The following is a 57,103-nucleotide window of genomic DNA, read 5'->3' as shown; positions in this document are numbered from 1 at the left end:
AACCGCTCCGCCTGCACCCGCATCCCCGTCACCGGCGCCAACCCGAAGGCCAAGCGCGTCGAGTTCCGCGTGCCGGACCCGTCCAGCAACCCCTACCTCGCGTTCTCCGCCATGCTCATGGCCGGTCTGGACGGCATCAAGAACAAGACCGAACCGCCCGCCCCGATCGACAAGGACCTCTACGACCTGCCGCCGGAGGAGTGGGGCGACGTCAAGCAGGTCCCCGGCAGCCTGCCCGCCGTCCTCGACGCGCTTGAGGCCGACCACGACTACCTGCTCGACGGCGGCGTGTTCACGCCGGACCTGATCTCCACCTGGGTGGGCTGGAAGCGCGCCAACGAGGTCGACCCGGTGCGCCTGCGCCCGACCCCGCACGAGTTCGCCCTGTACTTCGACTGCTGACGGCGGTTCGCGATCAGTTGATGCCGTGGGACTGGAGCCACAGCTCCAGCAGGCCGAGCTGCCAGAGCTTGTTGCTGCCCGCCGCGGCCTGCGCCCGGTCCGGTTCGGCGAGCAGTTCGGCGACGTACCCGGGCCGGAAGAGGCCGCGTTCGCGGGCGGCCGGCGCGGCGAGGGCCTCCGCCACGAGGTGCCGCACCGGCCCGTCGACGTTGCGCAGGGCGGGCACCGGGAAGTAGCCCTTGGGCCGGTCGATCACCTCGGCGGGCAGCGTCTCCCGGGCCACCTCCTTGAGGATCCCCTTGCCGCCCTGCGCGACCTTGTGCTCCGGGGGGCAGGCCGCGGCGAGCGTGACAAGGTCCTGGTCCAGGAACGGGGTACGCACCTCCAGCCCCCACGCCATGCTCATGCTGTCCACCCGCTTCACCGGGTCGTCGGGCAGCATCAGGTGGGTGTCCAGGCGCAGCACCGCGTCGAGCGCCGTGTCGGCCCCGGGCGCGGCCAGGTGCCCGGCGAGCAGCTCGCGGCTGGCGTCGTGGTCGCAGGCGTACGCGGGGTCGACGACCCGATCCAGTTCCGCGTGCGTCCGGTCGAAGAACGCGGCGGCGAACGCCTCGGCGGCACCGTCCCGGGGCACCTGTGTGAGGGGCTGGTGGTAGGCGTAGCCGGCGAACACCTCGTCGGCGCCCTGACCGGACTGCGCCACCTTGACGTGCCGGGCGACCTGTTCGGAGAGCAGGTGGAAGGCGACGACGTCGTGGCTGCCCATCGGCTCGGTCATCGCCTCGATCGTCCGGCGGACCGCCGGCTCCAGGTCGTCGTCGCCGAGCTGGATGCGGTGGTGGTCGGTGCCGAAGGTGCGTGCGACGAGGTCGGAGTAGTGGAACTCGTCGCCGCTCTCGCCGCCCCGGCTGTCGAAGCCGATGCTGAAGGTCTGGAGGTGGTGCTGGCCGGCCTCGGCGAGCAGCGCCACGATCATGCTGGAGTCCAGCCCGCCGGAGAGCAGCACCCCGACCGGCACGTCGGCCACCAGCCGCCGCCGTACGGCCGTGCGCAGCGCGTCGCCGACCGCCGCCTGCCAGTCCCGCGCGCCCATGGCCGCGTGTGCCGGGTCGCGCTGGTAGTCGGGCCGCCAGTAGACCCGCTCGCGGCTGCGCCCGTCGGCCTCCACCACCCGCACGGTGGCCGGCGGCAGCTTGCGGATGCCGCGCAGGATGGTGCGGGGCGCCGGCACGATCGAGTGCCAGGACAGGTAGTGGTGCAGCGCCACCGGGTCGATGCCGGTGTCGACGTCACCGGCGGCCAGCAGCGCCGGCAGGGTCGAGGCGAACCGTAGCCGCCCCGGGGACTCGGCGAGGTAGAGCGGCTTGATGCCGAGACGGTCCCGGGCGAGCACGAGCCGGCGCCGCTCCCGGTCGACCAGCACGACCGCGAACATCCCCACGAGGTGGTCGACGAAGTCCTCGCCCCATTCCGCGTACGCCACGAGGATCACCTCGGTGTCGCTGGTGGAACGGAAGGTGTGCCCGGCCGCCCGTAGCTCCTCGCGCAGCCGCGGGTAGTTGTAGATGCACCCGTTGAACACCAGGGTGAGGCCCAGATCGTCCCGGACCATCGGCTGGGCGCCGGCGTCGGAGAGGTCGATGATGGTCAGCCGCCGGTGGCCGAGCGTGATCCACCCGTCGTTCCACAGGCCCTCCCCGTCGGGCCCCCGGGATCGCAGGGCCGCGCTCATCCGGGTCACCGCGTCGCCGTCCGGGACGGACCCGTCGAATCGCGCCTCACCGCTGATCCCGCACATCCTCAGGGCACCTCCTCTGGCCTGCCGGAAGACGCGAACACCGCTTGCCCGTCACCGCCGGACCGGCGGCACGGCCCAGGAGAGGCCGCGGACTACCCGATACACCGGTGAGGAAACGGGCCCCGCAGGGTGATCTCGGCGTCGGGGCTGATCGACTCCGACACCGATCCGGAGGTGACCCACGCACCGCGCGCCCGCCTCCCCCAGCGGGCGGCGGGCGCGCGGTCGCCGGCGGTCAGCAGCAGCTCGCGGCCGTCCCGCTGGTCACCGGCTCCGGGTCGGCGGCCGGCGTGCAGCAGGCGCTCTCCGCCGCCTTCTGGAGCTGGCCGGAGTCGGCCTTGACCGTGTAGACCTCCCAGGGCTCGTCGCCGGGCCCACGCACCCAGACCTTGTCCTGGAGGGCGTAACAGCACTCGGTGTCGTTCTCCTCCAGCGTGACGAGGCCGGCGTCGGTGAGGCGGCGGGTGGCGGCGGTGACCTCGGCGGTGTCGAACACCTCGACGCCGAGGTGGTCCATGACGGTGGGCTGGCCGGCCTCGCCCTCCAGGAGGACGAGCTTCAGCGGCGGGTTCTCGACGGCGAAGTTGGCGTAGCCGGGACGGCGCTTGGCCGGCTCGACACCGAACAGCTTGGCGTAGAAGGCCACGGAGCCGTCGAGGTCGGACACGCGCAGGGCGAGCTGGACACGGGACATGATCTTCCTCCTGCTTGTCTAGATGTTCTTCGAAGCAAGCCCCACGTTGCACCCTGTTTTGAAGTCTGTCAAGCTAGACGTATGTCGAAACAAGAGCTGCCGGTGGTGGACCTCAACCCGGTCGCCTGCTGCTCCCCCATCGCGGTCCGCCCCATGGACGCCGATCAGGCGGCCGTCGTCGCACCGTTGTTCAAGGCCCTCGGTGACCCGGTCCGGCTGCGGCTCATGTCGATGATCGCCTCGGTGCCCGAGATCTGCGTCTGCGACCTGACCCCGGCGTTCGACCTGTCCGGCCCGACCATCTCCCATCACCTGAAGCTGCTGCGCGAGGCGGGTCTCGTCGACTCGGAGCGGCGCGGCACCTGGGTCTGGTACCGGGCGCGACCCGAGGCGTTCCGCCAGCTCGGCGCGCTGCTGGACATCTCCGGCACCCCGGCCGGCGCGTGAGCCTCGCCCTCGCCCGGCGCGCCTCGGCGGAGTTCGCCGGCAGCGCCCTCCTGGTCGCCGCCGTGGTCGGCTCCGGGATCGCCGCCACCCGGCTCTCCCCCAGCGACGCCGGTCTCCAGCTCCTGGAGAACGCGATCGCCACGGCCCTGGCGCTGGGGGCGCTGATCCTCACCTTCGGCCCGGTCTCCGGCGCGCACTTCAACCCCGTCGTGTCCGCCGTCGACTGGTGGCTCGGCCGCCGCGCCGGCACCGGCCTGTCCGCCCGGGACCTGGCCGCCTACACCGTCGCGCAGACCGCCGGCGCGATCAGCGGGGCCGTCCTGGCCGACCTGATGTTCGGAGTGCCCGCCGTGGCCTGGTCCCGCACCGAGCGGGCCGGGGGGAACCTGTGGCTGGCCGAGGTGGTCGCCACCGCCGGCCTGGTCGTCCTGATCTTCGCCCTGGCCCGTTCCGGCCGCACCGCCGCCGCCCCGGCCGCCGTGGGCGCCTACATCGGCGCCGCCTACTGGTTCACGTCCTCCACCTCGTTCGCCAACCCCGCCGTCACGATCGGCCGGGCCGTCACCGACACCTTCGCCGGCATCGCCCCCACCTCAGTGCCCGGCTTCGTGGCCGCCCAGCTCGCCGGCGGCCTGGTCGCCGTCGCCGCGCTCGCCGCCTGGTACCCCGGCAGCGGGCAGTCCGGCGACGCGGTGGTCGTACCCCACCGGATCGAGGAGGTCGAAGCCCGATGAGCGACAAGCCCAGCGTGCTGTTCGTGTGCGTCCACAACGCCGGCCGCTCCCAGATGGCCGCCGGCTGGCTTCGCCACCTCGCCGGCGACACCGTCGAGGTCCGTTCCGCCGGCAGCGAACCCGCCGACCGGATCAACCCCGTGGCCGTCGAGGCCATGCGCGAGGTCGGCATCGACATCACCGACCGGACCCCGGCCCGGCTCACCTGGGACGCCGCCGAAGCCAGCGCCGTCATCGTCACCATGGGCTGCGGCGACGCCTGCCCCGTCTTCCCCGGCAAGCGGTACGAGGACTGGTCGCTCACCGACCCCGCCGGGCAACCCCTCGAGGTCGTCCGGCGGATCCGCGACGACATCCGCGGCCGCGTCGAGGAACTCGTCGAGGGCCTCCAGCGGCCCTGAGCGGTCGGTGGCCGCCGGGCGGCGGAACGACGGGCGGCGGCGACCCGAGCCGTCGAGGCAACGTGCGGAAACGGCAGTTCGCGCAGCTGGTGTGGCCTTAGGCTGCAACCGGGCGGGGGCAGGCATGGGCGATGAGATCGAGGCTTTCTTCGGTGCGCTACCGGCGCGGGGGCGGGCCATGCTGCCACCGCGGGTGCGGGGAACGCTGCGCGTGGACCTGGTGACCCACGGGTCGACCGACCACTGGTACGTCGATCTCCGCGCGACCGACCAGGTGGTGGTGAACCGGGACGTCCGGGCCGCCGACGCCGTGCTGACGACGACGCCCGCGGTGTTCGCCCGGCTGGTGCGGGGCGAGTCCCCCGCCACGGCCGTGCTGCTGCGCAACGAGGCCACCCTCGTGGGCGACGCCCGACTGATCCTGGCGTTCCGACGCTACTTCCCACCGCACGGGAGCACCCGTGATCCGCGGGAGGCAGCACAACGGCGGGCGCTGCACGGATCGGCGTGGCGCGAGCGCCTGCGCGCCGGGCCGGTGTGACGGCATGGCGCTCCGGAAGTCGATCAGCATCCTGGACGGCAACACCTTCCTGGTCTGCGACGACCGCGGTGACGTGGATCCGTCGCCCAGCGTGCCCACCGGGCTGTTCTCCTACGACACCCGCTTCCTGTCCACGTGGCGGTTGAGCGTGAACGGCGAACGGCTGCACGCGTTGTCGGTGGACGACATCCGGTACTTCGAGAGCCGGTTCTTCCTCGTCCCCGGCGAACCGACCCACTACGTCGACGCGACGGTGTCGGTGATCCGGGATCGCAGCATCGGCGGCAGCTTCACCGAGAACCTCGCGGTGCTCAACCACACCGACACCGAGACGAGCCTGACGGTACGCGTCGACATGGGCTCCGACTTCGCCGACATCTTCGAGATCAAGAACCCGCGGGGCAAGAAGGCCCCGGTGCAGGCGATCGTGGAGGAGGGGCGGCTGCGGCTGCGCTACCGCCGGGGCAGCTTCCACCGGGAGACCGTGATCTCCAGCTCCGCGCCCGCCCGGGTCGACGCCGACGGCATGACGTTCGAGGTGCGCGTACCCCCGCAGTCGGAGTGGCAGACCCGGCTGCACGTACGCACGCTGGTGCTGGGCGCCCACGAGCGCGACTTCCGCGACAGCCTCAAGCTGCGCCGGGCCCGGTCCCCGGCGGAGCTCGACGAGCAGCTGCGCCGGTGGACGGCGGCCGCCCCTCGACTGCGGTGCGACAGCGCGTCCATCACCACCGCCTACCGCCGGAGCCTGGTGGACCTGGCCGCGCTCCGCTACACCTCCATCACGATGGCGGAGGAACTCGTGGCCGCCGGCCTGCCGTGGTTCATGACGGTGTTCGGCCGCGACAGCATCCTCACCTGCCTCCAGGCCCTGCCGTTCACCCCGCAGCTCGTGCCCGCCACCCTCGGCACGCTCGCCTACGGCCAGGGCAGCCGCCTCGACGACTTCCGGGACGAGGAGCCCGGCAAGATCCTCCACGAGCTGCGCTACGGCGAGTCCGCCGGATTCGAGGAACAACCCCACTCGCCGTACTACGGCGCCGCCGACACCACTCCCCTGTTCGTCATCCTGCTCGACGAGTACGAACGCTGGACCGGCGACGCCGCCGTGGTGCGCGCCTACGAGTTCGAGGCCCGCGCCGCCCTCGACTGGATCGACACCTACGGCGACCTGCTCGGCACCGGCTACATCTGGTACGAGACCCGCAACCGCGACAGCGGTCTGGTCAACCAGTGCTGGAAGGACTCCCCCGACTCGATCTCCTACCGTGACGGGCGCCTGCCACCGTTCCCCCGGGCGACCTGCGAACAGCAGGGCTACGCCTACGACGCCAAGATCCGGGGCGCGCGCCTGGCCCGCCGGTTCTGGAACGACCCCGCCTACGCCGACCGGCTCGAACGCGAGGCCGCCGACCTGAAGGCCCGGTTCAACGAGGAGTTCTGGATCAGCGACGGCGAGTACTACGCCCTCGCACTGGACGCCGAGGGACGCCAGGTCGACGCGCTGTCCTCGAACATCGGGCACCTGCTGTGGAGCGGCATCGTCGAGGAGTCCCGGGCGGGCCGGATCGCCGAACTGCTGCTCAGCGACCGGCTCTTCTCCGGCTGGGGCGTACGCACCCTGGCCACCGACTGCGCCCGCTACAACCCGCTCGGCTACCACGTCGGCACGGTGTGGCCGTTCGACAACTCGATCATCGCGTGGGGCCTCTGGCGCTACGGCTACCGCCGCGAGGCCGCCACCATCTGCCAGGCCGTGTTCGACGCCGCCGACTACTTCCAGGGCCGGTTGCCCGAAGCCTTCGCCGGCTACCCCCGGGCCCGCACCACGTACCCCGTGGAGTACCCGACCGCGTGCAGCCCGCAGGCCTGGTCCGCCGGAACCCCGCTGCTCCTGCTACGGGTGATCCTCGGTCTGCAACCGCACGACGAGCACCTCATCATCGACCCGGCACTCCCACCGGGGCTGGGCCGGCTGGAACTGCTCGACATACCCGGCCGGTGGGGCCGCATCGACGCCCTGGGGCGCAGCCGCACGGCGGCGGACGCCGCGGAGTAGCCGCCTCGTGGACGACGGCCGCGCTACCGGGGCGTCAGCACACAGAACTCGTTGCCGTCGGGGTCGGCCAGCACCCCCCAGCTGACGCCGCCCTGGCCGATGTCGATCCGCTTCGCCCCGAGGGAGAGCAGGCGGTCCACCTCGGCCTGCTGGTCCCCGCCGGCCGGCGGGGCGAGGTCGAAGTGCAGTCGCTGCTTGCCGGTGGCCGGCAGGTACGGCGGGCCGCCCCAGCTGATCTTCGAGCCACCGCGCGGTGACTGGATCGCCGTCTCCTCGTCCTGGTCCCAGACCAGCGGCCACCCCAGCGCCTCGCTCCAGAAGTAGCCGACCGCCTGCGAACCGTCGCAGGACACCGCTCCGATGACCCCGCAGCCGGCGAGGAACCTGTTGTCCGGACCGACGACGCAGAACTCGTTGCCCTCCGGGTCGGCGAGCACCACATGATCATCGTTCGGGTCCTGCCCGATGTCGATGTGCCGTCCGCCGAGTTCGAGCGCCCGGGCCACCGTCCGCTGCTGGTCCTCGAGGGACGTGCTGGTCAGGTCGAAGTGCGCCCGGTTCTGGCCGACCTTCGGCCGCTGCGTCGGCAGGAAGCGGATCCCGAACTCCGTGTCACCACCGGGCAGGAGCACGAAGCCGTCCTCCGGATCATCGGCCAGCTCCCGGCCCAGGACACCGGACCAGAACCGGGCGAGACGCTGAGGGTCGCTCGCGTCGAAGCTCAGGGCGATCAGTTGACAGGTCATGCCTCTGCACATCTCCGATCCGACCGAGTGCTGCCGGTCGACCGGCAGCCTATGGCGAGCCCGCGCCACCCGCAGCCGAGTATTCGGCGGACCGCAGCGGTCAGGCGTGGTCGGAGAGGACGGCTCCCACCGCCCGCTGGGCGAGGGCGTACATCGTGGGGTTCGTCTCCCGGTAGTAGGTCAGCGCGGTGATGAAGGTCAGCGCCCAGCCCTTGCCGCGCGCCCAGGCCGCGTCGTCGAACCCGGCCGTCTCGCGGAAGACCTCGCGCGAGTCGGAGTCGAGGAGGGCCCACGCCGCCATCGCGTCGCAGGCCGGGTCGCCGACGCCCGCCGCGCCGAAGTCGATCAGCGCGCAGAGGCGGCCGTCCCGAACGAGCACGTTGCCGGCCAGCAGGTCACCGTGGGTCCAGACGGGCGGGCCGGCCCAGGCCGGCGCGGCCAGGGCGTCCTCCCAGATCGCCAGGACGGCATCGGTGTCGACCACGCCGCGGGCTGCCTCGGTCCATTCCCGCAGGTATCCGTCGCGGCCGCTCAGCGGGCCGCTCCGGTAACCGGCACGGCCGCCGGCGGTGTCGGCCCGCTGCAGGCCGGCGACCACCGCGCCGAGGTTGGCGGCGAAGCGTCGCGGATCGACGTTGCCCTCGGTCGGGTGTACGCCGTCGACCCAGCGATGGATCGCCCACGGCCACGGATACCCCTCGGCCGGCCGGCCGACGGCACACGGCTGCGGCACCGCCACCGGCAGGGAACTCGCGAGGACGGGCAGCCACTCGTGCTCGAAGGTGACCTGCTCGACCGCGTCCGCGATCCGGGGCAGCCGGATCGCGAGGTCGTCGCCGAGCCGGTAGATCGCATTGCTCGTGCCGCCGGAGGGCACCGGCGTGACCGGCCGGTCCGCCCACTGCGGAAACTGCCCGCCGACCAGGCGTCGGACCAGGGTGGCGTCCGTACGTACCTCGTCCCTGTGCAATTGGCCGGGCCTCCCCCGTTCGCTGGTGCCCGTGGAGGCTATCCGGACGTCCCGGCGGTGTCCCCGGGATTTCGCCGGCAGCGCGGTAGGTTCGACAGTCATGGTCACGAGCGCCGATGTCCGGCACGAACTCGCCGGCCTCGCGGACCCGCGGCGGGCCCAGGGTCTGAGCCGGTTCCTGCAGATGACCCCGGGCGGGTACGGCGAGGGCGACCGGGCCATCGGTGTCTCCGTACCCGAGCAGCGCAGGGTGGCCGCCCGCTACTGGCGTGACCTCTCCCTGGCCGGGACGGAGGAGCTGCTGACCGGGGGCGTGCACGAGGAGAGGCTGACGGCGCTGTTCATCCTGGTGCGGAAGTTCGCCAAGGGTGACGAGGAGGAGCGGGGTCGAATCTTCCGCATGGTGCTGGCCAACACCGACCGGATCAACAACTGGGACCTGGTGGACTCGTCCGCGCCGTACATCGTCGGCCCCTGGTTGGTGGACCGGGACCGGAGCGTCCTCGACCGGCTGGCGGGGTCGAGCCTGCTGTGGGACCGGCGCATCGCCGTCATGGCGACGTTCGCCTTCATCCGGGTCGGCGACTTCCGGTGGACCTTCCGCCTCGGTGAACGGCTCCTGCACGACCCGCACGACCTCGTCCACAAGGCGGTGGGCTGGATGCTGCGCGAGGTGGGCAACCGGGACCGGGCGGCGGAGGAGGAGTTCCTGGCCCGGCACTACCGGGCCATGCCGCGGGTCATGCTGCGCTACGCCATCGAGAAGTTCGAACCGCAGCGGCGCCGGGAGTACCTGGCCGGCACGGTCTAGCTGATCGGGAGATCCAATCCCGGTCGTGGCGCGCCGCCGGATCGGTTTGTCTCGCCGACTCGACCCTGCTTCGATCACCCGGGGACCGGCGACAGGTGGTCCGCGGCGGGGGGTGCGGAGCATGGCCAGACGATCCTTGGGCCGGCAGTTCGGATGGCTCTGGGCGGCCTACGCGATAAGCGCCTACGGCTCGGCGCTGGGGTTCGGTGCGATCCCGCTGATCGCCCTGCTGGTGCTGCACGCGAGCCCCGCTCAGGTGTCCGCACTGTCGGCGGTGGGGCCCGCGATGGGTGCCCTGATCGCGTTGCCGCTCGGGCCCTGGGTGGAGTTCCGCCGCAAGCGCCCGGTCATGATCGCGATGGACCTGGCCCGTTTCGCGGCCATGATGACGATTCCGGTCGCCTACGCCGTCGGGCGGCTCAGCTTCGTCCAGTTGCTGATCGTCACGGCCGTGGTCGCCGCCGCCAAGATCACCTTTCAGGCGGCGAACGGCGCCTACCTCAAGGCCCTCGTCCGGCCGGACGACCTGCTCGTGGCCAACGCGAGGTTCGAGTCGACCACGTGGAGCTCCATCGCCGTCGGGCCGCCGCTGGGCGGCGCGGCCGTCGGCCTGTTCGGACCGGTGACCACCGTGGTGGCCGACGCGCTCAGCTACCTGCTCTCCGCGCTGGGCCTCACGGCGATCCGGGGCCGGGAGGAGCAACCGCGGCGCACCGACCGGCGCCGGGTCCGCGCCGGCGAGCTGCTCGACGGCTGGCGTCACCTGCTGACCCATCCCGGCCTGCGCCCGCTCTACCTCAACCAGCTGCTCGTCAGCGGGCTCATCATGGCCACCGAACCGCTGCTGGCCGTGCTGCTGCTCGACGAGCTGGGGTTCCCGCCCTGGCAGTACGGCCTCGCCTTCGCCGCGCCCTGCGTCGGCGGGCTCATCGGCTCACGCCTGGCCCGCCGTGTCGTGGCGCGGTACGGCCCGCACCGGATCCTCCGCACCGTCGGCACGCTGCGCGCGATCTGGCTCATCGGCCTCGCCTTCGTCCAGCCCGGCGTCACCGGTCTCGTGACGGTGATCGCCGTCGAGCTGGCCATCATCACGAGCATGAGCCTCTACAACCCGGTGCTCGCCACCTACCGGCTCGAACACACCCCCCGGGACCGCATCGCCCGCACGCTGTCGGCCTGGTCGATCAGCAGCAACGCCTGCATCGCCGTCCTGAGCGCGCTCGGCGGGCTGCTCGCCAGTGCCACCAGCCCCCGCATCGCGATCATGGTCGCCGGGCTGCTGATTCTCACCAGCCCGCTGCTGCTGCCCCGCCGCCCGGATCGCGGGCCCGGGGCCGACCCCGAGCCGGAAACCGCCGCCGCGCAACCGCCGCCGGGCGTTCCGCAGGGAGCCGGGACCGGCGGCTGACACGACTGACGCGCGCAGGATGCCTCAGGCCAGCAGCGTCTCCCGCATGGTGGCCCCCAGGTTGATGCCGCCGACGACCCGAGGGCCGGTCGGGTCGTGGACGTCCACGGTGTTGTTGCGGCGCATCTGCTCACGGACCGCCGGTGGCAGCCGGGGTGGGTCCGCCATGGTCGCGAGGACCCGCCCGGCGGTCGAGATGAGTCGGGCGGCCAGGGCGGCGGCGTCGGTGTCCACCCGCACCCGCCCGTACTCCCAGCCGGCGGTGGTGAGGTCGAGCAGCTCGAACACGCGGGTCAGGAGCGGGTTCGGGTCGGTCACCCGGTCGAGCCGGGCCGCCCGGCTGCCGACCACCGCGACGGCGGCGGCCACCTGCGCGTACGGGTGGAAGCCACCCGGCAGCGCGAACAGCGGCCACCGCAGCGCCGGGCCGGCCTCCTTCCACAGCGGCCGGTAGTTCCGGCGGTGCACCAGGAGCCGGCGGCCCGTCCGTCGGTGCACCTCGTGGGCCTGGGCCAGCAGGTCCGCGTGGGCCTCGTCGGCGGCCTCGATCAGAATCCGGGCCGCCACCACCAGGCCGTCGTCGCCGTCCAGCTCTCGCGTGACCGCCTCGACCTGGTCGGGAAACCGGATCCGTGCGTGGGCGCCGTAGCGGTGCCGGACCTCCCGCAGCAGCGCCTGCTGCCGCTCCGGATCGAGCTGGAGCCGCCCGCCACCCAGCAACCGCCGGAGCCAACGCATGTCGCCTCGTTTCAGCAGAGCCGTCCCGGACCGCGCAAATGCTAGTGCGTCGGACGTACCTCGTATGGTGATGGGGTGGCGGACCGATCTTTGACCCTGATGGCGGTGCACGCGCACCCCGACGACGAGGCGACGAGCACCGGCGGCATCCTCGCCCGCTATGCGGCGGAGGGCGTCACGACGGTGCTCGTGACCTGCACGGACGGGGGGTGCGGCGACGGGCCCGGCGGGGTCAAGCCGGGCGACCCGGGGCACGACCCGAAGTCCGTGGTGGCGATGCGCCGGGCCGAGCTGGTGGCCAGTTGCGAGGCGTTGAAGGTGACGCATCTGGAGACGCTCGACTACGCCGACTCCGGGATGATGGGCTGGGCGACCAACGACCTGCCCGACGCGTTCTGGAACACGCCCGTGGCGGAGGCGGCCGACCGGCTGGCCGAGCTGATCCGGCGCTACCGGCCCGACGTCGTCGTCACCTACGACGAGAACGGCTTCTACGGCCACCCGGACCACATCCAGGCGCACCGCGTCACCATGGCCGCCGTCGAGCAGACCGGCATCCCCGCGAAGGTCTACTGGACCACCGTGCCGCGCAGCGCGTTCGAGGAGTTCGGCCGCGTCATGAAGGAGATCGGCGTCGAGTTCCCCGAGCCGGACGGGCCGTCGGACGAGATGCCCACGCTCGGCCTGCCCGACGACGAGATCACCACCTGGGTGGACACCAGCGCCTACGGCGCCCAGAAGTTCGAGTCGTTGGCCGCGCACGCCAGCCAGGCCGAGAACATCTTCTTCCTGCAACTGGGCCAGGACCGGTTCACCGAGCTGATGGGCGTGGAGACCTTCGTCCGGGTCCGTGACACCACCGGCGCGCCGGCGCGCGAGGACGACCTGTTCGCCGGCCTGCGCTGAACGCGGCTTCCGAGGACAGCGACACGACAGGCGTCACGCTTCCCCGCGGACCATCCGGATCAGCCGGTCGAGGACGTGGCCCTCGCTGACCCGGAGGCCGTCGTGCTCGTACTCGTTGGTGATCCAGGTGCGCAGGCCGCGCACCGAGCGGGCCGTGGCGAGCGAGTCGTCGGTGTCGACGTACATGTCGTCGTGGTAGACGGCCGCCGCCACGGGGACCTCGTTGCGCGCCAGTCGCCCCGGGTCGTAGAGGTCGGGCCAGTCCTCCCGCCGGGCGAGCAGCTCCGCCACCTCGTCCAGCGGGGCCAGCGCCGGGTCGGTGGTGAACATCCACGGATAGATCATCTCGCCGGTCAGCAGCATCGGGACGCCGTCGGCCAGGGCCCGGTCGGCGTCGAACCGCGGGAACTCGGCGCGCACCGACTCGGCGGCCCATCCGGTGCCCTGCGGGGACACCGACCGCTGGCCGTAGATCGACTCGTGCAGGACGGCGTAGAGCGGACGGGCCGCGAACGACAGGTGGCTCTCGACCTGGGCGAGGAACGAGTCGGAGAACGGGTGCCCGGGCGCCCGGACGCTGTCCTCGAGCAGGTAGTGCAGCGTGTGGGAGCCGCTGCCGGTGCCCAGCATGATGCCGAGCGCCTGGAACGCCTCGGCCGTCAGCCGCCCGCCCCCGGGCAGCCGTACCTCCTGCTCCCGCAGGTGGCGCACCACGGCGCGGACGGTGTCGACGTCCTCGGGGTAGCGGGCGTAGTGCGCCTCGACCTTGCGCCCCACCCGCGGATAGGCGGCCCGGTAGACGGCCTCGGGCGTGCTGCGCAGCCCCGGGAGGCCTCCGGTCACGAGGGCCTCGCGGATGCCCTCGGGCGCGTACGACAGGTAGGTGAGGGTGCAGAAGCCGCCGTAGCTCTGGCCCAGCAGGCTCCAGCGCCCGGCGTCGCCGAGCAGTTCCCGGCGGATCAGCTCGCAGTCCCGGACGATCGAGTCAGCCCGGAAGTGCGCCAGGTACCCGGCCTGCGCGGCCGCGCCACCGCGCCGCGGCAGGGTGTGCCGGTCGGCGGGCGTGGAGCGGCCGGTGCCGCGCTGGTCCAGCAGCAGCACCCGGTAGTCGTCCAACGCCCGGTCCAGCCAGGTGTCGCGGCCCACCGGGCGCGGTGACCGGCCGCCCGGCCCGCCCTGGAGGAACAGCAGCCAGGGCAGCGGCTCCCGCTCCCGGCCGGCGGCCACGACCTCGCGGGCGTACACCTCGATCCGCTCGCCGGCCGGGTCCGCGTGGTCGAGCGGTAGGCGGAAGCGGTGGTCGGTGATGACGGTGCCCGGTTGACGGTAGGTCGGCACGGGTTCCCTTTCCGAAGGTGGCGCGGTGCGAACATCGGCGGCCGCCGGCTGCCGCGCGGGCCGGTGCCCTGACCAAGGTTCGCAGGTCCGGCGTGCGAGCGGTCCGGAGTTGGTATGCCTATGGGGTGGCGGAACGCGCGGGCAACGAGCAGTCCGGGGCAGGTGACGACGAGCCGGCGGACGAGGGTGGGACAGCGTCCCGGACGTCGGCGCCGGGTCGCTCGGCGGCGGGGCTCGGCCTGGTGCTGGGCGCCCTGGGCGTGGTCTACGGCGACATCGGCACGAGCCCCCTGTACGCGTTGAAGACGGTCTTCACCCTCGACCGCAACCTGACCCCGGACGTCCCCGACGTGTACGGGGTGATCTCGTGGGTCTTCTGGTCGATCATCCTGATCGTGTCGGTCAAGTACGTCATCTTCATCCTGCGGGCCGACAACGAGGGCGAGGGCGGGGTGATGGCCCTGGCCGCCCTGGCCCGGAGGGCGCTGCTCAAGGTCAGCGAACGGCGGGCCGCCTCGGTGCTGGCGCTCGGGGCCCTCGGGGCGGCCCTCTTCTACGGCGACAGTGTGATCACCCCGGCGATCTCGGTGCTGTCCGCGGTGGAGGGGCTGGAGGTGATATCCCCGACGTGGGAGGTGGTCGTGCTGCCGGTGTCGGCGGTGATCCTCACCCTGCTGTTCGCCATCCAGCGCTGGGGCACCGGACGGGTCGGCGCCGTGTTCGGGCCGATCATGCTGATCTGGTTCGCCTGCCTGGGCGTCGCCGGCGCGGCCGAGGTCATCCGTCACCCGGACGTCCTGGCCGCGCTGTCACCGACGTACGCGGCCCTGTTCGTCGTCGACCACCCGGTCATCGCGTTCATCGCCATGGGCGCCGTGGTGCTGTCGATCACCGGCGCCGAAGCGCTCTACGCCGACATGGGGCACTTCGGTCGCGCCCCGATCCGCCGGGCCTGGTTCGCGGTCGTCTTCCCCGCGCTGACACTCAACTACCTGGGGCAGGGCGCACTGATCCTCCGGGCGCCGGAGAGCCGGGACAACCCGTTCTTCCTGCTGCTGCCGGGCTGGGCGCAGCTGCCGATGGTCGTCCTGGCCACCGTGGCCACCGTCATCGCGTCCCAGTCGGTGATCTCGGGAGCGTTCTCGGTGTCCCGGGAGGCCATGCGGCTGGGCTTCCTGCCGCACCTGCGCATCCGGCAGACCTCCCGCAGCCAGTACGGGCAGATCTATGCCCCGGGCGTGAACTGGGGCCTGTTCGTGGCGGTCCTCGTGGTGGTGTTCGCGTTCGGCTCATCCACCAACCTCGCCGCCGCCTACGGGGTGGCGGTCACCGGCACCTTCATGATCACCACGACCCTCTTCCTGGTCGTCGCGCGCGCCCGCTGGCGCTGGCCGACCTGGCGGCTGGTGGTGTTCGGGGTCGTGTTCGGCAGCATCGAGCTCACCTTCTTCACGGCGAACCTGGCCAAGGTCACCCACGGCGGCTGGCTGACGCTGCTCATCGCGACCGTCCTGTTCACGGTCCTGCTGACCTGGCGCCGCGGTGCCGAACTGGTCACCGCCCGGCGGATCGAACGGGAAGGACCGCTCCCCGAGTTCATCGAGACCCTGCACGCCACGAACATCCCGTGGGTGCCGGGCACCGCGGTGTTCCCCCATCCCAACAAGGAGACGACGCCCCTGGCGCTGCGCGCGAACGTCGCGCACTACCACGTCCGGCACGAGAAGATCGTGATCATCACGGGTCGCACGGCCAACGTCCCGCACCTGCCGTGGGACAAGCGCCTCACCATCGACGACCTCGGCGACCCGAACGACGGCATCATCCACATCGACGCCCTCTTCGGCTTCCAGGACCCCACCGACTTCCCCGAGGTCCTTCGCCGCGCGGCCGCCCACCCGCTCGCCAGGGACGTCCACCTCGACCTGGACCAGGTCTCCTACTTCGTCTCACGGATCACGCTGCGCTGCACCCGCCAGCCCGGCATGGCCGTCTGGCGCAAGCGCCTGTTCATCGCCCTCGCGCACAACGCCGCCAGCCACACCGAGTTCCTCCACCTGCCCGAGGAACGCACCATCGTCCTCAGCGCCGAGGTCGCGGTCTGACCGGCCGGGTTCAGCCGTTGCCGAGCACGCGATCCGGAGGTACCCGGTGTTTTCCCCGGCGCCGGCCTGGGCACGTTCCGTTCATGGACGCCGGATCGATGCTGGACGGCCGCTACCGGCTGCTGGACCGGCTGGGCGCCGGCGGCATGTCGGTGATCTGGCGTGCCCACGACGAGGTGCTCGGGCGCGACGTGGCGGTGAAGCTGCTCTCCCCCGAGCTGGCGGCCGACCCGCAGTTGCTGCACCGGATCCGCGCCGAGGCCCGGTCCGCCGCGCGGCTGCGCCACCCGAACATCGTCGAGGTCCACGACTACGGCGAGGCCAGCGACGGCGCCGGCCCGCCGGTGCCGTACGTGGTCATGGAGGTCGTCGAGGGCCGCTCGCTGGAGCAGCTGCTCAGCGGCGGTGCGCTGCCCTGGCGGGTGGCCGCGCTGGTCTGTGCCCAGGTCGCCGCGGCGCTGGCCGCCGCCCACCGCCGCGGGATCGTGCACCGGGACGTCAAACCCGGCAACGTGATGGTGGCGGGGGCCGGGGTGAAACTTGTCGACTTCGGCATCTCGGCGGCCTCGGGCGATCCGGACGGGCTGTCCGAAGGACTGCTGGGCACCCCGGCGTACCTGGCGCCGGAGCGGCTGGAACGGGGCGTGGTGCAGCCGGCCACCGACGTGTACGCCCTCGGACTGCTGCTCTACCGGGCCCTGGCCGGCCGGCTGCCCTGGCAGGCCTCCACGACCACCCAGATGCTCACCGCCCACCGCTACCGGGAACCGGCCGCGTTGCCGGACCTCGCCGACCTGCCCGCGGCGATCGGCGACCTGTGCCGGCGCTGCCTCGCCAAGGATCCCGCCGAGCGCCCGCCGGCCGCCGAAGCGGCGTCCGTCCTCGGTGCCGCCGCCGGGGTGCCGGCGACGACGCTCCTGCTGCCCGACGCCGCGGACGGCACCGAGCCCACGCCGACCCGTCTCTGGGCGCCGTCCCTCGGCCCGGTGGCCGCCGGCCTCGCGGCCTCACCGCTCGTCGCCGTGCCGCTCGCGGGCTGGCGGCGGCTTCCGCCGAGGAGGCGGGTGACCGTCGCCGGCGCGGTCGCCGTGACGCTGCTGGCCGGCGGAACTGCCGTCGCGCTGTCGGCGGGCGGGTCGTCCGGCGAGGACCCTCCCGCCCAGGCGAGCACCCCGGCCGCCGTCGTGGGCATCGGTCAGCGCCAGCCGGAGTGCAGCGTCCGCTACGCCCTCGACCGGGTCGCCGACGGCCGGTCCTCCAGCCGGGTCACCGTCACCAACACCGGGACGGTGCCGATCGGCGGGGCACGGCTGGCGTTCAGCCTCCCCGACCGGCAGCGCCTCGTGCAGGGTTCACCCGGCACGTGGCGGCAGAGCGGCGACTCGGTGCAGGCGAGCATCGGGGACCTGCCGCCCCGGCGGACCGTCACCGCCACCGTGGCGGTGACCTACCGGGAGGCCACCTCCCTGCCCGGCCAGTTCCGGGTGAACGACACCCCGTGCCGCAGCTCGTTCGCCGTCGCCGGGCAGCCGAACCGGCCCGCGCCGCCCTCAGCCGGCAAGGACGACGGCAGGAAGGGCGGGGCGGGCAAGGGCGAGGACGGCAACAAGGGCAAGGGCAAGAAGGACGACGACTAGGTACGGGAAGTCCCACCACCTGCGGCTATGGACAAGCGGCCCATGCCTGTGCGTCCGCAGCACGCCTACGCTCGGTACGGACGCGTCGGTGCGCCCTGGCCGGTGTCGGGAGGCGAGCCATGGTACGCAGAGGTCTGGCCGTGCTGCTGGGTGCGGCGTTGGGGTTCATGGGGCTGGTCGGGGGCGCCTCGCCGGCCCGGGCGCTGCCGACCCCGAGCGGCTACCCGATCACCGGCGTCGACGTGTCCTACTTCCAGGGACCATCGTTCGACTGGGCCGCGGCAGCCCGGGGCGGGGCGAGGTTCGCCTACATCCGGGTCAGCGAGCAGGACGGCCGGGTGGTGCCGCACAACAATCCTGATCCCTTCTACGCCACCAACCAGGCCGGCGCCCGGGCTAACGGCCTGTACACCGGGGCGTACCACCGGGCCCGCCCCGACCTGAGCAGCGGCAAGCAGCAGGCCGACGTCCTGCTCGGCTTCGCCCCCTACGTCGCCGACGGACGCAGCCTCCCGCCGATGCTCGACATCGAGTGGCCCCGGGCCGACTGGGGCCTGAACGACTGCTACAACATGACGCCCGCCCAACTGGTGGCCTGGATCCGCGACTTCGTCACCGAGATCGCGGTGCGCACCGGCCGGCCGGCCATGATCTACACCAACACGAACTGGTGGAATCCCTGCACGGGCAGCAGCGCGAGCTTCGCGGCGAACCCGCTGTTCATCGCCAACTACTCCCAGAACCCACCGCCGTTGCCGGCCGGCTGGACGTCCTTCACCATGTGGCAGCACGCCGCGGGCGCCGCCATCCCCGGCTCCGACTACTCCTCGGCCGATCTGGACGTCTTCAGGGGCGACCACGCGGCCCTGGCCCGACTGCTCGGCGGCCCCGCGACCAGCCTGCTGGCGACCGTCAACAACCGTTACGTGACCGCGGAGAACTCCGGCGCGTCAGCCCTGATCGCGAACCGGACCGCCATCGGCGCCTGGGAGCAGTTCGACCAGATCGACGCGGGGGGCGGGCTCGTGGCGTTCCGCGCCCGGATCAACGGCCGGTACGTCACGGCGGAGAACGCCGGCGTCTCCCCACTGATCGCCAACCGCACCGCCGTGGGGGCCTGGGAGAGGTTCCGGATCATCACCAACACCGACGGCACCGTCAGCCTGCTGGCCAACGTGAACAACCGGTACGTGACCGCGGAACAGGCCGGCACCCAGCCGCTGATCGCCAACCGCACCACCGTCGGCCCCTGGGAGAAGTTCCGTGCCGCCACGCCGCCGGCCCCGGTCCACCTGCTCGCCGGCGCGAACCTCCGGTACGTCACGGCCGACGGCGGCGGCGCCTCGCCCCTGATCGCCAACGGGACCACGGCCGGTCCAGCGCAGCAGTTCGACCAGATCGACGCGGGCGGCGGGCTCGTGGCGTTCCGCGCCCGGATCAACGGCCGGTACGTCACGGCGGAGAACGCGGGCGTCTCCCCACTGATCGCCAACCGCACCGTCGTCGGGGCCTGGGAGAGGTTCCGGATCATCACCAACACCGACGGCACCGTCAGCCTGCTGGCCAACGCGAACAACCGGTACGTGACCGCGGAACAGGCCGGCACGCAGCAGCTGATCGCCAACCGCACCACCGTCGGCCCCTGGGAGAGGTTCGTCCAGATGACCGGCTGACCGCTACACCGTCGACCGTGGCGGGATCGGGAAGCGGCCGCGGCGCCACTGCCAGTGGCGGCCGGCCTTCAGGTGGTCGACGACCGCGCGCTGGAGCACGGTGCCGCGCGGCAGCTGGTCGAGCGGCGTGGTCAGGGTGCGGAACACGAACCGCAGCACCTCGACGTCGCCGTCCAGCCCGTCCGGCTCCTCGTAGGGCTCCAGCTCGAACCTCCGCTGGAACCGGACGATGTTGGAGTCCTCGGGCAGGTATTCCCGCAGCTGCGGGTCGAGCAGCCACGAGCCGCAGGCGAACGCCGTGTAGCGCTCGTCCGGGAAGTGGCGTGGGAAGAACTCGCGTGCCTCGTCGAGCGACGCCTCGACCGCCTCCGGGGTCAGCGGCCCCGCGTCGGGAATGTGCAGGTCGATGGTGCCGGCGTCGCCGCGCTGGTGCTGCAGCCGGCCCAGCTCGTAGAGGCCGCCGCGCACGTGCAGCGTCAGCCAGCTCTGCATGACCGGCCAGCCCTCGCCCCGCATCCGCCGGTCGACCGCGAGGTTGCGGCCCAGGTCCGCGAGGGTCACCCACGACACCGTGTCGGCGATGCCGTGGTCGCGGTGGTACGCCCGGACGACGCCGACCAGGGCCAGGTACGCGTACCCGTAGAGATGCCGCCAGGCGAGGCCGCGTTCGCGGGGCAGCGCCGGACCGGGCACCAGCCAGCCGTGGCCCCCGAGATCGGCGCGGACCAGGGCGATCGAGCGGTCGAGCAGCCAGCGCAGCTCCGGAGTCCACAGCGGCGAATCGGCGTCGGGCCAGCCCGCCATGATCTCGGCGGCGTCGTCCGGGCGTACCCCGAGCCGGTCCAGGATCGCGGGGGCGTCGGCTTTGGCCGGCAGCGGGGCGGACGGCCGGTCACCGGCGAGCCGGTGCACGCGCTCGACGTCCTCGACGGGCACCCCGAGCCGGGCGGCGGTGTCTTCCAGATCCACGCGGACGACCGTACCTACCGGTGGCGCCACCGCAACAGGCCCGGAGCGGCCGAGCCATCCGGGGCGGCGGCAGCCCGCCGCCGCCCCGGACCCGCCGGGAGTCAGGCGATCCGGTAGGCCCGCTGGATCGTCTGGGTCACGGTGTTGCCGGCGCTGTCGGCGGCGGTCAGGCGCAGCGAGACGAAGCCGGGCTGCCGCGGGTGCCGGATGAGGGCGGTGTCCCGGTGCACCGGCAACACCACCCACGTCCTGCCGTCGTCGAACGAGGCCGAGACGCCGACCACCCGGCCGGGCGCGGCGGTGGACCCCGCCAGCCGGTCGAGCGCCACGGGCAGGGTCATCGTCGTGCCGGCCCTCGCCGTGTTGGCGTCGTCGAGCGCGGGGACGGGCCGGGCCGTCGTCAGGGGCAGCCGCTCCGGCTTCGACGTGTGCGCGGAGGTGAAGGTCCAGGCCACCGAGACCGACGTCGACAGGGTGTCCGGCGCGCCGCGGGTGACGGCCGCCTCCAGACGGTAGGTGGCCCTGCCGGGGGGCACCGGGAAGTCCGCGTACGCACTGTCCGCCGTGCCGATCTCCGTGCCGTCGCGGAACAGCCGGAGGTGGACCGGCAGGTCGTCGCGGCTCGCGGGGCGGCCCGCCGCGTCGCCGAACAACGGCGGCGACGCGACCGAGATGGTGTCGCCGTCGCGGCCCGCGTACCCCAGTGGCGCCAGGGCCGGGGCGCCGCCCACCGTGGGCCCGAAGGGCGCCGCGTTCCAGAGCTGGGTGTACGTCCGGCCCGGCTTGAAAACCGACTCCTGGGCGGTGAGGTTGTCGCCCTCGACGAACGTGGACGTCCAGACGATGCCGCCGTCGGTGTTGTAGTACTCGGTGGCGCGGAAGGGCAGGTCGAACGACGTGTGCGAGCCGATGGGCCCGGCGCCGCCGGGGGACGCCGCGCGGTGGAACCGGGCGGCGGTCGCGGTGGTCGACTGGCTCCGGTAGGTCGCCTTGACGGTGGCGAGGTTCTTCGGTGACAGCTTCCGGGTGAGGCCGGTGAACATGTCGCCCTGGCGGACGTACGCGAGGTCGTAGGTGTAGGGGCTGTTCCGGAAGCTCCGGTCGGGGCCGGGGCGGGCGAGCCCGACGCCCAGTGTCGCCGTGAACTCGGGGGCCGCGACGGCGGGGCCGATCCGGCCGAAGAAGACCTCCTCGAACGACTCGCCGTCGAGCTGCACACCCGGGTAGCGAAGACCGTCGTTCCAGGTCGCGCTCACGTGGATCGCGAGCGGTGCGGCGTCCCGGTGGGGCAGGGTCAGCGAGACCGGCCGGGCCGTGCGGGCGTCGAGCGCCTCGGTGACCGGGCCGCGCACGTCGAGGACGGGTTGCGCGAGCAGGGTCGACGCGGCGCCCTCGTGGATGGTGCTGTACAGCGCGTACCGGCCCTTGGGCAGCCGCAGGACGCCGCCGCCCGGTTGCGCCTCCAGGGTGCTGAACTCGCCCGTCGCCAGGTTCGCGGCCACGGTGGTGTACTCGGTGGCCGGTCGGCCGTCGCGCCCGGTGTGGTCGAGCCGGACGTCGTAGCTCTCGATCTCCCGGTTGAGCGCGAACGGCGTCCGTACCCGCAGGTCGCCGGCGCCGGTCGCGGTGAGCGCGCCCTGGTAGAGGCCGTCGGGCGCGTCCACCCGGGTGTCCACGGTGATCGTCGCCTGGGCGCGGCCACCGGCCGGAACGACAAGGGTGGCCGGGCTGACGGTGACCATGCCGGCCGGCGCCGGGGCGACGCTCAGCGACAGGGTGACCGGCGCGGTGCCCGTGTTGCGGTAGCCGACGACCTGGGCGACGGGGGTGTCGTCGCCGTGGGGCCAGCGCTGGACCGGGAAGTCGATCGCGGCGACCTCGGCGGCGACCGGCTGGGCGACGGCGCGGCCGATGTCCAGCCGGCCCGCGCCCTGCTCGTAGAGGCTGTCCTCGCCGGCCGGCTTGGCGGAGTCCATGAGGGCGGCCTTGAGCTGCGGGCCGGACCAGTCGGGGTGCTGTCCGGCGAGGATCGCGGCCGAGCCGGCCACGTGCGGGGTCGCCATCGACGTGCCCGACATGGTGGCGTAGCCGCCCCCGGGGGCAGCGGCCACGATGTCCACGCCCGGCGCGCTGATCTCGGGCTTGATGTGGTTGTCGCCCACCCGGGGCCCGCGCGCGGAGAAGTAGGCGCGCTGGTCGTCCGCGTCGACGGCGGCCACGGCGAGGGCGTCGTCCGCGGAGGCCGGCGTCATGACCGACTTCGGCTTGCCCTCGTTGCCGGCGGCGACCACGAAGAGGGTGCCGTACCGGTGGCTCAGGTCCTGGACCGCGGTCTCCAGCGGGTCGGGGCCCGGCCGGTCGGTGTCGCCCAGGCTCAGGTTGACCACGCGGGCCTGCGCGGCGGCCCACTCCATGCCGGCGATGACGTCCGAGTCCAGGCACTCGTTGGTGGCACAGACCTTGCCGACGACCAGTTTCGCGCCCGGTGCCACGCCGCGGTACCGGCCGCCGGAGGCGGCGCCGCTGCCCACGATGGTCGACGCCACGTGGGTGCCGTGACCGACGGTGTCGGTCGGGTCGTCGCCGCCGGTGAAGTCCCGGACCGCGGCGAGGTGCCCGGCGAAGTCGGGGTGGCCGGCGTCGATCCCGGTGTCCAGCACGCCGACGGTCACGCCGGTGCCGTCGAAACCGGCCTGCCAGGCGTTCGGGGCGCCGATCTGCGGCACGCTGCGGTCCAGGGAGATTCGGCGCTTGCCGTCCAGCCAGACGCGGGTGACCCCGGCGGCGAGGGTGCGGGCCGACGCCGTGCCGCGGGTGAGGGAGGACCACAGCTCGGCCCGGCCGTTCCGGTCCGTCCGCACGGCCAGCGCGTGGGCGGCGGGCAGGTCCGCGTGCACCCGCGCGGCGCCCCGGACGGCGGCGGACCGCGCCGGGGCCGCGGCGTCCTCCGGGTACGCGACCAGCAGCGGCAGTTCGGCCGCCCGGTCGTCGTAGCCGAGCTCGCCGAGCGTGGTGAGGTCGAACAGCCGCCGGTCGAGTCGACCGTCGTGCAGCAGCGGCACGGCGTCCACCGGGACGACGTACTGGTGGCCGCCTTCCCGGCTGCTGACGAACCGCGTGCCGGCCCGCCCCGGCGCCGGCTGGATCTCGGGGCGGCCGTCCGCGCCCAGCGACACCCGGTCCCCCGTGATCAACGTGAAGGTGCCGGGCGTGCCGGAGACCGGCGCCGCCGGCCTCTCCTGCGCCGCCACCGGCTGAGCCGCCAGGCCCGCCACGGCCAGCGCGGTCGCGAGCACCCCTGCGGTCAGAGCGCGTCGTTGCCGAGGTCGCACATCGTCCTCTCCGCCACGGGCCTCTCCCGGGACGGCACGATGACGCCTGGTCGGGTCGGCCGGTTGATCTCTCCGGATGTGGCGCTGGTCACAAATTCGCCCCTGGCGGTGCAGCCGCATCTCCCGCCCGGGTTCCATGCGCCGGTGACCGCGGTACGAGGCCCCGGAGGGAGGGAGCACAGGTCAGGTGGGTGACGCCGAGGAGTTCGACGCTTTCTACACGGCCTGTGCGGGACGGGTGGTGGGTCACGTCTACGTGCTGACCGGCAACCGCGGCGAGGCCGAGGACGCCGTCGCCGAGGCCTTCATGAGGGCCTGGCAGCGGTGGCGGACCGTGCGGGAGGCGGACAGCCCCGAGGCCTGGGTCCGCCGGGTCGCCTCCCGGATCGCGGTGAGCAGCTGGCGCAAGACGCTCAACCGGATCCGCGCGCACCACCGGGCCGCCGTCGACCAGAGCGTGCCCGGGCTCAGCGAGGACCACGTCGCCCTGCTCCAGGCGCTGCAGCGGCTGAACCCCAACCAGCGCCGCGCCGTCGTGCTGCATCACCTCAACGATCTCAGCGTCGCCGACGTCGCCGCGGAGATGCAGGTGCCCGTCGGCACCGTGAAGGCGTACCTCGCCCGCGGTCGGAAGGCGATGGCCGGGATGCTGACCGACACGCACCACGAGGGGGCCTCCCATGGCTGATCCGCGCGACGACCTCGCCGCGATCGCCGACGGCGTGCGGCGCGTCACCACGCTGCCCGGTCCGCAGACGCTGCGCCGGCGCAGCGAGCAGCGCCGGAGGCGCCGGACGGCCGTCACCGGCGTGGGACTGGCCGTCGCGGCCGTGGCCGCCGGGACCACCCTGCTGCAGGCCCGGGACCACGTCGTCCCACCGGACCCGGGTGTCGGCCCGGCGGGCCCGGTCACGCCCTCCGCCGTCCCGTCCGTGACCCCCTCGGTCGACCCGTCCGTGACCCCCTCGGCGGGGCCCCAGGAGATCCTCAGCGGCCGGCGGCAGGTCCTGATCCTGGTGCCCGGCATGGGTTCGTCCACGCTGGCGACCGGCCGTGACGACGACCGGGTGCGGGCCACCACCGAGCAGGGCATCGACGACCGGGCGCTGTGGGTGCTGCGCCCCGAGGGTGACCGGTTCCGGATCATGCTGGCCAGGCCGGGCGGCACCGACCGGGTCTGCATGACCGTCGTGCACGACGCCGCCCCGGGCAGCGTCCGCGGCCGGGCGTGCGAGCCGGCGACCTCGGCCCAGCTCTTCACGATCGAGAAGGTCGCCGACGGGACCTACTCGATCTTCCAGGGCAAGCGCTACGTCCAGGTGGTCGACGGCACCAACGCGCTGGTCCCCGACCTGCCGGAGGGCCTGACCACCACGTACGAGTTCGCGGACCGCGGTCCCGCCCCGGCGGAGCGGTAGCGCCCGGTAGGTACGCCGTCGCGCAACGCCTCAAGTAAAGCTCAAATCCAGTTCGGCCGATCCTTCGCAGCGACGAACCTGCATACCCTCGACGCAACCCGGCTCACTCTCGGTCCTCCCCGATCCCGTCACGGCGGTGACCACCGTCGTGCACGGGCCGACCCTGCGCGAGCCCGGCGTGACCGTCGCGGATGGACGGCCTGCCCGCAGCCGGGCCGGCCACCGCGTCAACCGCACGTCGCAAGCAGAAGGAGGGGAGAATGCGACGGACACGACGACGCATAGCGCTTTTCGCGCTGCCCACCCTGGTGGGAAGCGTCCTCATGGCGACCGGGCCCGCGGGCGCGGATCCCGCCGGGTCGGGAGCCTCGGCAGGCTCCGGACGATCCAGCCTCGAGGCTCCGGAGGCCGCGCGCCTCGTACGCATCAAGCTGACCGGCGCCGACATGCTGGACAAGGTGGCCGCCGCCGGCTTCGACCTCGAACACGGTCTCCAGCGCGTGCCGACCGGCATCGAGGGCGAGGCGGTGGCGACCGCCGAGCAGGTCGCCGAGCTCAAGGCGCTGGGCGTCGAGATCCTCGGCGACGGCGAGGGCTTCACCTGGAGCGAGGAGGCCGACGGCGGCCTCCAGACCCTCCGCACGACCGCTGTCCAGCCGCTCGCGCACGAGGAGACGGTGCGGATCGCCCGTGCCGACTGGTTCACGACGAAGGGCCAGGGCTTCCTCTACGTCGAGGCGCGAACCACCGAAGGGGCGCAGACGAACCCGGTGGTCGGGATGCAGCTCGAGAACGACTCGGGCGCGGGCACCGCGTTCGGCTCCGCCCGGACCATGAGCCGGTTCGTCGACTCCGGGCAGTACATGTTCCACCGGAACCTGTTCAAGCTCGACGCCCGCCCGAGCCAGATCCGGGTCACGAGCTCGACGGGGGGCGTCGCCACCGGCTACGTCTCCAACTGGCTCGAGGACGGGGCGCCGCCGCTGACGGCGAACCCCTCCTACAAGTGGGACTTCGTCGACGGCTACCGGCACCCGCAGCAGCTCTTCAGCCGCGCCGAGGAGATCGCCCGCCAGTACCCGGGCATCGCCGAGATCGTCTACCTGCCGAACAAGACGAACGGCTACCAGCGAAAGGCGCAGGCCACGATCGGCGGCACCGGGCAGAGCGCGGTCGTGGTCAGCTCGGCCGCCTGGGGCCACGAGGGCGGCAACGACATCACCGTCGAGTTCGTGGACCGGCCGGGGGCCAACCTCCCGCTCGCGGTCGAGGTCGCCGGCAAGGCGATCCGCGTGCTCCTCGCGAAGGACGCCTCCGGTGCGCCGGCGAGCACGGCCATGCAGGTGGCGGCGGCACTGGAGAGCCAGTCCCAGGGCCTGATCGACCGGGCGCACCCGTATCGCACCAACGCGGGCACCGGCATCGTCGCGGCGACCGCCGGCCCGGTCGCGCTGACCGACTTCCTCGACCAGAAGCGCGTCGGCGCCCCGGAGGGCGAGGTGCCCCGCGGCCCGGCCACGATCCCCGTCCTGCGGATCGGCAAGCACCGCGACGGCAGGAACCCGGGCGTGCTGATCCAGGCGCAGGACCACGCCCGCGAATGGGTGCCCGCGACGACCAGCCTGGAGTCGGCCGAGCGCCTGGTGCACAACTACGCGTCCGACCGGGAGACCAGGAAGATCGTCGACAACACCGACATCTTCTTCATCCTGTCCAACAACCCCGACGGGGCGAACTACAGCTTCTACAACTTCGCCTCGCAGCGCCGGAACATGACGAACCACTGCCCGGACGACAACGCCGATCCGGCCCGGCGCAACTCCTGGGGCGTGGACCTGAACCGGAACTACCGGGTCGGGTCGGCCCACGACGGCTACTCGGGCGGGTCGTTCAGCTGCGTCAGCGACACCTACCAGGGCCCGGAGAAGCTGTCCGAGCCGGAGTCGAAGAACATCATCTGGCTGGTCGAGAAGTACCGGAACATCAAGTTCATGATGTCGGTGCACTCCAACGGCGGCCAGCTGTTCTGGCAGCCGGGCGCCTACATCGCGGACGGGCGGATCACCACGCCGCGGCCGCCACTGGGTGACGAGGCGTTCTACTGGCAGTCGGCCGCCCGGATCCTGTCGCAGGTGAAGGCGCACCGGCAGACCGTCGTCACGCCGGAGAACGTCGGCGGCTCGTCGGACGTCCTCTACTCCTCCGCGGGCAACGTGCGCGAGGACCTCTACTACAACTACGGGATCTACGCCTTCGGCTGGGAGGTCGGCGGCTCGGTCTACAACCCGGCCACCGGCAACTGGCAGGGCGGTTCGTTCCAGCCGGCGTGGGTGGGAGACCCGGACCTCGTCAGCGGCCACTCCGAGACCATGGAGTACGCCAACGGCATCATGGAGATGTTCCGGATCGCGGCGGACTGGGGCAAGGACCACCAGAAGCCGACGTCCCAGCTCGTGCCCGGCGGCGGGAGGTACACCGGGCCCGTCGACGTGCGCTTCGAGACGAGCGAGCCCGCCACCATCTACTACACGACGGACGGCAGCCGGCCCACCCTCGAGTCGCCGCGCTACGCGGCGACCGAGTTCCGTGAGCCGGGGCAGGTGTTCCACGTGACCGAGACGACCACGTTCCGCTGGTTCTCGGTCGACAGCGCCGGCAACATCGAGCAGAACTACGACCCGTCGAAGAACGACAGGCGCAACAACTACCGCACGGCGACGATCACGATCGCCCAGCAGTAGCCCACGGCCCTCCCATGATCATTGCCTCGTCAGCGGGTTCCATGCTCGCTGACGAGGCAATGGCCGGGGCTCCGCGCTGATTCCGGCGACCGTCAGGCGGTCGAAGGACGGCGGTCGACCCAGTCGGTGATGAGCCGGCGCTCGGCGAAGAACCACCGGCCGCCCTGCCGGACGAACGTGTCCTGGTAGCGGATCGACATGACCATGAGGGTGCGCTGTCCCTCCTCGACCCAGAGGTGGTGCGCCAGGCAGTAGGTCTCGCCGGTGGCGCCGTCACCGTCGACGGTCACCGTGCACTGACCGTTGAAGTGGGTCGTCCTGTCGTAGTTCCGCAAGGAGCCGAACGCCTCGGCCAGCTCATCCCGGCCGTTGAGGACCTGCACCGGCTCGGTCGTGTCGGGCTCGCCGTCGTACACGGCGACGCGGGCGTCGTCGGTGAAGAGTGCCGCCTGCCCCTGGGCGTCGCGCCGGTCGGCCAGGTGGGCGTAGGCGTCGACCAGGTCGCGGATGGCCAGCCGGTCGGCGACCTGTTCGGGCATGGGCGTGGGACTGCTCATGGTGGTTCCTCTTGCTCGCCGGGGCGAAGCCCGTGGTGCGTTGTCAGGGACGATACTGTCCCCGGCCGGTCCGGGCCGGCCAACACCGATTACCTGGCGCAGCCGCAGCCGCGGCCTGTGGGGCGGACCGTCAGCCGGTGGTGGTGAGGTCCGTCGTGGCGGCCAGGTCGGTCACCAGGTCCACCATCCGGCGCAGCCCGGGCGATGTGTTGTCGGGTCGCCAGACCATCTCGGTTGGCAACGCCTCCCCGGCGAGCGGCACGAACACCACGCCGGTACGGCGCAGGTTGTGCGCCGACCAGCCCAGTCGGGTGATCCCCACGCCGGCGGCGACGAGGCCGAGCAGCCCCTGAACGCTGGCGTCCCGGGCGACGATGTCGGGAGTGAACCCGGCGGCGCGGAAGCTCTCGTCGAACGCTCGGTGCCACGGCTCCCAGGAACTGCGCGGGGTCATCACCCACCGTTCGTTCGCCAGTTCGGACAGGGTCAGCTCGGTGCGATCGGCAAGCGGATGCCCATGGGGCAGGACGACGCACACCTGTTCGGTGGCGATCGTGCGCGCGGCAAGGCCAGGGACCCGCGGCGGGCGGGTGAACGCGAGGTCGTACCGGCCGTCGAACAAGCCCTCGACGAGCGGCCCGATGGTGCTCTCCTCGGTGGTGAGTCTCAGGTCGGGGAGACGCTCCCGGGCGGCCCGGACCACCGGTGGGAGCAGGTGGTTGGCGGTGGTGGCCAGGAAGGCCAGGCGGAGCTGGCCGGTCTCGCCGCGTACGGCCCGTCCCACCACGGCGACGGCCTCGTCGGCGCGGTCCAGCACCGCGCGGGCCTCGGGCAGGAACAACGCCCCGATATCCGTCAGTCTGGTGCCCCGGCTGTCCCGCTCGAACAGTTTCGCGCCGAGAATCCGTTCCATTGCGTTGATCTGCTGGGACAGCGACTGCTGCGTGATCATCAGCCGAGCGGCCGCCCGGGTGAAGCTCGACTCCTCGGCGACGGCGACGAAGTACCTGAGCTGCCGAAGATCAGGGGCCACAGGCCGAGACTACCGCCGTACCAGGTAACCGGTGTTGGCCGTGGCCAACCGACCGCCGGCAGCATCGTTCGTGTTCAGGACGAACACGTAACGGGAGCGGAATGATGCAGAACAACACGCAGGGCCGGGTCTGGTTGATCACCGGATGTTCCTCCGGCTTCGGTCGCGAACTGGCACTGGCGGCGGTGGCCGCCGGCGACCGGGTGATGGCCACCGCGCGCCGGCCGGAAACCCTGACCGAACTGGCCGACCAGGGCAGGGGCCGGATCAGTACGGTGGCGCTCGACGTCACCGAGCCCGCCTCCATCGACGCCGCGGTGCAGGCCACGCTGGCGTTGTACGGCCGGATCGACGTCCTCGTCAACAACGCCGGTTCGCTGGTCCTCGGCGCGGTCGAGGAGATCACCATGGCGGAACTGCGCCAGCAGATGGAGGTGGTCTTCTTCGGCGCGGCCGAGGTGACCAAGGCCGTCGTACCGCTGATGCGGGAACAGGGCAGCGGGACGATCGTGCAGATGAGTTCGCTGGGCGGGCAGAAGACGTACCCGGGCTTCGGGGCGTACCACGCCGCCAAGTGGGCCCTTGAAGGGATGTCCGAGACGCTGGCGACCGAACTGGCGCCGCTGGGCGTACGGGTGATGATCGTGGAACCCGGCGCGTTCCGGACCGACTTCAACACCAACAAGTACGTCACGCAGGAGCTGGCGGCGTACCAGGACACGGCCGGCGCGACCCGCCGGTTCACCGCCGAACTGGCCGACGCGGAGCCGAACGACCCGGTGAAGGGTGCGGCGGCCATCCTGAAGGTGCTGGACAGCGACCGCCCGCCGCTCCGGCTCCTGCTCGGGGGCGACGCGGTGGACGGTCTGCGCGAGCACCACGAGGCACTGCTCGCCGAGGTTGCCGCCTGGGAGGAGACCAGCCGATCGACAGCGGTCGCCTGAACCACACCCGCACGGGCAGACCGCCCTCGAAGGAGGACTACCCCGTCAGCGCAGAGGTTCAGTCCTCGTCGTCGTCCGCCTCGTCGAGGTAGTCGGCGTCGATCTGATGCGCGGCCAGGACCTCGGCTGCCTCGTCGGGCCGGCCCTGAGCACGCAGGGCTCGCGCGAGGAGGGCACCGGCGGACCACCCGTACTCGTCGGGATCCTCCGCCAGCACCTCGCGGGCCTCCGACTCCGCGGCGACCGGGTCACCGGCGCGGAGCCGCAGGGTCGCCCGGTGAAGTCGCGCGGCGCGACGCTCGTCGGCCAACTCGTCGGGGCTGAACAGGGCCACGGCCATGTCGAGTCGGGCGAGTGCCTCGTCGACGCGGTCGGCCGCGGCCAGCAGCCGGGCAGCGGCGGCCTGGACGTTGCCCGCCTGCTCCGCCGGTGGTTGCTTCGCGACGCTGCTCAAGGTGTCGATCCGCTTCAACACGGTCCACGCCTGCTCGCTGGGCGGTCGACGGGCGAGCAGCACGAGCGCCCTGCTCGACACCCGCAGTTCCGCCTCGGCGGTGCCGTTGGCGCGGTGGCGATCGGCGGCGGCGAGCAGGTGGGTGACCGCCTGCTCGCCGGGCGTCGAGCCGGCGGCGTCCTCCAGGATCACCTCCAGCGGCGGCACTCCTTCGGGCAGGTGCTCCATCTCGCTGAGCTGCGCAAGGAGCGCCTGGGCGGAGTCCTTGTGGTGATACGCCCGTCGATACAGCTCCCACAGCAGGTAGCGGCAGCGAATGGCGTCGTCGCGCAGACCGGCACGGTCGAGGCTGCGGACCGCCTCCTCGGCGGCTTCGACCGCGTCCTCCCACCGGCCGGCGTTCCGCAGCGCGTGCGCGACGTCGAGCCGGGCCCGCGCCGCACCGGCGGTGTCGCCGGCGCCGGTCAGCGCGGCCACCCGCTCCACGAGGGCCGCAAGCTTCGGGTCGGTGGCCCGCGTGGTGTCGGCCGAGCGCCCGGCGAGAACGGTGAGCGGCAGCCGCTCCGTCACCGGCTCGGCGGCCATCCGCGCCTCGATCCGGTTGCTCTGGTGCCGGTTGCCGTTACGGGCGTCGAATCGGGCGGCGATGGTGCGGGCCTGCTGGGCCACCTCGTCGTGGACCTCGGCCACCGTCGCCTCCCAGCGGCGGGTGCCGTCGTCGGAGCGGCGGGACACCACGAGGTCACCGCGCCCCGACGCACGGAGCCGGCCGAGCACCAGTGCGGCGGAGGCGGCGAACTCCATCGCCGCGTAGGGCGATGAGGGCCGCTCCAGCCAGTTCAGGTGCCGTTCGACAAGCTCCAGCCCGCGCGGCTCGTTGCCGGTCAGCCCGCAGAACAGCACGTGCTGGGCGAGGTTGTCGAGGTGGTGCCGGTCGTCCCGGATCCGCCGATAGCCGTCCCGGTGCGCCTCGACGGCCTCGTCGAAGCGGCCGGTGCGCAGGTACGGCGTGAGAAGCTCGCTGAGCATCCACTGGGGCTGCTCGCTGCAGCCGCCGCGCTTGAACGGCTCCCCCACGGTGATGGCCTCCTCGAACCGGCCGAGGGAGGTGAGGTGCCGGACCTGGCCCGACGGGACGCACGCCGAGCAGTCCGACATGGTGTCGCGCTTGGCGGTGAGCATCCGGTCGTACGACTCCTGTGCCGCGGACATGTCCCCGACGTGGTGCGCGACCAGCCAACGGTGCTGGTGGACGGCGTGCAGGCTGTGCCCGGCCAGCTGGTAGCGGCGCTGCATGTCGTCGAGCACCGCCATGGTGCGGTCCAGGGGGATGTCGGGGAACTGGGGCAGCGCCCAGACGATCCACTTGAAGTCCCACAGCAGGCTGTGGGCGTACTGGCGGCCGACCACCTCCGGCTGCTTGTCGAAGACCGACAGGCACCAGGAGAAGGCGAGGAACGCCCGGGTGGGATCGCCGCCGTGGTGGAAGTCGCTGATCGCGTTCATCCGGGCGGAGAAGGCGAACGGGATGTCACCGGCGGCGTCGGCGTGCCGGAAGAGCGCGTCCAGCGCCGCGAAGCGGGCCGGGCCGCGCGGAAGCGCGTACGCCCGGGCGAGGCGCTCGTGCAGCTCGCTCGAAGAGGTGGTCACCGCGGCTGTCCCATCGCTCGGGCGAGCAGGCCGAGGAACGACTGGTTCAAGGCGGCGGTGTCCGCCGGTCGCAGCGGCTGGTGACCCAGCAGCAACGCCTGCACGTAGAGGCCCTCGACCGCCAACGTGGTGAGTTCCTCGTCGGACGCGGCGATCGCCTGCCGGACCAGCGGATTGCGGTGGTTGAAGACCAGCTGCGGCCGGTCGGTGCGGTCCTGGGTGAAGGTGCCCAGGATCGACGACCACAGCTCGTCGGCCTGGTCCTGCCCCTGACGCAGGTCGACCGCCAGCGCGGTGTCACCGTCGAGCAGGTGCAGCGCCGGCAGGCTGGCCGGCTCGAAGGCGCGGACGAGCACCTCGACGCCGAGTGGGTCGAGGGTGCGTTGCGCCAGGGTCTGGAACGGGCGCACCGCGAGATCGACGTCGGGGTCCAGCGGTTCCAGCCGGGTCGCGAGGTCACTCGCGGTGAGCACCTCGGTGACGATCGCCGGGTCGAGGTCGGGCAGCCGGCCCAGCAACTCTGCGTCGTACACGTAGCCGGCGTTGACCACGGCGATGCCCTGCGCGGCGGCGACGGCGGCGAGCTGGCGAAACTCGTCGACCGACGGCGTGTACCGCACCACCGTGTGCCGTTCGCGGAACTCGGCGAGGGTGAGCGGGCCCATGTTCGTCTCGAACGGCCACCACTGGTCGACCAGCCGCAGCATCTCGTCGTCGTGCACGGCGAGCGCCTTGACGCCGAGATGGTGCACCCGCAGGAAAGCCTGCAGCCGTCGGGGATCACTGCGTCCCAGCCGGGTGAGCCAGCCGCGCAGGCCGTCGCCCAGCGACTCGCGGACCTGGTCGAGCAGGGCGTCCTCGTAGAGTGCCTCCCGGCTCGCGGTCGGCCGCAGCTCGCCGGTGTCGACCACGCAGCGGACGAAGAACGCCCAGTCCGGCAGCAACCGTTCGATGTCCTCGGACAGCAGCATCTGCTTGAGGTAGACCCGGTGGGCTGCCCGCGCCGCCGGGTTGGCCGGCAGGGGCAGCACGAACGCCACCCCGCGCAGTCCCGCCGCGGGCACCGCCAGGTCGATCACGTCGAAGGGCGCAAACCCGAACACCTCCCGGGCGTACGCGTCCAGGCGCGCCCGGCGGGCCGCCGGCGTCTCCGCGGCGTCGGTCTCCCACGGCGCCAGCCCCGCCGTGATCAGCTTGTCGTCGACGTGCACGGGGATGGGCAGCATGGAGCCGTACAGCGACGCGATCTCGATGACGGCGTCCCGGCGTAGCCAGTGCTCCTCGCCCCGCCGCGGCACGAGCGTGATCGTGGTGCCCTGCTCGGCACGGTCCCGCTCGACGGGAGCGAGGCGCAGCTCGTAACGCCCGTCGGCGTACCCGGTCCACTCGACCGTCGGCGAGCCGGCCGCGCGAGTGCTGACCCGGATCTCGTCGGCGACCAGGAAGCAGGAGAGCAGGCCGATGCCGAACTGCCCGAGGAACTCGTGCCGGGCGAATCCCAGCTCGTCCCGCTTGGAGCTGCGGCCGATGGTGGCCAGCAGCTCGTGCACCTGCGCCTCGGTGAGGCCGACACCCGTGTCCTCGACGCGCAGGGTCCCGTTCCCCGTCGTCTCCGGCGGGTGGATCCGGATCACGCCCGGAGCAGCCGGGTCGGCCGCTCGTCGTGCGGTGATGGCGTCGACAGCGTTCTGCATCAGCTCCCGGACGTAGACGCGAGGGCTGGCGTAGAGGTGATGACTGAGCAGGTCGACGATGCCGCGCAGGTCGACGTGGAACGTGTAACTCACAACCGCACTCCCCCATGATCCGTGCGGAGCACCTTAGCGGCTGCGGCTACCTCGGGATACCCCGTGCGTGGCCCTCGGCGGCAGGCCCCTCGGCCCCTGGTTCGCGGCTCCGGATCTGTGGCAGTTCTCGAGCCGGCCGTGACTGTCGGCGTCCCGTCAGGAGAGACTGGAATCCGATTGCTGAACGGGGGCGCAATGACTGATTCCGGCATTCCTCACACCCGCAGCACCTCCACCCTCGGCGCGGCCACGGCCGCTGCCCTCCGCCGCTCTGTCGGGACGCGGGCCCGCCGGTGTCTCCTGGCGGTCACCCTGCTGCTCGGACTGCTGGCCGCCGCCGGGCTCGCCCTGGCGGGACCGACTGGTGATCGCACCTTCGCGAAGCTTTCCGATCTCGTGCAGAGCCTGATGTCCGTCATCGTGCCGGCCTTCGGCATCCTGCTCGCCCGCGACCTGAAGCGGGCGGCCGGGATCACTCGCCTCGCGCCCACCCTGCTGGCCGCGACGCTGTTCGCCGCCGCCATCGGTCTGTTCGGCCTCGTGGTGTGCGTCGCGGCCCTCGCGATGACCACGTCGACCGCACCGGAGCCGTGGCGGCACGTCGGCATCATCGCGGCGGGCAGCATCCTCGTCCAGGTGGTCGCCCAGCTCGTGGGCACCGGGCTCGGCCTGCTGATCCGGCGGCCCGCCCTCGCGTTCGCCGCCAGCATCGTCCTACCGCTCGGCCTGTGGATCCTGCTGGGTGCCGTCGACGTCCTCCGGCCGGCCCAGGCGCTGACCCCGTATGCCACCGTCCGGCACCTGCTGTCGGGCGAGATGAGTGCGCTGAACTGGGTCCAGTGGCTCGCCGTCCTACTCATCTGGGGTGTGGGGCTGAACGCCCTCGGCGCGGTCCGACTCCGGCGGGGGAATCACGACCGCCAGCCCGCCCCAGCCCCCGACGAGCAGAGCCCGTCACTGAGCCAGTAGCCGGACGGCTCAGGCCAACCGCGCATACCACTGGGCGCCGGTCACGCGGATCCGCGTGGACTGCTTGCGGTTCCACTCCACCCGCATGCCGTGCTCGCGGAGCACCGGGAAGACGACCTCGTCCAGCAGCCGTTCCAGGTCCACCTGATAGCGGGCCTGCTGCTCGGCCTCGGGCAGGGCGGCATAGGCGACCTCGTCGAAGTCGGCCGGCGGATAGGCACCGTAGCCGAGGTAGACCTCGCCGTCCTCGCTCGCGAGCAGCGACTCCGTGTCCTGCTGGTGGTACCAGAGGTAGCCCTGCCAGTGTCGGGAGCCGTCCCGCTCGTCGTGGATCTCCGCGGCCGCGCAGGTGCCACAGCAGCTGAAGTTCTCCCGGGCCAACACCCCGAGCTCGTTGAGATCGGCAAAGGCGCGGGTGAGGTTGCTCCGCACCGCACCCCACTGCCGCTGCTGTTCCCGGCGAGCAACCAGCGCCTTCTCGTACGCCGCCCGCAGTTCCTCGTCGGAGGCGTCGTGACGCTGCTCGTCGTCGTCGAAGAACTCCACGAACTCGTCGGGGTCGTCCTCGCCTCGCAGGATCCAGTCCCAGAGCTCACGCTCGATCTCCGCGCGGCCGGGCTCCGCGATCCGCTCCGTCAGGAATCTGACGCCCTCAGGGCGCTCGTTGAAGCTCCATGCCGTCACACGATGATCCTGGCAGGAGGCTGTGACAGCCCCCGCTCCGTCGCGGGCTCCGAGGCGATCGACAACATTGATGGTGACGCCGTCGGGTCAGGGAGTTGCCTCGATCGGTGGCGTTCGCGTTGCCCAACCGTGACCGGGATGGGCAAGGCTTGGCAGATGCTTCCGGGGATGGCCGGCGTCGGCCTGCCGCCGCTGTGGCGTACGGTGACGCACCCGGCTGTCTGGTCGTTGCCGGCGATGGCGCTGCTGGTGCTCGTGGCCATGCCGTTCAACGACGGGTTCTACAATTTCTGGGTCAACTACGACGCGCAGGGCGATGCCCAGCAGTACGAGCAGCTCTACGCCACGCGGGTCTTCCGGTACACGTCGGGATTCCTCTGCGGACAGCTTCTGGCGCTGCTGGCGGGCGCCGCCCTCGCCCGCCGGTACGGGCAGATGAAGGCGCTCGCGGCGGCAGTCCCGCTCGCGATACTCCTGGCAGGTGTGAGCTTCGCCGTCGCGTACCCCCTCGCCCGAGCCCGCGAGGGCTCCTTCTTCGCGACCCCGCCGCTCGGCGACCCGGTCCTGGTCCGGGTCCTCCTGTGTGAGCTGGCCGCCTACCCGCTCTACGCCGCTGCTGGCGTCGGCCTCGGCGGGCGCCTGCGGCGACGCGCGATGCGCTGGCCGCTCGTTCTCCTGCTCCTGCCGGGTTGGGCCGTCGCCACCATGACCGGGCTGCTGCAGGACGACCGGTTCACCGCGCCATCCGGCCTGCTGTGGGCCGTCCCACCGATCGCGGCCGGCACGGCAATCGCACTGGCTGGGCTTTCGATGGATGTCTGGGCCGCGCCGCCCGTGCTCGTGGGCGACTGGGGACGTAGCGCCGGTGCCGCTCTGCTGGTGAGCGCCGCGGCGTACGCCCTGGGGTGGAACCTGCTGGCCAACCGGGCGGGACGCCGGCCGCCGCCCGATGCCCGGCGGCCGCATGGCAGCACTTGACAGCCCAACGGCGCAGGCCTCACAGACGGCCCAACCGTTCTGGGGCGACCCTCCGGGCTTCCCAGCGCCTTGAACCTCTTCGCCAGCGACGCAGCAGAACCGCGGACATCCGGCGGCAGAGTCGCCAACCACTCGTCCCACGTAGGCCAGGAACACACCCAGTGATCATGCCTTGGTGTCCCGTGTCGCCGGCCAGCGGCGAGGTGCGGTCAGCCGGGATAGCCGGCTCGCCAGGGGTAGGTGAATGCGGCGACTCCGCCGAAGCGTTCGGCATGGAGCCAGAGCTGTCCTTCGCCGGTTGATGTGGTTCGTTGCAGTGTGTGCATGCCGTCGTCCTCAGCCCAGCACCAGTCGTTCTCGAGGTGGTGGGGGTCCCACTCACGTACGTGCCAGACCACCGTGAAGCCGACGTTCCGCCATCCGGGAGGTTCGTTGTGCCTGGCGGTCAGGTTCGACACGGCCACCCAGGCGCGCCAGCCCGGTTCGGCTGCGGGGTGGTCAGCGACGAGGGTGGTCCCTCGCCGGATGGCGGAGCGGAACTCTGCACGATCCATGGCGAGCTCCCGCTGTGGGATCAGGGTTGGCTGGTCGAGGTTATGTCCGTCACATGAGTGTGGCGATGAGGACGAGGCAGGCCGCGGCAGATGCCGGCTGCGCTGGTCGACCGCATTATGGATCTTCGTGCCAAGCCCACCCCGTGACCGCCCCCGGTTAGTGACTCAGGGAGATCTTGTCGAGGGTTCCGCTGATGCGGTAGAGCGCGGACCAGACAGCGGGTCTTCGTCGACGATGCTGTCGAACGACCTGGTGCCGATGACCGTGTCCAGCCGGTGCGAGAGCACCACGGCCTGGTCTCGACTGAGCGTGACCGTCACTTGATCGTCCGACATGCCGATCAGGACGACCTCACCACCTGGTACATGACGTGATCCTGCCACCGGCCGGCGATGTGGAGATACTCCGGCGCCATGCCGTACCGCACGAATCCGTTGCGTTCCAGCACCCGCTGGGATCTGACGTTGTGCAACAGGGTCTCCGCCTGCACCCGGTGCAGCCCCAACTCCTCGAAGGCCACCCGCACCATCTCGCGTACCGCCTTCGTCGCGAACCCTCGGCCATTGTGGCCGGCGCCCACCCAGTAGCCCATGGCGCAGGACTGGAACGGGCCGCGAACGATGCCGTTGAGCGTGATGCGGCCGATCACGCGACCGGAGTCGTCGAGGATGACGTGGGGCAGCTTCGATGCCTGCTCGTGCTGCCGGAGATCGGCCTCGAGGACGGCGTGCTGGCCGTCCGTCGTGAAGTAGTCCTCGCTCCGGACCGGCTCCCACGGTGCGAGAAACTCACGGTTGACGCGGAGCAACTCGGCCAGGGCCGGTGCGTCCTCCGGGGTGACGAGTCGCGTGATCTTCACCCGTCCATCGTTCCAGGCGGCCATGTCCCCCTCCTCGCCAGGCTGGACCGAGGCGGCGGCGCCGCCCCGACCGGCGCTGACGCACCCCCGCGCGGGCGTTTCAGCCGGCTGTCGCCCGTCCGGGGTAACCCCTGGCCGCTCGGTTCCAGGCCCACGACAGCACGTCCGCAGTCGCCACCACTGATGCGCATGACAGAATGCTCCAAACTGGGCAAAGCTGGCAGGACGGGCGAACCGATGACGACGGGCAGGACGGCAGAACTGCTGCGAAGACCCGGGGATCCACAGCGGGCCACGTTCCTGGAACTCTTCTTCGACCTGGTGTTCGTCCTCGCGCTCGCTCAGCTCTCGCGCGGCCTGGCCGATGATCTTGGATGGAGCGGCGCCTTCCGGTCGCTGGTGCTGTTGGGTGCCATCTGGTGGGTCTGGTCCAGCACCGCATGGCTGACCGACCGGACGGACCCGCAACGACCGGTGATCCAGGGGCTGGTCATCGCGACCATGGTCGGCAGCCTCGTGATGGCGGCCGCGGTGCCCGAGGCATTCGGCGACACGGGCCTGATCTTCGCGGGCGCCTACGTCGCGGTCCAGCTCAGCCGCGGGCTCGTCCTCATGGCCGCTCTGCGCGGCCACGAACTGCAGCGCAACGCCGTGCGCGGGCTGTTCTGGTACGGCCTGTCGGCGCTGCCGTGGATCGCGGGGGCGCTCGTGCACGGTACGGCGCGGGGCGCGTTGTGGGCACTCGCGGTGATCCTTGACCACACGGCAGGCAGAATCGGCTTCCCCACCCCGGGGGCGGGCCGTACGCCCGGCCAAGACCTTGTGATCTCGGGCGAGCATCTCTCCGAGCGCTACCGGCAGTTCTTCATCATCGCGCTCGGCGAACTGATCCTGGTTACCGGACTGGCGCTGGCCAACAGCGACTTCGCACCGGACGCGGCCGCCGCGTTCGGAGTGTCGGTCGCGACCACCGTGCTGCTGTGGCGGATCTACATCTACCGCGCCGGGGAAGTCCTGGCGGGAGCGATTGCCGCGTCCGCCGACCCGGTCCGCCTCGCCCGATCGGCGTCATACGCCCACCTGGTGATGGTGGCCGGCGTGGTCGTTGCCGCCGTCGGCGACGAGCTGGTCATCGCCCATCCACTTGGACACACCCCACCGGCCTGGATCGCCGTCATCCTCGGCGGACCCGCGCTGTACCTGGCCGGGCGCGCCCGCTTCGAGCACGCCGTATTCGGCCGCGTGTCCCGATCCCGGCCGATAGGCGTCCTGGCGCTCGCCGCCCTGACACCGGCGATGCTCCTCCTGCCGCCAGTCCTGGTCGCCGCCGCTGCCGCCCTCGTCCTGACCGGGATCGCCATATCCGACGCAGCCCGCGCCCGCGGACGCCAGCCCGAGCCGCCCTCACCACCCGGCTAGGCCCCTGACCTGCATCGCCATGGGCATCTCGCGGCGGCGACCTTCCACCGGGATCCGTGACGTCCACCGCCGCTCGTAACCGTCGTCACCCGCCTAGTCGCCCACCACGCCCTCGGGCCGATTGACCTCAACCGAACTTGAGGTCTTACGCTCGGGTCACTAATGATCACTCGACTAGGGACGGCACCATGACGATCGATGAGATAACGGACGCCGAACTGGCAGGCCAGCCGGCGGCCTACTGGACCGGCTTGGCCTACGAGACCCTCATCGCCTTCACCCGCGCCCAGCAGGCCGAACTCGGCTTCACCCAGCCCCAGTTCTGGTTGCTGCGCAATCTGTCGAAGAACGACATCTCCCCTGACGGGCACGGCATGACCGTCCCTGAACTGCAGGAAGCCATGGCCACCTACATCAGGCCCGAGGACGACCTGCACGCCGAGGCGCAGGTATTGCTGGATCGTGGTTGGCTCAGCCGTGAGAGCGAAGGCCGACTGTGGATCACCGACGCAGGCGAGCAGGCGCGCGTCGACTTGAAGACCCACGCCCCGGCCATCCGGGCGCGCATCCATGAGGGCATCGACGACGCCGACTACGTCACCGCGCTGAAGGTACTACGGCGGATGATCGAGAACACCGGGAGGAGCCTGCCCTAGCACCATCGCCATCCCGGGCTCCTATGGGATCAAGCTCCGCCGGCCGACTCGCCGGCGGAGCTTGGTGTACGCAAGCAAAAAGGCCACCCCCGAATCAGGGAAGTGGCCTTTGACCTGCGTGGGCGATACTGGGATCGAACCAGTGACCTCTTCGGTGTGAACTCTCGGCGAGCGGGTCGGATCGGGCTGGGTACGAGGTCAAACGGCCTGCTGACGCTCTACTCGGCCGGGTTCGGCTGGCACCGTTGCTGCCCTTCGCTGCTGTACTGCTGGCATCAGACGAGGCGTCGGATGCGGACCTTCGGACGCTCGTTCCTCAGGTGGCCCTCCTTGTGCTGGCGGACCTGCTCGTCCCAGACTTCCTGGTCGTAATCGGGGGCCGGCGGGATCCATCTGTGGGAGCCGTCGCTGTAGTGGAACTTCTCGTCGCCGGGTCGCAGGATGCTCATCGGGTCCAGCCGAGGAAGCGGTAGTGCAAATGGCCGGCGGGGACGTGGGCTAGGTCCTGGGCGGCGTCGACGAGCTGAGCGGCAAGGTAGAGGGCCAGCGAGACCGGGGCGCGGTCGTACTCGGCTCGCAGCTCCCGCCGCCGGGTCTGGCAGGGCCACTCCCCTGCACAGCCGCCGCACGTCCAGGCCGGTCTGATCGGGAGGTGTGTCGTCATCGCCGGCCGTCCTGGCTGGGCCAGTGGCCGCGGTTGATCGGGATTGGGTGACTGCTTCGACAGGGAAGGTCATCTCCGCAGCGGCAGATGCGCCGCCACTGCTGCCATGACCAGACGGGCCGATGCCGCCGGGCGAAAGTCAAGGCCGCCGCCACGAGGTACTCGTCGTAGGAGACACGCCGGCTGTTGTCCAGCCGCTGGTGGTGGCCGTTATCTCGCGCGGCATCTGCGTTCGGAACGGTTGCATCGTTCGGTCTGGTCATCACGCCTCCCCGCCGACGCTTGGGTTCCGTGGGCACCCGGTCAGCCGTGTCCGGAGACAGGGCACCCACGGCAGGACAACCCGGCCGCCAAGCTGGGTAGCCCCACGAGCAACTTAGGACGCAATGTGCGCAGGGTCAACAGCTGCGACACATAGCGTTGTAAGTCGAGCCCGCGATGTGGTCTGCTTGCACCAGCCGCCAAGCTGGGAGCACCACCTATGTCAGAAGCTGCATACCTACAGGTCGCCAGGGATATCCGCGAGCAGGTCAGCTCCGGCCAATTGAAGCCGGGCGACAAGCTGCCCTCGTTCGCCGCTCTCTGCGAGCACTACAAGGTCAGCAACACCGTCATCCGCGCCGCCATGCTGCTGCTCAAGGCCGAAGGGCTGATCGACGGCCGGCAGGGCAAGGGCGTCTACGTCGCCAACCCGCTCCCCCGGTAAGCCAGCGACATCTCGGAGTCTCGACCCCTCGCTTGTAAGTTCTGGGCGCTTCGGCTGGCAGCGTCCGTTAGCGTCCGCGACCTCGGGCGTCTGTCCGCGCCCGGTAGCCGGCGGCCGTCCTCGTCTGGGTCGGTTGTTGTCACTGTTGCTGTCGACAGCCGCAGGATGGAGATCTACCGAAGGAGCTTCACGAAGCGTGCCGATCGCTCGCAGGCGTCCTCGTAGCCCTGCCGGCGATAGAGACGATGGGCGTCGTCTCGCTTACGACTGCTTGTGACCTCCCTGCGAAGGCAGCCAAGCTCCTCCGCTTGACCCTCGGCAGCCTCAACGAGCCTCCGTCCAATGCCCTTGCCGCGGTACGTCTCGTCTACGACCAAGGCGACGAGCCGAGCCCACTTGCCCGTGACTTTGAGAAGCGGGCTTACGTGCAGGACCACGACTCCGGCCAGTTCCCCACGGACGTCTGCACCGATGAGAACGCTTACCGGGTATCGAGCCAGTAGGTAAGCCGAGTCGCCACCTCCGGCTCCTCGGCTGGGTAGCCAAGTTGAGTCAGCAGCACCGCCAGGCGAGCCGCATCATCCCGACGCACCGGCCTCAGCTCAACGTCCACCCCGACAGTCTGGGCCAAGCCTGCTGCGCCAGGCATCCCGCATACACACGTCGGCGCACACGGTTTAGGAAGGAGGTAGCGCCTTCTGCGCTACCTCCCGCCCCACCAGGACCTATCCGAACAGTCCCTGTCGATGCGCTGATCATTCCGCGCATATTCCGGATCCTGTGACTCAATTGGCCTGCTCGCCTACAAGCCCTGTGCACCTCCGCGACATGCGCAGGCCTGCGGCCTCCGGGACCGTCCGTACTGTTTCGCCAGCGGTGACGTTCGCCCTACTCCGCACCGTTGCTGTCGACCACCACCTATGAAGTCACGGCGGGGAGATCGCACTCTTACCGCCCAACAATACCGCGGCTATAGCTTCCTGCGCCGCCTCCAACGGATTTGGAAATGGAAATCGCTTACCCGGCTCACGCAGCATCTCTTCTTCGAAGTCGGTGACCTTTACAATCTCAGCCACTTGCTCATCCGTGCAGCCCGTCGCATCGATCTCAAGTCGACATGGCTTCATCAATGCAGTTGAGATTGGGTCAAACATCGACCAAAGGGAGGGACGATCCTCCCCCTTCTCCTTGAGCCCGTTCGTGATGACGTCGGCAACTTCGGGAACAAGGGTCGGCTCGCGCTCCTTCAAGGGGACAACCTTGCCAATTTCATGCCAGCGGTACAGGCCCCAAAGCCCCTGCCCTTCATTCGCGGGACGCCCTGCAATGAGGTGGTAAAGGGTAGCGGCAAGTTGGTAAACGTCCGTACTCTTGTCCAGCTTCTCTTCTCGCCATTGCTCCGGCGCAGCATACAGCGGAGTCTGCCGAGCTTTGACCGTGTGCGTCCGTGTAATGGCTTCCACCACTCGCGCTAACCCGAAATCGGCTACTTTAACTCGTCCGTCCGTGGACAGTAGGATGTTTAGCGGCTTGATATCCCTATGCAGAATGTCACGCCGATGAGCGGCCTGTATCGCCTGAATGATCTCTAAGGATATAAAAAGTCCGAGCACTTGACGCGTATACTCGTCAAGCTTCGGGACATAGCGAACAATCCATTCGGCAAGGTTGCAGCCCTCCACGTACTCCATTACTAGCGCGGGCCCCTGATGCAAGGCGGTGTCCACCTCAAGAAGATCGAGAACACTCACGATCTGCGGATGCCCGAGGAGGCTCCCTCCAGCCCTGGCTTCGTCTCGAAGAATAGCTTCTGCGCCAGGAGTCTCCCGCAGCTCCCGCTCGCCAATAAATTTCATTGCAACATCACGGCCCAATAGTCGGTCGTGAGCCCGCCAAACCTCACCCATGCCACCAGCACCTAGGCGGTTGACGACATCAAATCTGTCGTTGATCGTCTCAATTGCCACGGAGACAGATTACGCCGAGACAGGTTACGCGGCGAGCCCATGCGAGCAGGGTCAAAGCGGCCAAACCGACTATTTCACAGCAGACCGTCTATGTAGGTCTTACCAGGCAAGCCTGGCACGGAACCCGTGGGCACTTGACCTAGTCCGCGCTTATAGGCGCCAAGCGATAGGGGCGGTGAGTCGAAGCGGAACTAAGGGACCCGGTCGCCCGACCAGCGGAAACACTGCGGGACACCTGCCCATAGGGCGTTTCGGGCTCCCGTAGTCGCTCACTGTTTGACGGCGTTTGACGGTGTCTTGTGCCCCGTGTGTGCCCCACACTGCCAGGAGCGGTCGACGCCCCGCCAGCGTCGCCTGGCGCTGCTCAGCGGGTCCGGCAGTACCCGGGCCGGCCTGGCGGGGAAGCATTGCCTTGGCTACTCGCGTGGCCGCCCGCGGCCACGGGAGCGCCACCCGGTGTCGGTCACCAACCCGACACGACGGCCCGCCATCGCCAGAGGACAGCCGCCCGTGCCCCTATCCGGTCAGCGAGGGATGCTGGCACTTCCAACGCAACCCAGAGGGTCGTAGAGTATCGATCTCGAGAAAGATGCTACTGACAGCACACATCTTGGATTTGGACGACCGTGACCTTTAGTGCACAGTACACCCACTTCTTGGCCCCGACCCGCCCGGAGTTGGAAGCCGCGATAAAGTCAGGCGTCGTAGTTTTCGACACGAATGTTCTGCTGAATCTTTACCGCTTCGCCCCCATTGCCAGGAGTGAACTCCTCGAGGCCTTTCAAAAGATAGGCGACAGGATATTCGTGCCCCATCAAGTCGGGCTTGAGTTCCATCGGAACAGACTCGAAGTCATCTCAGACAACCGCGCGGCTTATCGAGTCGCAATGGATTCCATAGCCTCTCACGAGTCTGATGTGGTTAAGGAATTGACCGACAAAATCAGGCAGCTATCAAACCGTATCGCCCTGCCCGAGAGTGAGCGCTCTCGACTATTGGGCGCCGCCTCTGAAATCTTTCTCCCTCTCACCCAAGCCCTTGATGAGATGCGAACGCGCCACGGCTTGGACGACCCACTAGCGGATGATGAGATACTTGACCAACTACAGACAATCCTTTCTGGCAGGGTTGGCGCTCCTTTTGACGCAGAAGAAGAGTCGGCAGCTCTAGCTGAGGCCGAGCGTAGGAATAAGGAGAAAATACCACCCGGCTACAAGGATGCACCGAAGTTTGGCGATTACTTTGTTTGGAGGCAGACCCTTAACGAGGTGGCAGCGAGAGGGGCGAAGCGACTCATATTTGTAACGGGTGACGTGAAAGAGGACTGGTATCTACGGGTGCAGGGAAAGTCCTTGTGCGCCCGTCCTGAGTTGGCGGAAGAGGCGTTCAGGGTCGCTGGCGCCCGTCTCGTCCTGATGCGAACTGAGACTTTCTTGCGACATGCCTCGGCCTTTCTTGACGCAGACGTTAGCGCCGACACTATCCGTCAGGTTGAAGAACTACCGGAGTCGGATTTTGTGAACGCGGTCATTAAGGCCTCCGGGGATCTATCCAACCTTAGAGCCCAGCTCGCCGTCGTTGAGCGGGAGTTGGCAGTAATCGAGGGCCGGGTCGTTGATAGCCACGATGAGTATATGGAACTGAGGGCGGCCATTGCGGCCTCATCTGGATCCTCTGAAGTGGAGCGCGAACAACTAATGGAAGCGGCGAACCACCTTCAGAGGTCGATACGGACAGCAAGAGATCTTCAGGCGTCTCTCATAGATCACCGCTCCCGGCTAACTGCCCAGGTTGCCGAGTCTGAGTCGAGGCTTACCCAGATGTCGCGTTTAAATTTCCGCCACAAGCTAGGCGAGGGATAGTTGCCATCCCGTGCGCCGTCGACCCGCCCCTCTGGGGAGCGGGCCGCCGCCCGGCCCGCCACGTCAAGCGGACCTTGACGCAGGTTCGGACGCTGGCGGGTCGGGCGGTGGTCTGCTCGGCTTGCCCGGGTCGATGGCGGGCGGGATGGTCTACTGCGCCCACCCACGGACCGCGACCCGCCGGCGGAGCCCTGGGCATCCTGGAGCCGGAGCGCCCCCGCCGGAGGCGCACTAGCCGCAACCGCACGGCCGCCGCCAGTTCGCCGACGCGGCCGGCGTGCGCTTCCCTACGCCGCGCGGGCTCGTGGCCGCGCGGCCCGGCCGGCTGCCGGCCACCACACCACCGGTCAACGGCCTGTCGTTCTGCGGCGGCCCACCGGGCTCCCCGCTCTTCGCGCCAGCCGCCGGGCGTCAGGCGTGACGGGCGCAGAGCGCCAGCGGCAGCGGCCGGCGCGCGCCCAGGCGGCGGCGCGTGCGGCCCGTCAAGGGCCGCCTTGATCGATGTAAGGAAAGTTCTCCCACTCGCGGCGGCCGGCGGGGGCCTCGCCCTGCAAAGATGACGGCATGGACCGCTTCGAGGGCCAGTGCTGGCTGGACTGGTGGGCGAACTCCTCCACCCTGCTCGGCAGCGTCGAGGTGGCCATCGTGATTGCCGCCGTCACCGGCGGCTGGGAGGCCGACGGTCGCCTGGTCAGCGAGAGCGACGAGGACCGAGAGACTTTGGCATTCCTGTGCGAACTCGACCCCGTCTTCACGCTGCGATTCGAAGACGAGAGCGTTGTCGCCGTCACCGTTCATCCCACGGATGGGCATCGCCGCTTCAGTCTCACCGAGTACACCGGTCCGGTCCAGGAATCGATCGTCAACCGCATCGCTCTGTAGGCAACGCCGAACCTGATTGGCTCGACAGCAGTTTCACGGCACGTTGACGTGTCGGTACCCGGTGCTACTCTGACCTTCGTCGAGCACACCAGCGCGGCCTTCCTGCCGGATCGCTGGACTCGACGTCGGAGATGCCGAGCGGCCTTCCTGCCGCTGATGCGGGCCACGTCCCGCCGGCTCTCGATCGCACCGGCCGCTGTGCCGGTCCTCCCGAATCCGCTGAGCGGCCCAGCACGGCCTTTGCCTGCCGTCCACGATGGCCTCGGATTCGCACCTCTCCACGGGTGGGGCCAGCCTGCGGCAACCCGCCGGATGCCGATATCCCAGGCTCCCCACCCGTGCCGGCCCTTGATCAACGAGTCCACGAGCGTGAAAGGACATGACCCATCGGCGGGAAGTGGCACGACCACGATTCCGCCCTCCGGCGTCAGCCGCCCTCTCGGCGGTGCCAGGAGACACGACGAACACCACCAGCGGACCCACGTCCACGGCTGGTGGTGCTTCGTCTCCCGTCCCTGCCACCCCCTGAAGAGGAGACAGTCGTGTCCACCACCCCGCTCACCATCTACCGCCCCGGTCTCGCCGTCGGCCGGGACGCCCAGGTCCTGCACCGCGCAGCCTCGCCGGAGTTCTCCGGCTGGCTGGAGCACACCCGCCCCGCCGGCGGCTGCTCCCGCCCGATCCGCCTCACCGGCACCATCACCGCCGTCGACCGGAACACCGGCCGCATCACCCGCCGGTTGCACACCGACGAGCTGCCCGACCGGACGCTGTACAAGGCGTGCGGCAACCGCCGCGAATCGGTGTGTCCGGACTGCGCCTGGGTCTACCAGGGCGACGCCTACCAAGTCGTCTGCCGCGGCCTGACCGGCGGCAAGGGCATCCCCGCCTCGGTCGGCAGACACCCGGTCGTCTTCGCCACCTTCACCGCACCATCCTTCGGCCCGGTCCACCACCGGCACGTCCCCCGCCACACCTGCCGCAACCGGCAGCGCTGCGACTGCCGACCCGCGCCCTGCCGCGCCCGCAGCAACGCCGGCGCCTGCCCGCACGGGCAGCCCGCGGCGTGCTTCGCCCGCCACGACGCCGACGATCCGCGGCTCGGACAGCCCTTGTGCCTGGACTGCTACGACCACGACCACCAGGTCGTCTGGAACTACTTCTCCGGCGAGCTGTGGCGGCGCACCAAGCAGGCCATCGATCGCCACCTCGCCGCAACGTGCCGTCAACGCGGCATCCCCAAGGTCGGCATCGTCACCGACTCCGGCAAGGTCCGCTGGGTGCCGCCCGTGCGGGTGTCCCATGGCAAGGTCGCCGAGATGCAACGCCGCGCCGCCGTGCACTTCCACGTCCTGCTGCGCCTCGACGGCGTCGACCCCGACGACCCGGACGCCCTCGTGCCGCCACCGACCGGCATCACCGTCGACGACGTGGACGCCGCCGTCCACTACGCCGCCTCTCGGATCACCGTCACCACACCTCCGCACCCTGACCAGCCGGATGGCTGGCTGATCGCCTGGGGCGCGCAGGTCGACGTCCGACGAATCAACAGCACCGACGGGGAGCTGACCGATGACAAGGTCGCCGCCTACCTCGCCAAGTACGCCACCAAGGCCACCGAAGCCACCGGCCACTGCTCCACTCGGCTAACCCCGGCCACGATCGACGACTACGCCGACCCCGAAGGCGACCACACCGCCCGCCTCATCGACGCCTGCTGGCACCTGGGCCGTCCCACCCCCGCCGACACCAGCAGCGGCGCCGCAACCCATGGCGACCGTCAAGACAGCCTTGACACCAAACCCAACATCTACGGCGGCCTGCGCCGCTGGGCGCACATGCTCGGCTTCGGCGGCCACTTCCTCACCAAAGCCCGCCGCTACTCCGTCACCTTCGCCCTGCTCCGCGACACCCGCGCCACCTACCGCCGCGAAGAAGACGACCAACCGACAGACGCGATCACCGTCGGCACCCTCACCTACATCGGCTCCGGCTGGCTCTCCGAGGGAGACGCGCTGCTCGCCAACACCGCCGCCCGACAGCGACGCGAAAGCAGACGCATCGGCCGAGAAGAGCTCGCCCACGAAGCCTGGCTCCTCGGAGCCGCCGCATGAGCAATGACCTCACTCCTCGCTGGTACTCGCCGGCTGAGGTCGCCGTGCTCCTCGGCTTCGGCATCTCCAAGGTCAAGATGAAGATCGCCACCGGCGAGCTGCGCTCCATCAAGGACGGCAAGTACCGCCGCATCCTCCCCGAATGGGTCGACGACTACATCCGCCAGCAGGTCGAACGCCAGGAGGCAGCCTGATGCCCGCACGAACACGAGCCAACGGCGAAGGCTCGATCTTCCCCTACCGCAACGGCTTCGCCGCCTACGTCTGGGTCACCAAGCCCGACGGCAAACGCACGCGCAAGTACGTCTACGGCAAGACCCGCGAGGCCGTCCACGACAAGTGGATCAAGCTGCACCAGCAGGCGAAGCAGGGGCCGGTGGCGACGAGCGTCCCGACGGTGGGCAGCTTCCTCACGTGGTGGCTGGCCGAGATCATCCAGCCGAACCGGGCGCCGTTGACCTACGCCACCTACGAGACGTTCGTCCGCCGCTACATCGCCCCTGGCCTCGGGGGCAAGCGGCTCGACCGGCTCCAGTCACGTGACGTGCAGACCTGGATCAACCAAGTCGCCCGCACCTGCCAGTGCTGCGGCCAGGGCAAGGATGCCGCCCGGCCAAAGCACAAGCGGCGCTGCTGCGCGGTCGGTCGCTGCTGCCAGGCCGTCCCGTCGACGCGCACGGTCAGCGACATCCGGGCCGCGCTGCGAGCCGCCCTCACCCACGCCCAAGCCGAAGACCTCATCACCAAGAACCCGGCCGTGCCGGTCACCCTCGCCACCGTCCGCCGCCGCCGGGGCAAGTCCTGGTCGAGCGACGAGGCCCGAAAGTTCCTCGAATCCGCCCGCGCCGACGAGGACCCGCTCTACGCCGCCCACGCCCTGGTCCTCGTCACCGGACTACGCAAGGGCGAAGCCCTCGGCCTCACTTGGGAGGACGTCGACCTCGACGCCGGAGAGCTGACCATCGGCCGCCAACTTCAACGAGTCCGTGGGCAACTTCTGCACCGCGACACCAAGACCCAAGCGTCCGACGCCACCCTCCCCTTGCCCGACATCTGCCTGGCCGCCATCAAGCTCAGACAGCAACAACGCGAGGAGGCTGAAGCAGCGGCAGGCAAGGCGTGGCACGAAACGGGACTCGTCTTCACCACCCGCTACGGCACGCCCATCGAGCCGCGCAACTTCCAACGCTCCTGGCAGACACGGTGCGACAAGGCCAACGTCAAGCCGATCACCGTCCACGACGCAAGAAGGACCTGCGCCACCCTCCTGGCCGACCTCGACGTCCACCCCAGAGTCGCCATGCAGGTGCTCCGGCACGCCCGCTTCTCGGTAACGATGGAGATCTACACCCAGGTATCGACCAAGGCCACCAGAGACGCACTCAAACGCCTCGGTGACTCACTCGGCCACTGACGGAACTGCTGTACTTAGCTGCTGTACGGGCAGCAAAAAGGCCATCCCCGATGACCGGGAATGGCCTTTGACCTGCGTGGGCGATACTGGGATCGAACCAGTGACCTCTTCGGTGTGAAGCAGGACGCCGCACCCACTCTGACCTGCAAAAACGCGAAGCCGCAGGCAGGGGTGGGTGCAGTTGCGTGCCGTCCGGTGCCGTTCGGTGCGGTTGAGGGCCGTTCAGTGCACCCTGTTGCTCCCAACCTGCTCCCCGATCCAGGGCTCACGCGGCTGCTGCCGGCCAAGCTGAGCCGGACCGTCCTGCACGTCGTTCGTTAGAGATCGTGGCCGCTTGCCCGGGCGGCACTGGCTAACGCCGACGCCCGGCCAGCGACCGTTAGGCTCAGTCGCTCCCGCCCCGCTCCCACGGCCCGGCCGTCAACCGGACGTGCTCAGGAATGCCGCGCCTTATCAGCGGCAAATCAGTACACCTGACCTTGGGATCGGGTCGCGCCCACGCTGGCGCCGAGCGTGATCCGCTAGCGCGAAGACCATGAAGAAGCGCCGCGCGGGCCGTCGAGGATTTCGAGGGTCAATGGTGCGAAGTCATTGGTGCTGCCACGGACGGTGAAGCCGGCCGCGGTCAGGATCTCCGTCATGGTCTGGAGCATGGTCTCGACAACCATCTGGTAGTGGCGGAAGACGGGTGCATCCACCTGTTCGGCCATGGCTACTCGCTGGAACATCTCTTGTAGCGTGCGGTCGGTGCGCCACTCGACGCGTACCGGGGCATGGCAGTCCGCAAGTTTGTCGACCCTCACCTCCGCGCCGGACTGTCGTAGATGCGGACTCATGTCGGCGGCCACGATCGGCAGGCCGGCTAAGGCCAGTTCATCACGTACGCGTCCCGCCAGGCTCTCCCGCTGGGCCATAGCTGTATAACCGGCCAGTTCAACCACGGTCCGGTTATACAGCGAGCCTGCCTAGGGAGCTTCCTTGGGTCATCCAGGGTCGGGGGCGCCGTGTCCGCTCTTCGGCTACCGCCCACCGAGCGGCGAGAACGAACGCGCGGTTCGCGGCAGATCCGGATACCCGATCACCCGCCGGCTGAGGCCTGCGAGCCCAACTGATCCAGCGCCATTTCTGCCCGACCGGGGTCAGCCAGGTCAGGATCCTGAGCCGCGAACGCCTGCTCCAGCGTCCCCCACCCGAACTTCTGGATCACCTCAGCTTCACCCGTAGTGATCGGAACCAACCACGCAAAGACCACCGGCGCGGGTTCGGTGTGACATACGGCAAAGGACTCCGGCAAATATCTCGGCGTGGTCGCCACGATGGCTGTGGTCTGGCTGCCCGGGAAGAGAGGGCCGCCCGGACCAATCACCTGGCCGTTCGACAAGGCATCCCTCCGGCGCACCATCTCACCGGCCACGTGGAACAACAGCCCAGCCGCCCGAGCCGGGTAGTCATCGGTGGGAACGTGCATGACCAACTCTTGGTGCAGGGCCCCGTTACTCGGCAGGTTGAGATGACGCCGCGACAGTCCGACGGTCACCAGGGTCGTGACCCCGCCGAACGGGACGTCGGGGCCAAACCACGCCACCTGAACACCCTCCGGCGTCGTATCGTCGCCTCGGCTACCACCCGCGATGAGCCCGAGGAACGACTCCAAGTGTTCAATCAGCCCAGCCACTCGATGATCATCTCCGATCGAGCCACGACGAAAACTCACGCCCTGCCACCATGCGTTGGCCGCCAAGGATCTCCCACACCTCAGCGCGCTGGTCGCGGCAGAAGCGGATAGTGCGAGGCGAGTGACTCTGATTGTCTTGGCCGGTCTGTACCCTGCGCCCCATGACACGCAGTCCGCTGACGCGCCTTCAACACGACTCGGGCGGCGGCTCCCTCAGCCTTGACCTTCCGCCAGGGCGAGCCGTGCACGAGACCGAGGTCGGGGTTCTCAAGGAGCCGATTCTGTGGATCAGCGACACCCGTCCGGACGCGGGTTTGTGGGGATCGCTTCAGGCATGCCACGGCCGGACGGGTCTGTGGCCGCTGCTGCTGGGAGAGAGTTCGTACGAGCCTGGCAGCCCATGGACGACCGGTGAAATCGACCCAGGTCTCGTTAAGTCCAGGCCGGGCGATCATGACGCCGCCGTGCTGCTGGCTGGGTGGTGGTCTGTCTACACGACGGTGGATGAGGATGACGACATGCTCAGCGCGCCGGAGCGGCTGGCCGTCACGGCGCCGTTTGGCAATCGGTGGCCCGGGCTTGCGCCTGCCGGAACGCTGCAGGAAGACCCCGCTGTTCGAGCTGCCGAGTTCGCGGAACATCTGGTGGCCGACTCGTGGCTGACCGCACCACGTCTCGGGCTGAGTGCCAGTGCCCGCGGTGCGGACGCCCCGGCCGATCTGGGGTGGGGTGGGCCGTTGAACTACGAAAACGACACAGCGCAGTTCAGCACGGTGCTGCGCAGCTGGGAAGAACGTTTCGGTGCCAGAGTCGTCGGCCTTGGACCAGCCGAGCTCTACCTCAGCGTCGCCGCTCCGCCCACCGATGCGGACCACGCGCTGCGCGTCGCTGCGGAACACTTTGCGTTCTGCCCCGACAACGTGTGGCAGTCCAGCACGGACAACCTCATCCGTTACGCCGAAAGCATCACGAACCGAGCCTGGTGGTCGTTCTGGTGGGACTGAGCCGCCATGCTGCCGCTGCCGGGCAGAAGGGGAATGCACACGCCGACGTCCGCACATCGACATGAGGCGGACGTCGTCGGCCTGTGAAGCGGAGCCACGGTTCTGACGCTTTCGGGCACGCCGAAGAGGTCACCGAGCAGGAAGCCCTGCTCAGAGGGTTGCTGGTGAGATTCGAGTCTCAACCTCCGGGAGCCATACCGGCGCCACCACGACGGCGCCCAGAGCCGCCCGTCGAAGCGGCAAGGAACTCTTGACCGGCGTCAACGGACGGCAAGACGAACGCCGGCACCAGCCACGCGGGGAGCAGCCAACCCTGACCACTTCGGTGTTCTCTGGGATGTCACGCCGCACCGCTCGAGGCCATCACCGCAGGTCAAGCCCTTGCTAGTGTCCGATGTCGGTGAGCACTTCGGGCGCGGTGACCACTTCGCCAACCTGCACCCAATCTGCTCCCACTTGCAAGGCCAAGGCACTCAGCGGCTCCTTACCGCTCTGACCTGCGCATACTCCCCTGCAGAGAACATAGATAGCCGTCGACTGCTGCGCGAAACCGCTGAGCACTCCGCGTGAAGCAGGACGCCGCACGCACTCTGACCTGCGTAAACGAGAAGACGCAGGTCGTGCTGGGTGCAGGTGAGTGGCGTTCGGCGCCGTAAGGTGCCGTTCAGCGCCGTTCGGTGCACCTGGCTGCTCCCAACCTGCTCCCCAATCTCCGGCCGACACCCGGTGGTAGCTGAGTGGCTAAACCCAGCCGCCGGCGGGCAGTCCGACGCCCATGTGCCTGGCTAGTGCTGGCTGTCGTGTTGAAGCCCGCTGACGCCAGCCGACAGGTTTTTGCCGTATCGACGTATGGCGCTGGGTGTCGCCGTGCTGGCGTCGGCGTGGATCCCGGGAGCTGAGACTCGAGTCCCACCGGCAATCCCCTGAACAGCGGCAGCCAGGCGGGGAGCAGCCAACGCTGACCACTTCGGTCTTCTGCAGGACAACGCACCCGCCCCTCTGAAGGAACAAGGCGCGGACATCGGCACCTTCGGAGGGTCGGGGGGTTCAGGTACGGCGTCGGGCCGTCGGGCAGGTCGGCGAACCTAGCGCCGTCGATCATGTATCCGTTCGCCTCGTAGAACACGCCCCCGCACGGCACGGAGTGATGGGCGGGACCTGACGGCGACGGCGACGAGCCCGCAGCTGCACAGCAAACCGTCGTTACCGACGTCGCCATCGAGGCAACCCACAGAGCTTTCCCGCCGTCCGCGTTCCCCTACTTCAACCGGCGGCGCTATTTGGCTTCCAGTAAAACCAGCGCTTCCCTAGCTGCCGTCACAATCGCTGGCCAACGTCGAGCGCGAAGATAACTCTCGTCGGAGAGCTCAGTGCCTAACTCGTCGAATAAGGCATCGATCGCGGCAGCCAATCTCTGCATTGCAATGGCTTCTTCTTGAGACCTTAGATAGATGCCAACGGCTGCTCCTGGGTCCTCGAGCACCTGCGTATCATCGTAAAGAATATGGATTCGATGAGTAAACTCATCGTACTGTCCAGGCGGCAGCTCTCGCCGAACCCACGCCGACCACTGGTACTCGTGATCCGCGAGCGCCCTTACCGCCTGAACAATCTCTTCTCTCATGGCAGGAAAACGAACCTCACTCATGGGTGATTCCACGACGACCACTTCTGCCATTCACTAAGCGGGATATGTGCGTTGGTGGGGTCCTCATTGATGGCACCCGTGATCGGCTTACCATCACGCCCGATTACTTTACCATTGGAGCGCACAACCACATGGTCTACTTGCTGGCTAGGGGACGGCGAGTTCGGATTTCCCTGATCGATCCGCACTCCATTACCTTGATTCTTTGGATCCTGCCAGCGGGTGCCTACGCCCTTCTTGTTTGGCTTGCCATTTCCCCAGCTTGCCGGCAGCTTACCTCCAGTATCGGGGCGGAAATGGATTCTGCCCGGATTCGGCGAGCCAAGCTCTGGAAGCCTAGGGGATCCCCCCGCGCCTCTCCCACCGGCGCCGCCACCAAAGCCAGATCCGCCGCCTGCACCAGGCAGTTCGTCTGACGGTAGGTTTGCCGCCATCCAATCGATGTACGGGTTGTAGAGTTCCTCAATCCACTGCTGGCATCCGCCCGGACGGCCCATTTCATGGCAGATGTTCATGGCGAGTGCGCGTTCGTCCTCCACCATGAGTTCGTCATTCGAGAAGTATTCACGTCCGAACCACTCGCCTCGCTGCTGGTTCCAGCGGCGGGTGAATTCCTCGAGCGGCACCGTGTCCGGGACCTTGATGACGTGACCGAGGATGCGGGGGTCGTGGCGCCGCTTCGGGGCGCTGCCGGTGTATCCGCGGCTCTTGCCCCAGTGCTCGTTTGCAGGTGTGCCGCATCCGCCTGGGCAGCCCTTGGTGGGGCTGTAGCCGTAGCAGTCGTGGTCCAGGCAGTCCTCTGGGATGAGACCGGAGGGGTCACTGGACGTGATGGGAGAGTTGTTGGCGTAGGCGTAGCCGTTCCACTGCTGTGGATCGGTGAGATCCTGCAGTGGATCAATCGACACGAAGCGACCGGTGGTGGGGTCATAGTTGCGGGCGCCGACCTGGGTGAGGCCGGTGTTGGTGTTGAGCGGTTGGTTCAGGAAGCCTCGGTTGTCGGGGGCGGTGACGGTGGCCCCGCGCGGGCTGCCGTACGGGGTGAACTGCCGCCAGGTGGGCACCTGCGCGGTGTTGTTCAGGTAAAGAGTCGGGTTGCCCTGGTGGTCGGGGATCATGTAGCTGTAGCTGCTACCACTCCCGGTGCGGACCGCTGTCGCTCCGTTGGGCAGCGCGTAATACCGCACTCCGCTCACAGTGTTGGTGCTCGTGTTGAGGGTGAGCTGTTGGGCCGGCAGGTAGAGGGTGGCGGTGCCCGGGTCCTTCTGTATCAGGAGGTTGCCGTCGGCGTCGTAGAGGAAGCTGCTGTTTCCGTTGGTGCCGCCGGCAACGGAGGTGAGCTCGCCGGTGTCGTCCCAGGTGAGCGTCTGGTTGCCCTGTCCGGCAATGCGGGTGATCATGTTGCCGGACGTGTCGTAGGTGTAGGCCGTCGAGCCCGTCAGTCCGCCGGTGGTGCTCGTGCTGGTCAACGTGTGCGGCTGGTTCTTGCCGTTGCCGTTGTAGGCGTAGTTGGTGGTCGTGTCTGTGCCGCCGCTAAGCGAGCGTTGCGTTTGGCTTCGCCGGTTGCCCAGGGTGTCGACGTTCCAGTCGGTCCAGAAGGCGCTGGTGGAGCCGATTCCACTGCCGACCATGGAGCGGTTGCTGATGGTGGGCGTGACGGCGCAGTTGTCGGTTGCTGTCCAAGCCGAGGTGAGCTGCCGCAGGGCGTCGTACCGGTAGCACTGCGTCTCCGCTGCCACGCTGGGCAGTTTCCTTGTCTCGACCTGCTTTGTAATGTTGCCGGAGAGATCGTACGTGTAGTCGCGCTGCCCGACATCGGTCGTGACAGTCGTCGTTCTGGTGATCTTGCGCTGCTTCAGCCAGCCAGTGTGATCGTCGTAGAGGTTGACGATGCTTGCCTGGCTGGTGCTGGCATTGAGGCCGCCACCGGTCACTCGCCCGTATTCGTCATAGGTAGTGCCATTGGCGTAGGTCGCCAGCAAGCTGCTCGCGCCGTTCGGCAGTTCCAACGGCGTCTTGTAGCTGTAGGTGACCGTCTCGGCGGGTAGGCCGCCGCTGGCCTGGTAGGTGTCGCTGTACGGCTTCCCCGTGACAGCCAAGTATTTGTGGGTGAAGCCGTAGGTGTTGCCAAGCAGTCCCTCGGTTGCCGGGATGGTGATCGATTCCCCGGTCGAGGCGCCGAAGGCGGTGAAGCCGCTGTACTGGGTGGTGTAGGCGGCGTTGTTTCGGAAGGCGGTGACGGTGGTCAGCTTGCCGATCGGGTTGACCATTCCGGCCACCGCGTTGTTGTCGTTGTCGTACACCCACATGCCGAGCTGATTGGCCGGCGACTGACCCGACTCCGAGGCGGCGAAGCTGCCGGTCTTGCGGTTGATCTTGTCGTAGGTGTACGAGACGGTCTTGCCGCGGGAGTTGGTGGTCTCGGTGATGTTGCCGTTGCCGTCGTACTTGGTGGTGCTGGTTCCGGCGTCCGGGTCCGTCTTGCTGGCGGCCCGGGCGAGGAGGTCGTACTGGCTGTTCCAGGTGCTGCCGTTCGCGTCGGTCAGCGTTGCCTGATTGCCGTGCTCGTCGTAGCCGTAGCTCGTTGCGACCGTGGTGCCGCCGGTCAGGTAGTACGTTCCGGTGAAGGAGTTCGACGGGCTAACCAGCGTCGGCGCCGCCGTGTATTGGAGCAGTTTGGTGGTGCGACCCATCGGGTCGGTGAGGGTCGCCGTCGTGGTCCCGCCGGTCGGGGGGATCACCGTGGTGCGGTCA

The 57,103-nt window shown here is 69.9% G+C and carries 49 protein-coding genes and 1 pseudogene (1 of these 50 running past the window's edge); 27 read left to right on the top strand and 23 right to left on the bottom strand.

The annotated features are described in order from the left end of the window. A pseudogene (locus GA0070214_RS29850) lies at positions 1-402 on the top strand (type I glutamate--ammonia ligase); the annotation flags it as partial. A 13-nt stretch (positions 403-415) separates the two neighbouring features. Here the strand turns inward: GA0070214_RS29850 and GA0070214_RS29845 are convergent. Together GA0070214_RS29845 and GA0070214_RS29840 are read right to left on the bottom strand one after the other, a co-directional pair. After that, positions 416-2,200: an N-acetylglutaminylglutamine amidotransferase gene (locus GA0070214_RS29845; protein WP_091269862.1), complete on the bottom strand. Its 1,785-nt coding sequence runs from the start codon at positions 2,198-2,200 to the stop codon at positions 416-418. A 235-nt stretch (positions 2,201-2,435) separates the two neighbouring features. Next, positions 2,436-2,894 carry an ArsI/CadI family heavy metal resistance metalloenzyme gene (locus tag GA0070214_RS29840; protein ID WP_091269861.1) on the bottom strand — a complete coding sequence of 153 codons (459 nt, stop codon included), beginning with the start codon at positions 2,892-2,894 and terminating at the stop codon, positions 2,436-2,438. Positions 2,895-2,975: 81 nt separating this feature from the next. Between GA0070214_RS29840 and GA0070214_RS29835 the strand changes: the two genes are divergently transcribed. The 5 genes from GA0070214_RS29835 (at position 2,976) to GA0070214_RS29815 (ending at position 7,076) form a co-directional block, all read left to right on the top strand. After that, complete coding sequence (locus GA0070214_RS29835; protein ID WP_091269860.1) at positions 2,976-3,341, top strand: ArsR/SmtB family transcription factor; 366 nt, start codon at positions 2,976-2,978, stop codon at positions 3,339-3,341. Next, a complete protein-coding gene (locus GA0070214_RS29830) occupies positions 3,338-4,075 on the top strand; it encodes an aquaporin (protein WP_091269859.1) in 738 nt (245 codons plus the stop codon). Before GA0070214_RS29835 ends, GA0070214_RS29830 begins: the two co-directional genes overlap by 4 nt. After that, positions 4,072-4,476, top strand: a complete 405-nt coding sequence (locus GA0070214_RS29825; protein WP_091269858.1) for an arsenate reductase ArsC — start codon at positions 4,072-4,074, stop codon at positions 4,474-4,476. The genes GA0070214_RS29830 and GA0070214_RS29825 overlap by 4 nt, the downstream gene beginning before the upstream one ends. A gap of 124 nt (positions 4,477-4,600) precedes the next feature. Next, a complete protein-coding gene (locus GA0070214_RS29820; RefSeq protein ID WP_091269857.1) occupies positions 4,601-5,017 on the top strand; it encodes an SCP2 sterol-binding domain-containing protein in 417 nt (138 codons plus the stop codon). Positions 5,018-5,021: 4 nt separating this feature from the next. Then, entirely contained in the window at positions 5,022-7,076 is a 2,055-nt protein-coding gene (locus GA0070214_RS29815) for an amylo-alpha-1,6-glucosidase (protein ID WP_091269856.1), read from the top strand. 23 nt (positions 7,077-7,099) lie between these two features. Here the strand turns inward: GA0070214_RS29815 and GA0070214_RS29810 are convergent, their stop codons facing one another. Together GA0070214_RS29810 and GA0070214_RS29805 are read right to left on the bottom strand one after the other, a co-directional pair. Next, positions 7,100-7,822 (bottom strand): VOC family protein, encoded by a 723-nt coding sequence (locus GA0070214_RS29810; RefSeq protein ID WP_091269855.1) that lies wholly within the window; start codon positions 7,820-7,822, stop codon positions 7,100-7,102. Positions 7,823-7,922: 100 nt separating this feature from the next. After that, on the bottom strand, positions 7,923-8,792 hold the full coding sequence (locus GA0070214_RS29805) for an aminoglycoside phosphotransferase family protein (RefSeq protein ID WP_244167911.1): 870 nt from the start codon (positions 8,790-8,792) through the stop codon (positions 7,923-7,925). A 100-nt stretch (positions 8,793-8,892) separates the two neighbouring features. Between GA0070214_RS29805 and GA0070214_RS29800 the strand changes: the two genes are divergently transcribed. Together GA0070214_RS29800 and GA0070214_RS29795 are read left to right on the top strand one after the other, a co-directional pair. Beyond that, a complete protein-coding gene (locus GA0070214_RS29800; RefSeq protein ID WP_091269854.1) occupies positions 8,893-9,603 on the top strand; it encodes a DNA alkylation repair protein in 711 nt (236 codons plus the stop codon). Positions 9,604-9,724: 121 nt separating this feature from the next. After that, entirely contained in the window at positions 9,725-11,011 is a 1,287-nt protein-coding gene (locus GA0070214_RS29795; RefSeq protein ID WP_091269853.1) for an MFS transporter, read from the top strand. Positions 11,012-11,035: 24 nt separating this feature from the next. Here GA0070214_RS29795 and GA0070214_RS29790 read toward each other — a convergent pair whose 3' ends face one another. Then, complete coding sequence (locus GA0070214_RS29790; protein ID WP_091269852.1) at positions 11,036-11,749, bottom strand: hypothetical protein; 714 nt, start codon at positions 11,747-11,749, stop codon at positions 11,036-11,038. A gap of 75 nt (positions 11,750-11,824) precedes the next feature. Between GA0070214_RS29790 and GA0070214_RS29785 the strand changes: the two genes are divergently transcribed. Then, positions 11,825-12,655 (top strand): PIG-L family deacetylase, encoded by an 831-nt coding sequence (locus GA0070214_RS29785; protein ID WP_091269851.1) that lies wholly within the window; start codon positions 11,825-11,827, stop codon positions 12,653-12,655. A 33-nt stretch (positions 12,656-12,688) separates the two neighbouring features. Here the strand turns inward: GA0070214_RS29785 and GA0070214_RS29780 are convergent, their stop codons facing one another. Continuing rightward, positions 12,689-13,993, bottom strand: a complete 1,305-nt coding sequence (locus GA0070214_RS29780; RefSeq protein WP_091269850.1) for an alpha/beta fold hydrolase — start codon at positions 13,991-13,993, stop codon at positions 12,689-12,691. A 125-nt stretch (positions 13,994-14,118) separates the two neighbouring features. Here GA0070214_RS29780 and GA0070214_RS29775 point away from each other — a divergent pair, with 125 nt between their 5' ends. The 3 genes from GA0070214_RS29775 (at position 14,119) to GA0070214_RS29765 (ending at position 19,408) form a co-directional block, all read left to right on the top strand. Beyond that, a complete protein-coding gene (locus GA0070214_RS29775; protein ID WP_091269849.1) occupies positions 14,119-16,098 on the top strand; it encodes a potassium transporter Kup in 1,980 nt (659 codons plus the stop codon). Between the two features lie 83 nt (positions 16,099-16,181). Then, positions 16,182-17,735, top strand: a complete 1,554-nt coding sequence (locus GA0070214_RS29770; RefSeq protein ID WP_091269848.1) for a serine/threonine-protein kinase — start codon at positions 16,182-16,184, stop codon at positions 17,733-17,735. A gap of 119 nt (positions 17,736-17,854) precedes the next feature. After that, the gene (locus tag GA0070214_RS29765) at positions 17,855-19,408 is read left to right on the top strand and encodes a GH25 family lysozyme (RefSeq protein WP_091269847.1); all 1,554 of its coding nucleotides are present in this window, start codon (positions 17,855-17,857) and stop codon (positions 19,406-19,408) included. A gap of 3 nt (positions 19,409-19,411) precedes the next feature. Here GA0070214_RS29765 and GA0070214_RS29760 read toward each other — a convergent pair whose 3' ends face one another. Together GA0070214_RS29760 and GA0070214_RS29755 are read right to left on the bottom strand one after the other, a co-directional pair. Further along, entirely contained in the window at positions 19,412-20,377 is a 966-nt protein-coding gene (locus GA0070214_RS29760) for an acyltransferase domain-containing protein (RefSeq protein ID WP_091269846.1), read from the bottom strand. A 101-nt stretch (positions 20,378-20,478) separates the two neighbouring features. After that, positions 20,479-23,673, bottom strand: coding sequence for a S8 family peptidase (locus GA0070214_RS29755; RefSeq protein ID WP_167364361.1), 3,195 nt, complete (start codon positions 23,671-23,673; stop codon positions 20,479-20,481). A gap of 223 nt (positions 23,674-23,896) precedes the next feature. On the opposite strand from GA0070214_RS29755, the gene GA0070214_RS29750 reads away from it, so the two are divergent. The 3 genes from GA0070214_RS29750 (at position 23,897) to GA0070214_RS29740 (ending at position 27,868) form a co-directional block, all read left to right on the top strand. After that, positions 23,897-24,397, top strand: a complete 501-nt coding sequence (locus GA0070214_RS29750) for a SigE family RNA polymerase sigma factor (RefSeq protein ID WP_091269844.1) — start codon at positions 23,897-23,899, stop codon at positions 24,395-24,397. Continuing rightward, a complete protein-coding gene (locus GA0070214_RS29745; RefSeq protein WP_091269843.1) occupies positions 24,390-25,127 on the top strand; it encodes a hypothetical protein in 738 nt (245 codons plus the stop codon). The genes GA0070214_RS29750 and GA0070214_RS29745 overlap by 8 nt, the downstream gene beginning before the upstream one ends. A gap of 260 nt (positions 25,128-25,387) precedes the next feature. Further along, positions 25,388-27,868 (top strand): M14 family metallopeptidase, encoded by a 2,481-nt coding sequence (locus GA0070214_RS29740; RefSeq protein WP_139141943.1) that lies wholly within the window; start codon positions 25,388-25,390, stop codon positions 27,866-27,868. A gap of 92 nt (positions 27,869-27,960) precedes the next feature. Here the strand turns inward: GA0070214_RS29740 and GA0070214_RS29735 are convergent, their stop codons facing one another. Continuing rightward, positions 27,961-28,425, bottom strand: coding sequence for a nuclear transport factor 2 family protein (locus GA0070214_RS29735; protein WP_091269841.1), 465 nt, complete (start codon positions 28,423-28,425; stop codon positions 27,961-27,963). Positions 28,426-28,555: 130 nt separating this feature from the next. Next, the gene (locus tag GA0070214_RS29730) at positions 28,556-29,458 is read right to left on the bottom strand and encodes a LysR family transcriptional regulator (protein WP_091269840.1); all 903 of its coding nucleotides are present in this window, start codon (positions 29,456-29,458) and stop codon (positions 28,556-28,558) included. Positions 29,459-29,562: 104 nt separating this feature from the next. On the opposite strand from GA0070214_RS29730, the gene GA0070214_RS29725 reads away from it, so the two are divergent. Continuing rightward, a complete protein-coding gene (locus GA0070214_RS29725; RefSeq protein WP_091269869.1) occupies positions 29,563-30,402 on the top strand; it encodes an oxidoreductase in 840 nt (279 codons plus the stop codon). 58 nt (positions 30,403-30,460) lie between these two features. On the opposite strand, the gene GA0070214_RS29720 is transcribed toward GA0070214_RS29725, so the two are convergent. Together GA0070214_RS29720 and GA0070214_RS29715 are read right to left on the bottom strand one after the other, a co-directional pair. Continuing rightward, the gene (locus GA0070214_RS29720; RefSeq protein ID WP_091269839.1) at positions 30,461-32,506 is read right to left on the bottom strand and encodes a tetratricopeptide repeat protein; all 2,046 of its coding nucleotides are present in this window, start codon (positions 32,504-32,506) and stop codon (positions 30,461-30,463) included. Then, entirely contained in the window at positions 32,503-34,293 is a 1,791-nt protein-coding gene (locus GA0070214_RS29715; RefSeq protein WP_091269838.1) for an HSP90 family protein, read from the bottom strand. Before GA0070214_RS29715 ends, GA0070214_RS29720 begins: the two co-directional genes overlap by 4 nt. Positions 34,294-34,488: 195 nt before the next feature. Here GA0070214_RS29715 and GA0070214_RS29710 point away from each other — a divergent pair, with 195 nt between their 5' ends. Next, positions 34,489-35,262 (top strand): hypothetical protein, encoded by a 774-nt coding sequence (locus tag GA0070214_RS29710; protein ID WP_091269837.1) that lies wholly within the window; start codon positions 34,489-34,491, stop codon positions 35,260-35,262. 9 nt (positions 35,263-35,271) lie between these two features. Here GA0070214_RS29710 and GA0070214_RS29705 read toward each other — a convergent pair whose 3' ends face one another. Next, entirely contained in the window at positions 35,272-35,946 is a 675-nt protein-coding gene (locus GA0070214_RS29705) for a DUF6891 domain-containing protein (protein ID WP_091269836.1), read from the bottom strand. A gap of 138 nt (positions 35,947-36,084) precedes the next feature. On the opposite strand from GA0070214_RS29705, the gene GA0070214_RS29700 reads away from it, so the two are divergent. Then, complete coding sequence (locus GA0070214_RS29700; RefSeq protein WP_139141942.1) at positions 36,085-36,924, top strand: hypothetical protein; 840 nt, start codon at positions 36,085-36,087, stop codon at positions 36,922-36,924. 209 nt (positions 36,925-37,133) lie between these two features. On the opposite strand, the gene GA0070214_RS31630 is transcribed toward GA0070214_RS29700, so the two are convergent. Together GA0070214_RS31630 and GA0070214_RS29695 are read right to left on the bottom strand one after the other, a co-directional pair. Next, positions 37,134-37,478 (bottom strand): hypothetical protein, encoded by a 345-nt coding sequence (locus tag GA0070214_RS31630; RefSeq protein WP_139141941.1) that lies wholly within the window; start codon positions 37,476-37,478, stop codon positions 37,134-37,136. Between the two features lie 341 nt (positions 37,479-37,819). After that, positions 37,820-38,338, bottom strand: coding sequence for a GNAT family N-acetyltransferase (locus GA0070214_RS29695; RefSeq protein ID WP_091269868.1), 519 nt, complete (start codon positions 38,336-38,338; stop codon positions 37,820-37,822). Between the two features lie 237 nt (positions 38,339-38,575). Here GA0070214_RS29695 and GA0070214_RS29690 point away from each other — a divergent pair, with 237 nt between their 5' ends. Together GA0070214_RS29690 and GA0070214_RS29685 are read left to right on the top strand one after the other, a co-directional pair. After that, positions 38,576-39,757 carry a low temperature requirement protein A gene (locus GA0070214_RS29690; RefSeq protein ID WP_091269834.1) on the top strand — a complete coding sequence of 394 codons (1,182 nt, stop codon included), beginning with the start codon at positions 38,576-38,578 and terminating at the stop codon, positions 39,755-39,757. A gap of 188 nt (positions 39,758-39,945) precedes the next feature. Further along, positions 39,946-40,413 carry a MarR family winged helix-turn-helix transcriptional regulator gene (locus GA0070214_RS29685; RefSeq protein WP_091269833.1) on the top strand — a complete coding sequence of 156 codons (468 nt, stop codon included), beginning with the start codon at positions 39,946-39,948 and terminating at the stop codon, positions 40,411-40,413. Between the two features lie 275 nt (positions 40,414-40,688). Here the strand turns inward: GA0070214_RS29685 and GA0070214_RS32035 are convergent, their stop codons facing one another. Beyond that, positions 40,689-40,862, bottom strand: a complete 174-nt coding sequence (locus GA0070214_RS32035) for a hypothetical protein (RefSeq protein WP_167364360.1) — start codon at positions 40,860-40,862, stop codon at positions 40,689-40,691. Beyond that, positions 40,859-41,077, bottom strand: coding sequence for a flavin reductase (locus tag GA0070214_RS29680; protein ID WP_091269832.1), 219 nt, complete (start codon positions 41,075-41,077; stop codon positions 40,859-40,861). Before GA0070214_RS29680 ends, GA0070214_RS32035 begins: the two co-directional genes overlap by 4 nt. Positions 41,078-41,558: 481 nt before the next feature. Between GA0070214_RS29680 and GA0070214_RS29670 the strand changes: the two genes are divergently transcribed. Continuing rightward, on the top strand, positions 41,559-41,783 hold the full coding sequence (locus GA0070214_RS29670; protein ID WP_091269831.1) for a winged helix-turn-helix domain-containing protein: 225 nt from the start codon (positions 41,559-41,561) through the stop codon (positions 41,781-41,783). A 173-nt stretch (positions 41,784-41,956) separates the two neighbouring features. Here the strand turns inward: GA0070214_RS29670 and GA0070214_RS29665 are convergent, their stop codons facing one another. Continuing rightward, positions 41,957-42,256 (bottom strand): GNAT family N-acetyltransferase, encoded by a 300-nt coding sequence (locus GA0070214_RS29665; RefSeq protein WP_208602955.1) that lies wholly within the window; start codon positions 42,254-42,256, stop codon positions 41,957-41,959. Between the two features lie 453 nt (positions 42,257-42,709). Continuing rightward, positions 42,710-43,750: a serine/threonine-protein kinase gene (locus tag GA0070214_RS29660; protein ID WP_139141940.1), complete on the bottom strand. Its 1,041-nt coding sequence runs from the start codon at positions 43,748-43,750 to the stop codon at positions 42,710-42,712. Between the two features lie 656 nt (positions 43,751-44,406). Between GA0070214_RS29660 and GA0070214_RS31625 the strand changes: the two genes are divergently transcribed. The 5 genes from GA0070214_RS31625 (at position 44,407) to GA0070214_RS29640 (ending at position 50,022) form a co-directional block, all read left to right on the top strand. After that, positions 44,407-45,612 carry a PIN-like domain-containing protein gene (locus GA0070214_RS31625; RefSeq protein ID WP_139141939.1) on the top strand — a complete coding sequence of 402 codons (1,206 nt, stop codon included), beginning with the start codon at positions 44,407-44,409 and terminating at the stop codon, positions 45,610-45,612. A gap of 564 nt (positions 45,613-46,176) precedes the next feature. Then, complete coding sequence (locus GA0070214_RS29655) at positions 46,177-46,494, top strand: hypothetical protein (RefSeq protein ID WP_091269828.1); 318 nt, start codon at positions 46,177-46,179, stop codon at positions 46,492-46,494. Positions 46,495-47,036: 542 nt separating this feature from the next. After that, positions 47,037-48,608 carry a replication initiator gene (locus GA0070214_RS29650; RefSeq protein WP_091269827.1) on the top strand — a complete coding sequence of 524 codons (1,572 nt, stop codon included), beginning with the start codon at positions 47,037-47,039 and terminating at the stop codon, positions 48,606-48,608. After that, positions 48,605-48,802, top strand: coding sequence for an excisionase family DNA-binding protein (locus GA0070214_RS29645; protein WP_091269826.1), 198 nt, complete (start codon positions 48,605-48,607; stop codon positions 48,800-48,802). The genes GA0070214_RS29650 and GA0070214_RS29645 overlap by 4 nt, the downstream gene beginning before the upstream one ends. Beyond that, positions 48,802-50,022 carry a tyrosine-type recombinase/integrase gene (locus tag GA0070214_RS29640; protein ID WP_091269825.1) on the top strand — a complete coding sequence of 407 codons (1,221 nt, stop codon included), beginning with the start codon at positions 48,802-48,804 and terminating at the stop codon, positions 50,020-50,022. The genes GA0070214_RS29645 and GA0070214_RS29640 overlap by 1 nt, the downstream gene beginning before the upstream one ends. 521 nt (positions 50,023-50,543) lie before the next feature. On the opposite strand, the gene GA0070214_RS29635 is transcribed toward GA0070214_RS29640, so the two are convergent. Both GA0070214_RS29635 and GA0070214_RS29630 read right to left on the bottom strand, forming a co-directional pair. After that, positions 50,544-50,963 (bottom strand): hypothetical protein, encoded by a 420-nt coding sequence (locus GA0070214_RS29635; RefSeq protein ID WP_139141938.1) that lies wholly within the window; start codon positions 50,961-50,963, stop codon positions 50,544-50,546. 137 nt (positions 50,964-51,100) lie between these two features. After that, positions 51,101-51,763: a suppressor of fused domain protein gene (locus GA0070214_RS29630; protein ID WP_167364359.1), complete on the bottom strand. Its 663-nt coding sequence runs from the start codon at positions 51,761-51,763 to the stop codon at positions 51,101-51,103. 95 nt (positions 51,764-51,858) lie between these two features. Between GA0070214_RS29630 and GA0070214_RS29625 the strand changes: the two genes are divergently transcribed. Further along, positions 51,859-52,701 (top strand): DUF4253 domain-containing protein, encoded by an 843-nt coding sequence (locus tag GA0070214_RS29625; protein WP_091269822.1) that lies wholly within the window; start codon positions 51,859-51,861, stop codon positions 52,699-52,701. 1,276 nt (positions 52,702-53,977) lie between these two features. On the opposite strand, the gene GA0070214_RS29620 is transcribed toward GA0070214_RS29625, so the two are convergent. Both GA0070214_RS29620 and GA0070214_RS29615 read right to left on the bottom strand, forming a co-directional pair. Beyond that, positions 53,978-54,349 (bottom strand): SCO4402 family protein, encoded by a 372-nt coding sequence (locus tag GA0070214_RS29620; RefSeq protein ID WP_244167909.1) that lies wholly within the window; start codon positions 54,347-54,349, stop codon positions 53,978-53,980. Then, positions 54,346-57,103 carry the end of an RHS repeat domain-containing protein gene (locus tag GA0070214_RS29615; RefSeq protein ID WP_244167908.1) on the bottom strand. 3,794 nt of this gene lie beyond the right edge of the window, so only the last 2,758 of its 6,552 coding nucleotides appear in the window; the start codon falls outside the window, past its right edge; its stop codon occupies positions 54,346-54,348. The genes GA0070214_RS29620 and GA0070214_RS29615 overlap by 4 nt, the downstream gene beginning before the upstream one ends.

Source organism: Micromonospora chaiyaphumensis, assembly GCF_900091435.1.
In the GTDB taxonomy this organism is placed as follows: domain Bacteria; phylum Actinomycetota; class Actinomycetes; order Mycobacteriales; family Micromonosporaceae; genus Micromonospora; species Micromonospora chaiyaphumensis.
The sequence above is the reverse complement of the archived record's forward strand: the minus strand, read 5'-3'. Positions and strand labels throughout refer to the sequence as shown.

Coding starts and splice junctions, on each gene's coding strand:
- GA0070214_RS29845 (WP_091269862.1), bottom strand. CDS start 2,200: ATGTGCGGGATCAGCGGTGAGGCGCGATTCGACGGGTCCGTCCCGGAC.
- GA0070214_RS29840 (WP_091269861.1), bottom strand. CDS start 2,894: ATGTCCCGTGTCCAGCTCGCCCTGCGCGTGTCCGACCTCGACGGCTCC.
- GA0070214_RS29835 (WP_091269860.1), top strand. CDS start 2,976: ATGTCGAAACAAGAGCTGCCGGTGGTGGACCTCAACCCGGTCGCCTGC.
- GA0070214_RS29825 (WP_091269858.1), top strand. CDS start 4,072: ATGAGCGACAAGCCCAGCGTGCTGTTCGTGTGCGTCCACAACGCCGGC.
- GA0070214_RS29820 (WP_091269857.1), top strand. CDS start 4,601: ATGGGCGATGAGATCGAGGCTTTCTTCGGTGCGCTACCGGCGCGGGGG.
- GA0070214_RS29815 (WP_091269856.1), top strand. CDS start 5,022: ATGGCGCTCCGGAAGTCGATCAGCATCCTGGACGGCAACACCTTCCTG.
- GA0070214_RS29810 (WP_091269855.1), bottom strand. CDS start 7,822: ATGACCTGTCAACTGATCGCCCTGAGCTTCGACGCGAGCGACCCTCAG.
- GA0070214_RS29800 (WP_091269854.1), top strand. CDS start 8,893: ATGGTCACGAGCGCCGATGTCCGGCACGAACTCGCCGGCCTCGCGGAC.
- GA0070214_RS29795 (WP_091269853.1), top strand. CDS start 9,725: ATGGCCAGACGATCCTTGGGCCGGCAGTTCGGATGGCTCTGGGCGGCC.
- GA0070214_RS29790 (WP_091269852.1), bottom strand. CDS start 11,749: ATGCGTTGGCTCCGGCGGTTGCTGGGTGGCGGGCGGCTCCAGCTCGAT.
- GA0070214_RS29770 (WP_091269848.1), top strand. CDS start 16,182: ATGGACGCCGGATCGATGCTGGACGGCCGCTACCGGCTGCTGGACCGG.
- GA0070214_RS29765 (WP_091269847.1), top strand. CDS start 17,855: ATGGTACGCAGAGGTCTGGCCGTGCTGCTGGGTGCGGCGTTGGGGTTC.
- GA0070214_RS29745 (WP_091269843.1), top strand. CDS start 24,390: ATGGCTGATCCGCGCGACGACCTCGCCGCGATCGCCGACGGCGTGCGG.
- GA0070214_RS29740 (WP_139141943.1), top strand. CDS start 25,388: ATGCGACGGACACGACGACGCATAGCGCTTTTCGCGCTGCCCACCCTG.
- GA0070214_RS29735 (WP_091269841.1), bottom strand. CDS start 28,425: ATGAGCAGTCCCACGCCCATGCCCGAACAGGTCGCCGACCGGCTGGCC.
- GA0070214_RS29725 (WP_091269869.1), top strand. CDS start 29,563: ATGCAGAACAACACGCAGGGCCGGGTCTGGTTGATCACCGGATGTTCC.
- GA0070214_RS29710 (WP_091269837.1), top strand. CDS start 34,489: ATGACTGATTCCGGCATTCCTCACACCCGCAGCACCTCCACCCTCGGC.
- GA0070214_RS29700 (WP_139141942.1), top strand. CDS start 36,085: ATGGGCAAGGCTTGGCAGATGCTTCCGGGGATGGCCGGCGTCGGCCTG.
- GA0070214_RS31630 (WP_139141941.1), bottom strand. CDS start 37,478: ATGGATCGTGCAGAGTTCCGCTCCGCCATCCGGCGAGGGACCACCCTC.
- GA0070214_RS29690 (WP_091269834.1), top strand. CDS start 38,576: ATGACGACGGGCAGGACGGCAGAACTGCTGCGAAGACCCGGGGATCCA.
- GA0070214_RS29685 (WP_091269833.1), top strand. CDS start 39,946: ATGACGATCGATGAGATAACGGACGCCGAACTGGCAGGCCAGCCGGCG.
- GA0070214_RS32035 (WP_167364360.1), bottom strand. CDS start 40,862: ATGAGCATCCTGCGACCCGGCGACGAGAAGTTCCACTACAGCGACGGC.
- GA0070214_RS29680 (WP_091269832.1), bottom strand. CDS start 41,077: ATGACGACACACCTCCCGATCAGACCGGCCTGGACGTGCGGCGGCTGT.
- GA0070214_RS29670 (WP_091269831.1), top strand. CDS start 41,559: ATGTCAGAAGCTGCATACCTACAGGTCGCCAGGGATATCCGCGAGCAG.
- GA0070214_RS29655 (WP_091269828.1), top strand. CDS start 46,177: ATGGACCGCTTCGAGGGCCAGTGCTGGCTGGACTGGTGGGCGAACTCC.
- GA0070214_RS29645 (WP_091269826.1), top strand. CDS start 48,605: ATGAGCAATGACCTCACTCCTCGCTGGTACTCGCCGGCTGAGGTCGCC.
- GA0070214_RS29640 (WP_091269825.1), top strand. CDS start 48,802: ATGCCCGCACGAACACGAGCCAACGGCGAAGGCTCGATCTTCCCCTAC.
- GA0070214_RS29625 (WP_091269822.1), top strand. CDS start 51,859: ATGACACGCAGTCCGCTGACGCGCCTTCAACACGACTCGGGCGGCGGC.
- GA0070214_RS29620 (WP_244167909.1), bottom strand. CDS start 54,349: ATGAGTGAGGTTCGTTTTCCTGCCATGAGAGAAGAGATTGTTCAGGCG.